The 55,994-nt window shown below is 73.4% G+C and carries 55 protein-coding genes (2 of these 55 only partly in view); 29 read left to right on the forward strand and 26 right to left on the reverse strand.

The features are described from left to right. A protein-coding gene (locus C8E97_RS08980) for an LLM class F420-dependent oxidoreductase (RefSeq protein ID WP_121011152.1) crosses the window boundary here: on the forward strand, positions 1-9 show its final stretch. The gene continues 927 nt to the left of window position 1, outside the view; only the last 9 of its 936 coding nucleotides appear in the window; its start codon lies beyond the left edge, outside the window; its stop codon occupies positions 7-9. A gap of 80 nt (positions 10-89) precedes the next feature. On the opposite strand, the gene C8E97_RS08985 is transcribed toward C8E97_RS08980, so the two are convergent. The 6 genes from C8E97_RS08985 to lpdA all read right to left on the reverse strand — a co-directional run bounded on the left by C8E97_RS08985 (position 90) and on the right by lpdA (position 6,874). Beyond that, positions 90-1,100, reverse strand: a complete 1,011-nt coding sequence (locus tag C8E97_RS08985; RefSeq protein WP_121003386.1) for a hypothetical protein — start codon at positions 1,098-1,100, stop codon at positions 90-92. 59 nt (positions 1,101-1,159) lie between these two features. Further along, on the reverse strand, positions 1,160-1,903 hold the full coding sequence (gene lipB, locus C8E97_RS08990; protein ID WP_121003388.1) for a lipoyl(octanoyl) transferase LipB: 744 nt from the start codon (positions 1,901-1,903) through the stop codon (positions 1,160-1,162). Beyond that, positions 1,890-2,498 (reverse strand): phosphatase PAP2 family protein, encoded by a 609-nt coding sequence (locus tag C8E97_RS08995; protein WP_121003390.1) that lies wholly within the window; start codon positions 2,496-2,498, stop codon positions 1,890-1,892. The genes lipB and C8E97_RS08995 overlap by 14 nt, the downstream gene beginning before the upstream one ends. After that, the gene (locus C8E97_RS09000) at positions 2,495-3,379 is read right to left on the reverse strand and encodes a TIGR01777 family oxidoreductase (protein ID WP_121003392.1); all 885 of its coding nucleotides are present in this window, start codon (positions 3,377-3,379) and stop codon (positions 2,495-2,497) included. Before C8E97_RS09000 ends, C8E97_RS08995 begins: the two co-directional genes overlap by 4 nt. Before the next feature lie 306 nt (positions 3,380-3,685). Next, complete coding sequence (sucB, locus tag C8E97_RS09005; RefSeq protein ID WP_121003394.1) at positions 3,686-5,449, reverse strand: 2-oxoglutarate dehydrogenase, E2 component, dihydrolipoamide succinyltransferase; 1,764 nt, start codon at positions 5,447-5,449, stop codon at positions 3,686-3,688. 54 nt (positions 5,450-5,503) lie between these two features. Next, on the reverse strand, positions 5,504-6,874 hold the full coding sequence (lpdA, locus tag C8E97_RS09010; protein ID WP_121003396.1) for a dihydrolipoyl dehydrogenase: 1,371 nt from the start codon (positions 6,872-6,874) through the stop codon (positions 5,504-5,506). A gap of 175 nt (positions 6,875-7,049) precedes the next feature. On the opposite strand from lpdA, the gene C8E97_RS09015 reads away from it, so the two are divergent. Next, positions 7,050-7,370: an oxidoreductase gene (locus C8E97_RS09015; RefSeq protein ID WP_121003398.1), complete on the forward strand. Its 321-nt coding sequence runs from the start codon at positions 7,050-7,052 to the stop codon at positions 7,368-7,370. A gap of 143 nt (positions 7,371-7,513) precedes the next feature. Here the strand turns inward: C8E97_RS09015 and C8E97_RS34020 are convergent, their stop codons facing one another. Further along, positions 7,514-7,702 (reverse strand): hypothetical protein, encoded by a 189-nt coding sequence (locus C8E97_RS34020; protein ID WP_147455036.1) that lies wholly within the window; start codon positions 7,700-7,702, stop codon positions 7,514-7,516. Positions 7,703-7,715: 13 nt separating this feature from the next. Further along, the gene (locus C8E97_RS09020; RefSeq protein WP_121003400.1) at positions 7,716-9,212 is read right to left on the reverse strand and encodes a leucyl aminopeptidase; all 1,497 of its coding nucleotides are present in this window, start codon (positions 9,210-9,212) and stop codon (positions 7,716-7,718) included. A 196-nt stretch (positions 9,213-9,408) separates the two neighbouring features. Here C8E97_RS09020 and C8E97_RS09025 point away from each other — a divergent pair, with 196 nt between their 5' ends. Together C8E97_RS09025 and C8E97_RS09030 are read left to right on the forward strand one after the other, a co-directional pair. Next, complete coding sequence (locus tag C8E97_RS09025) at positions 9,409-10,599, forward strand: APC family permease (protein WP_147455037.1); 1,191 nt, start codon at positions 9,409-9,411, stop codon at positions 10,597-10,599. Positions 10,600-10,850: 251 nt separating this feature from the next. Continuing rightward, positions 10,851-11,951: a branched-chain amino acid aminotransferase gene (locus C8E97_RS09030; protein ID WP_121003404.1), complete on the forward strand. Its 1,101-nt coding sequence runs from the start codon at positions 10,851-10,853 to the stop codon at positions 11,949-11,951. Positions 11,952-12,005: 54 nt separating this feature from the next. Here C8E97_RS09030 and cobS read toward each other — a convergent pair whose 3' ends face one another. The 3 genes from cobS to cobU are packed head-to-tail and all read right to left on the reverse strand — an operon-like array spanning position 12,006 to position 14,310. Next, positions 12,006-12,719: an adenosylcobinamide-GDP ribazoletransferase gene (gene cobS, locus C8E97_RS09035; protein ID WP_121003406.1), complete on the reverse strand. Its 714-nt coding sequence runs from the start codon at positions 12,717-12,719 to the stop codon at positions 12,006-12,008. Then, positions 12,719-13,756, reverse strand: coding sequence for a nicotinate-nucleotide--dimethylbenzimidazole phosphoribosyltransferase (cobT, locus tag C8E97_RS09040; protein ID WP_121003408.1), 1,038 nt, complete (start codon positions 13,754-13,756; stop codon positions 12,719-12,721). Before cobT ends, cobS begins: the two co-directional genes overlap by 1 nt. Next, positions 13,753-14,310, reverse strand: a complete 558-nt coding sequence (gene cobU / locus C8E97_RS09045; protein ID WP_121011155.1) for a bifunctional adenosylcobinamide kinase/adenosylcobinamide-phosphate guanylyltransferase — start codon at positions 14,308-14,310, stop codon at positions 13,753-13,755. Before cobU ends, cobT begins: the two co-directional genes overlap by 4 nt. A gap of 80 nt (positions 14,311-14,390) precedes the next feature. On the opposite strand from cobU, the gene C8E97_RS09050 reads away from it, so the two are divergent. Next, positions 14,391-14,591, forward strand: a complete 201-nt coding sequence (locus C8E97_RS09050; RefSeq protein WP_121011158.1) for a hypothetical protein — start codon at positions 14,391-14,393, stop codon at positions 14,589-14,591. Positions 14,592-15,044: 453 nt separating this feature from the next. After that, positions 15,045-15,743 carry a helix-turn-helix domain-containing protein gene (locus tag C8E97_RS09055; RefSeq protein ID WP_121003410.1) on the forward strand — a complete coding sequence of 233 codons (699 nt, stop codon included), beginning with the start codon at positions 15,045-15,047 and terminating at the stop codon, positions 15,741-15,743. 64 nt (positions 15,744-15,807) lie between these two features. Here C8E97_RS09055 and C8E97_RS09060 read toward each other — a convergent pair whose 3' ends face one another. Beyond that, positions 15,808-16,794, reverse strand: a complete 987-nt coding sequence (locus C8E97_RS09060; protein WP_121003412.1) for an aldo/keto reductase family protein — start codon at positions 16,792-16,794, stop codon at positions 15,808-15,810. Positions 16,795-17,047: 253 nt separating this feature from the next. Beyond that, the gene (locus C8E97_RS09065; RefSeq protein ID WP_121003414.1) at positions 17,048-17,677 is read right to left on the reverse strand and encodes a DUF3043 domain-containing protein; all 630 of its coding nucleotides are present in this window, start codon (positions 17,675-17,677) and stop codon (positions 17,048-17,050) included. A gap of 42 nt (positions 17,678-17,719) precedes the next feature. Between C8E97_RS09065 and C8E97_RS09070 the strand changes: the two genes are divergently transcribed. Both C8E97_RS09070 and C8E97_RS09075 read left to right on the forward strand, forming a co-directional pair. Continuing rightward, the gene (locus C8E97_RS09070) at positions 17,720-18,739 is read left to right on the forward strand and encodes a glycerate kinase family protein (protein WP_121003416.1); all 1,020 of its coding nucleotides are present in this window, start codon (positions 17,720-17,722) and stop codon (positions 18,737-18,739) included. Positions 18,740-18,829: 90 nt separating this feature from the next. Next, positions 18,830-19,204 (forward strand): HesB/IscA family protein, encoded by a 375-nt coding sequence (locus C8E97_RS09075; RefSeq protein ID WP_121003418.1) that lies wholly within the window; start codon positions 18,830-18,832, stop codon positions 19,202-19,204. 294 nt (positions 19,205-19,498) lie between these two features. Here C8E97_RS09075 and C8E97_RS34375 read toward each other — a convergent pair whose 3' ends face one another. Next, the gene (locus C8E97_RS34375) at positions 19,499-19,669 is read right to left on the reverse strand and encodes a hypothetical protein (protein ID WP_170211704.1); all 171 of its coding nucleotides are present in this window, start codon (positions 19,667-19,669) and stop codon (positions 19,499-19,501) included. Between the two features lie 77 nt (positions 19,670-19,746). After that, positions 19,747-20,928 (reverse strand): MFS transporter, encoded by a 1,182-nt coding sequence (locus C8E97_RS09080; protein WP_246018771.1) that lies wholly within the window; start codon positions 20,926-20,928, stop codon positions 19,747-19,749. Positions 20,929-21,009: 81 nt separating this feature from the next. On the opposite strand from C8E97_RS09080, the gene C8E97_RS35200 reads away from it, so the two are divergent. Then, the gene (locus C8E97_RS35200) at positions 21,010-21,594 is read left to right on the forward strand and encodes a MerR family transcriptional regulator (protein ID WP_211346951.1); all 585 of its coding nucleotides are present in this window, start codon (positions 21,010-21,012) and stop codon (positions 21,592-21,594) included. Between the two features lie 61 nt (positions 21,595-21,655). Here C8E97_RS35200 and asnB read toward each other — a convergent pair whose 3' ends face one another. Continuing rightward, on the reverse strand, positions 21,656-23,584 hold the full coding sequence (gene asnB, locus C8E97_RS09090; protein WP_121003420.1) for an asparagine synthase (glutamine-hydrolyzing): 1,929 nt from the start codon (positions 23,582-23,584) through the stop codon (positions 21,656-21,658). 219 nt (positions 23,585-23,803) lie between these two features. Between asnB and ctaC the strand changes: the two genes are divergently transcribed. Both ctaC and C8E97_RS09100 read left to right on the forward strand, forming a co-directional pair. Further along, entirely contained in the window at positions 23,804-24,736 is a 933-nt protein-coding gene (gene ctaC / locus C8E97_RS09095; RefSeq protein ID WP_121003422.1) for an aa3-type cytochrome oxidase subunit II, read from the forward strand. Positions 24,737-24,748: 12 nt separating this feature from the next. After that, positions 24,749-25,165 (forward strand): cytochrome c oxidase subunit 4, encoded by a 417-nt coding sequence (locus tag C8E97_RS09100; RefSeq protein ID WP_121003424.1) that lies wholly within the window; start codon positions 24,749-24,751, stop codon positions 25,163-25,165. A 100-nt stretch (positions 25,166-25,265) separates the two neighbouring features. Here the strand turns inward: C8E97_RS09100 and C8E97_RS09105 are convergent, their stop codons facing one another. From C8E97_RS09105 to C8E97_RS09120, 4 genes are all read right to left on the reverse strand, one after another. Beyond that, positions 25,266-25,934 carry a lysophospholipid acyltransferase family protein gene (locus C8E97_RS09105; RefSeq protein ID WP_121003426.1) on the reverse strand — a complete coding sequence of 223 codons (669 nt, stop codon included), beginning with the start codon at positions 25,932-25,934 and terminating at the stop codon, positions 25,266-25,268. Positions 25,935-26,470: 536 nt separating this feature from the next. Then, entirely contained in the window at positions 26,471-27,529 is a 1,059-nt protein-coding gene (gene trpD / locus C8E97_RS09110; RefSeq protein WP_121003428.1) for an anthranilate phosphoribosyltransferase, read from the reverse strand. Between the two features lie 5 nt (positions 27,530-27,534). Continuing rightward, a complete protein-coding gene (locus C8E97_RS09115; RefSeq protein WP_121003430.1) occupies positions 27,535-27,945 on the reverse strand; it encodes a hypothetical protein in 411 nt (136 codons plus the stop codon). A 56-nt stretch (positions 27,946-28,001) separates the two neighbouring features. Further along, positions 28,002-28,400, reverse strand: a complete 399-nt coding sequence (locus C8E97_RS09120) for a hypothetical protein (RefSeq protein WP_121003432.1) — start codon at positions 28,398-28,400, stop codon at positions 28,002-28,004. Positions 28,401-28,483: 83 nt separating this feature from the next. Here C8E97_RS09120 and ctaE point away from each other — a divergent pair, with 83 nt between their 5' ends. From ctaE to qcrB, 4 genes are read left to right on the forward strand one after another with little or no spacing between them, the layout of a single operon-like run. Beyond that, complete coding sequence (gene ctaE, locus C8E97_RS09125) at positions 28,484-29,092, forward strand: aa3-type cytochrome oxidase subunit III (RefSeq protein WP_121003434.1); 609 nt, start codon at positions 28,484-28,486, stop codon at positions 29,090-29,092. Between the two features lie 47 nt (positions 29,093-29,139). Continuing rightward, complete coding sequence (qcrC, locus tag C8E97_RS09130) at positions 29,140-29,949, forward strand: cytochrome bc1 complex diheme cytochrome c subunit (protein ID WP_121003436.1); 810 nt, start codon at positions 29,140-29,142, stop codon at positions 29,947-29,949. After that, the gene (gene qcrA, locus C8E97_RS09135; RefSeq protein WP_121003438.1) at positions 29,946-31,070 is read left to right on the forward strand and encodes a cytochrome bc1 complex Rieske iron-sulfur subunit; all 1,125 of its coding nucleotides are present in this window, start codon (positions 29,946-29,948) and stop codon (positions 31,068-31,070) included. The genes qcrC and qcrA overlap by 4 nt, the downstream gene beginning before the upstream one ends. Next, complete coding sequence (qcrB, locus tag C8E97_RS09140) at positions 31,067-32,737, forward strand: cytochrome bc1 complex cytochrome b subunit (protein ID WP_121003440.1); 1,671 nt, start codon at positions 31,067-31,069, stop codon at positions 32,735-32,737. The genes qcrA and qcrB overlap by 4 nt, the downstream gene beginning before the upstream one ends. A gap of 221 nt (positions 32,738-32,958) precedes the next feature. Here qcrB and C8E97_RS09145 read toward each other — a convergent pair whose 3' ends face one another. Beyond that, positions 32,959-33,243: an Lrp/AsnC family transcriptional regulator gene (locus C8E97_RS09145; protein WP_121011164.1), complete on the reverse strand. Its 285-nt coding sequence runs from the start codon at positions 33,241-33,243 to the stop codon at positions 32,959-32,961. Positions 33,244-33,279: 36 nt separating this feature from the next. After that, positions 33,280-34,995 carry a DEDD exonuclease domain-containing protein gene (locus C8E97_RS09150; protein ID WP_121003442.1) on the reverse strand — a complete coding sequence of 572 codons (1,716 nt, stop codon included), beginning with the start codon at positions 34,993-34,995 and terminating at the stop codon, positions 33,280-33,282. Positions 34,996-35,101: 106 nt separating this feature from the next. Between C8E97_RS09150 and C8E97_RS09155 the strand changes: the two genes are divergently transcribed. The 4 genes from C8E97_RS09155 to C8E97_RS09170 all read left to right on the forward strand — a co-directional run bounded on the left by C8E97_RS09155 (position 35,102) and on the right by C8E97_RS09170 (position 40,246). Further along, on the forward strand, positions 35,102-36,451 hold the full coding sequence (locus C8E97_RS09155; RefSeq protein WP_425470499.1) for an NYN domain-containing protein: 1,350 nt from the start codon (positions 35,102-35,104) through the stop codon (positions 36,449-36,451). A 297-nt stretch (positions 36,452-36,748) separates the two neighbouring features. Beyond that, positions 36,749-37,780 carry a C40 family peptidase gene (locus C8E97_RS09160; protein ID WP_121003444.1) on the forward strand — a complete coding sequence of 344 codons (1,032 nt, stop codon included), beginning with the start codon at positions 36,749-36,751 and terminating at the stop codon, positions 37,778-37,780. Positions 37,781-37,839: 59 nt separating this feature from the next. Next, on the forward strand, positions 37,840-39,105 hold the full coding sequence (locus C8E97_RS09165) for a basic secretory family protein (RefSeq protein WP_246018772.1): 1,266 nt from the start codon (positions 37,840-37,842) through the stop codon (positions 39,103-39,105). A gap of 10 nt (positions 39,106-39,115) precedes the next feature. Next, positions 39,116-40,246 (forward strand): glycosyltransferase family 4 protein, encoded by a 1,131-nt coding sequence (locus C8E97_RS09170; protein ID WP_121003446.1) that lies wholly within the window; start codon positions 39,116-39,118, stop codon positions 40,244-40,246. A 216-nt stretch (positions 40,247-40,462) separates the two neighbouring features. On the opposite strand, the gene C8E97_RS09175 is transcribed toward C8E97_RS09170, so the two are convergent. Both C8E97_RS09175 and C8E97_RS09180 read right to left on the reverse strand, forming a co-directional pair. Beyond that, positions 40,463-43,453: an AfsR/SARP family transcriptional regulator gene (locus C8E97_RS09175; RefSeq protein WP_121003448.1), complete on the reverse strand. Its 2,991-nt coding sequence runs from the start codon at positions 43,451-43,453 to the stop codon at positions 40,463-40,465. Between the two features lie 256 nt (positions 43,454-43,709). Beyond that, a complete protein-coding gene (locus C8E97_RS09180) occupies positions 43,710-45,518 on the reverse strand; it encodes an AMP-dependent synthetase/ligase (protein ID WP_121003450.1) in 1,809 nt (602 codons plus the stop codon). A 93-nt stretch (positions 45,519-45,611) separates the two neighbouring features. Here C8E97_RS09180 and C8E97_RS09185 point away from each other — a divergent pair, with 93 nt between their 5' ends. Genes C8E97_RS09185 through C8E97_RS09210 form a run of 6 tightly spaced genes read left to right on the forward strand, consistent with a single transcriptional unit; the run spans position 45,612 to position 49,767 of the window. Further along, on the forward strand, positions 45,612-46,010 hold the full coding sequence (locus tag C8E97_RS09185; protein ID WP_121011173.1) for a polyketide cyclase / dehydrase and lipid transport: 399 nt from the start codon (positions 45,612-45,614) through the stop codon (positions 46,008-46,010). Between the two features lie 10 nt (positions 46,011-46,020). Beyond that, the gene (locus tag C8E97_RS09190; RefSeq protein WP_121003452.1) at positions 46,021-46,809 is read left to right on the forward strand and encodes a metallophosphoesterase family protein; all 789 of its coding nucleotides are present in this window, start codon (positions 46,021-46,023) and stop codon (positions 46,807-46,809) included. A 27-nt stretch (positions 46,810-46,836) separates the two neighbouring features. Next, complete coding sequence (locus C8E97_RS09195; RefSeq protein WP_121003454.1) at positions 46,837-47,274, forward strand: SRPBCC family protein; 438 nt, start codon at positions 46,837-46,839, stop codon at positions 47,272-47,274. Then, positions 47,271-48,464, forward strand: a complete 1,194-nt coding sequence (locus C8E97_RS09200) for an ArsA family ATPase (RefSeq protein ID WP_121003457.1) — start codon at positions 47,271-47,273, stop codon at positions 48,462-48,464. Before C8E97_RS09195 ends, C8E97_RS09200 begins: the two co-directional genes overlap by 4 nt. After that, entirely contained in the window at positions 48,464-48,802 is a 339-nt protein-coding gene (locus tag C8E97_RS09205; protein WP_121003458.1) for a hypothetical protein, read from the forward strand. Before C8E97_RS09200 ends, C8E97_RS09205 begins: the two co-directional genes overlap by 1 nt. After that, entirely contained in the window at positions 48,796-49,767 is a 972-nt protein-coding gene (locus C8E97_RS09210) for an ROK family glucokinase (RefSeq protein WP_121003460.1), read from the forward strand. The genes C8E97_RS09205 and C8E97_RS09210 overlap by 7 nt, the downstream gene beginning before the upstream one ends. A 175-nt stretch (positions 49,768-49,942) precedes the next feature. Here the strand turns inward: C8E97_RS09210 and C8E97_RS09215 are convergent, their stop codons facing one another. Then, a complete protein-coding gene (locus C8E97_RS09215) occupies positions 49,943-50,398 on the reverse strand; it encodes a hypothetical protein (RefSeq protein WP_121003462.1) in 456 nt (151 codons plus the stop codon). Between the two features lie 202 nt (positions 50,399-50,600). Between C8E97_RS09215 and C8E97_RS09220 the strand changes: the two genes are divergently transcribed. The 3 genes from C8E97_RS09220 to C8E97_RS09230 all read left to right on the forward strand — a co-directional run bounded on the left by C8E97_RS09220 (position 50,601) and on the right by C8E97_RS09230 (position 52,969). Further along, entirely contained in the window at positions 50,601-51,329 is a 729-nt protein-coding gene (locus tag C8E97_RS09220) for a lysophospholipid acyltransferase family protein (protein ID WP_121003464.1), read from the forward strand. 23 nt (positions 51,330-51,352) lie between these two features. Next, positions 51,353-51,865: a polyadenylate-specific 3'-exoribonuclease AS gene (locus C8E97_RS09225; protein ID WP_121011176.1), complete on the forward strand. Its 513-nt coding sequence runs from the start codon at positions 51,353-51,355 to the stop codon at positions 51,863-51,865. 78 nt (positions 51,866-51,943) lie between these two features. Next, positions 51,944-52,969: a 6-phosphofructokinase gene (locus tag C8E97_RS09230; RefSeq protein ID WP_121003466.1), complete on the forward strand. Its 1,026-nt coding sequence runs from the start codon at positions 51,944-51,946 to the stop codon at positions 52,967-52,969. Between the two features lie 220 nt (positions 52,970-53,189). Here the strand turns inward: C8E97_RS09230 and C8E97_RS09235 are convergent, their stop codons facing one another. Beyond that, complete coding sequence (locus C8E97_RS09235; protein WP_170211705.1) at positions 53,190-54,620, reverse strand: DUF2891 family protein; 1,431 nt, start codon at positions 54,618-54,620, stop codon at positions 53,190-53,192. A gap of 64 nt (positions 54,621-54,684) precedes the next feature. Here C8E97_RS09235 and C8E97_RS09240 point away from each other — a divergent pair, with 64 nt between their 5' ends. Then, a protein-coding gene (locus tag C8E97_RS09240) for a class II 3-deoxy-7-phosphoheptulonate synthase (protein ID WP_121003470.1) crosses the window boundary here: on the forward strand, positions 54,685-55,994 show its 5' portion. 79 nt of this gene lie beyond the right edge of the window; only the first 1,310 of its 1,389 coding nucleotides appear in the window; its start codon is at positions 54,685-54,687; its stop codon lies off the right edge, out of view.

Below are 55,994 nucleotides of genomic sequence, written 5' to 3' on the forward strand. Positions count from 1 at the left end.
CGCGGCTGACCCGCCACGGGCAGGACGGGCGCGGGAGCCACCGACCGCGGCCGTCCCGCCCACCGCGCGGAGTCGCGGTGGCGGTCCCCCTACGCGAGGGCGGCCTGGAGCTCCCCGAGCGCGGCGGGGTCCAGCAGGGCCCGCCGCACCAGCTCGACCAGCCCTCCCGCTGTCCGGGACCACGGCTCGTCGGCCTCCTCGACGAGCACGGTCGCCGTGCCGACCCGGCCGTCCGGCCACCGCACCCGCAACCCCGCGGTGACGACGCCGGGCAGCGAGCCGCCCTGGAAGCCGACGGCGTCGGGAACCTCCCGGCCGCGCTCCAGGCGCGCCACCGCGCCGGGGAAGCGGTCCAGGGCGCGGTGCAGCCGGTGCAGGCCGGCGGCGGTGCCCCGCCACGTGTCGCGCGCCCAGGCGCGTCGGCCGTCGTAGGTCTTCGGCACGTCCGGCAGGTGGCCGACGACCTCCAGTTGGAGCCGCGGGTCGTCCAGGTAGCGCTCGACCTCGACCCGGCGGCCCAGGACCAGCCGCAGGCCCTCGCCGAGGTAGGACGGCACGGGCGCGTCGGGCCAACCCGCTCGGACGGCGGCCGGGCGCACCAGCCCGGCCAGCCGGCGTCCCAGGTGGTCGGCGGCGGCGTGGTCGCCGTGCCGGAGCAGGACGCCCACCAGGTCGTCCAGCGTGAGCACGGCGTGCGGGTCGTCGGCGGTGACGCCGTTGGTGGACGCCAGCCCCAGCGTCCGCAGCGCCCGCTGGTGCGCGCCGCCGTCCAGGCCCGCGCCGAGGTGGTGCGCCTCCCACTCGCCCGCGGTCACCCGGTCGTCCGGCGCCACGACGCCCCGCTCGACCGCGAGCGCGTACGCCGCGAGGTGCAGGACCTGCACGGCGGAGCCCAGCGGTTGGCGGGCGTGCGGCCGGTGGGCGAGCCGCCCGCCCCGGCCGTCGTCCACCACCGCGGCGACGTGCCGCCGGTGCGCGCGCAGCCGGCCGAGCCAGTCGTCCGGGTCGCCGCCGCGGGCCGCCGCGGGCGGGCCGGGCAGTAGCAGGGCGCCGCCCACCGCGCCACCGGCGGAGAGCAGGTGCCGTCGGGTCAGGGGCACGACGAATCTCCCCTCTGGTAGTCCGTCCTGCCGGACACTAGAGAGGAGCGTCGGGCTTGTCAGCCGGTCCGCACCGCGAAGCTCACGCCCGCCGCCGCGGGCTGCGCGCGGACGAGCGTGCGGTCGGTCAGCGGGAGGTCGCCGTTCAGGGCGTCGATCACGGCCCGGCGCGCCAGCGGGCGCACCTCCGCCACCGTCACCTCGCGGCCCAGTTCCCGCGACAGCGACGCCACGCCCGCGTCCCGGATGCCGCACGGGATGATCGCGTCGAACGCGGACAGGTCCGCGTCGCAGTTGATCTCGAAGCCGTGCATCGTCACGCCGCGCTGCACCCGGATCCCGATCGCGGCGACCTTGCGCTCGACGCCCCGGTCGTCGGCGGGCACCCACACGCCGCTGCGGCCCTCCACGCGGCCCGTGCGCACGCCGAGCTGGTCGCACACGTGGATCAGGGCCTGCTCCAGGCGGCGCACGTAGTCCACGACGTCCAGCGGCTCGCTCAGCCCGATGATCGGGTAGCCGACCAGCTGCCCCGGACCGTGCCAGGTGATCTTGCCGCCGCGGTCCACGTCGATGACCGGGACGTCGCCGCCCGCGGGGCGCTCGTCGGCCTCGGTGCGCCGGCCGCACGTGTACACCGGCGGGTGCTCCAGCAGCAGCAGGGTGTCGCCGAGGCGGCCCTCCGCGCGGGCCTCGGCCAGCTCGCGTTGCAGTTCCCACGCGGCCAGGTAGTCGATGGTGCCCAGCTCGCGCACGTCGATCGGGTCCGTCGAGGTGCGGCAGGAGAGGTCAAGGCTGCTCACCCTTCGACCCTACGCCCACGGGCAGCAACCGGAGGGCCAGGGCCGCGAGCAGCCCGACGCCGGTGGTGGCCAGCACCGCGCCCACCGTGTCGGTGAACCAGTGCATCTCCAGCACGACCCGGCTGGCGGCGGTCAGCACGACGGCGACCACCGCCACCCCGACGGCCACGCGCAGCAGCCGGGGCGCGAGGTGCGCGCACAGCACGACACCGGTGAAGGCCACGGCGGTGACTGCGGTGACGTGCCCGCTCGGGTACGAGGGCAGGTCGTACTCCACCGGTCGCACCCGGCGGTAGGCGAAGCGGGCGAGGATCGTCGACCAGGCGACGCCCAGCAGGACCGCCGCCTTGAACACCAGCACCTCCCCGGCCAGCAGGGCCCGCAGGACGAGCGAGACCACGGCGATCGTGGCCAGGCCGGGGCTGAGCAGGAAGCTGACCACGGCCGCGGCCGAGACCAGGTCCGGGCCGCACGACCCGGCGGCGTCCCGCAGCGCGGCGTCGAACGCGGGCACGTCCCGGTGGACCGAGAACCCCAGCACCACCGACGCCAGCGTGAGCACCGCGCCGACCGCGGCCGGGAACCACCGGCTCATCCGCGCACGGCCGCCGCCACCGCGGCGCCCAGGGCGGGGTGCAGGAACTGGAAGCCGTTGCGCTCCAGCACCTTCGGCACGGCCCGCTGACCCGCCAGGACGCCCTCCTCCGCGATCTCGCCGAGCACCGCCCGCAGGGCGAACGCGGGCACCACCCACGGCGTCGGGCGGTGCAGCGCGTGGCCCACGGTGCGGGTGAACTCGGCGTTGGTCACCGGGCTCGGCGCGGTCAGGTTGACCGGGCCGTCGATCGACTCGTGCTCCAGGACGTGCACCATCCCGGCGATCACGTCGTCCAGCGAGATCCACGGCAGGTACTGGCGGCCACTGCCGAGCCGACCGCCCAGGAAGCACTGGAACAGGGGCTTGAGCTTGCCGAACAGGCCACCGGACGGGCTGATCACCAGGCCGATGCGCAACCGGACGACGCGTGCGCCCGCCGCCGGCCGGGTGGCCGCCTCCCACTGGCGGCACAGGTCGGCGAGGAAGCCCGTGCCGGACGGCGTGGACTCGTCCACCACCTCGTCGCCGGTGTCGCCGTAGTAGCCGACCGCGCCGGCGTTCACCAGCGTCGGGACGCCGTGCTCGGCGACGGCCGCGGCGAGCACCTCGGTGGGCACCGTGCGGCTGTCCAGCAACACCTGCTTGCGGGCGTCGTCCCACCGCTTGTCGGCCACGCCCGCGCCGCACAGGTTGACCACGGCGTCCGCGCCGGCCAGGGCGTCGGGCGCGATCCGCCCGGCGGGCGGTTCCCACTCCCGCTCGTCGGGCGCGGCGGGGCGGCGGCGGACCAGGCGGACCACCTCGTGGTCCGCGGCGCGCAACGCGGCCACCAGGCTGGTGCCGATGAAACCGGACGAACCCGCCACCACTACCCGCATGGGTTGATCGTCTCGCAGCGCGCGGGCTGTTGCACAGCGGTGGTTCGTGTCATGCGCGCCACTGGACGCCACGACGCGCCGGAGACGCGCCCGAGCACGCGGTGGAGGCCCCGCCGTGCGACGCGGACCGTCCACCTCGTAGCGCGGACCGCCCCGGAGCGCGGCGCGGGCCCGCCCACCGTGCGACGCGAGGCCGTCCACGACGCGACGCGGGCCGCCCACCTCGCGGCACCGGCTGCCCGCGACGCGGCGGAGGCCGCCCCCGATCGTGCCGGGGACGGCCTCCGCCGCGTCGTGCTCCGGGCCCTACAGGCCCAGGTCGGCCTCGAACGCACCCTCTTCGAGGCGGTTCTTCACGGTGGTGAGGAATCGGCCCGCGTCCGCGCCGTCCACCAGGCGGTGGTCGTAGGTCAGGGCCAGGTAGGCCATCGACCGGATCGCGATGGTGTCGTCGCCGTTCTCGTCGGTGATCACCACGGCGCGCTTCTTGACCACGCCGACGCCCAGGATGCCGACCTGCGGCTGCTGGATGATCGGGGTGTCGAACAGCGCGCCGTTGCTGCCCAGGTTGGTCAGCGAGAACGTGCCGCCGGTCAGCTCGTCCGGGGTCAGCTTGTTCGCGCGGGCCCGCGACGCGAGGTCGCCGATCTTGTGCGACAGGCCGGCCAGGTTGAGGTCGCCCGCGTTGGCGATCACGGCGTTGAGCAGGCCGCGCTCGGTGTCGATCGCGATGCCCAGGTGCTCGGCGCCGTGGTAGACGATCTCCTTCTTCTCCTCGTCGATGGACGCGTTGAGCACCGGGTGCTGCTTGAGCGCCTCGACGGCCGCCTTGGCGAAGAACGGCAGGAACGTGAGCTTGACGCCCTCGCGCTGCTCGAACGCCGCCTTGGCCTTGTTGCGCAGCCGGGCGATCTTGGTGACGTCCACCTCGAACACCTGCGTGAGCTGCGCCGAGACCTGGAGCGACTCGCGGGTGCGCTGCGCGACGATCTGGCGCAGGCGCGGCAGCTTCTGCACCGTCCCGCGCTTGCCGCTGGTGTCGGCGGCGGGCGCGCTCGCGACCCGCTGGGCCGGCGCGGGCGCGGCGGGGGCGGACGGCGCGGGCGCGGCCGGTGCCGGCGCCTTGGCGGCCTCGACGGCGGCCAGCACGTCCTGCTTGCGGATGCGACCGCCGACGCCGGTGCCCTTGACCGAGGCCAGGTCGATGCCGTTCTCCGAGGCCAGCTTGCGGACCAGCGGCGTCACGTACGGCGCGCCGTTGGTGTCCTCGCCGGACGAGGGCGCGGCGTGCTGCGGCGTCGACGCCGGTGCGGCCGGCTGGGGCTCGGGCTTCGGGGCCTCCGCAGCGGGCTTCGGCTCGGGCTTCGGCGCTTCCCGCGCGGGCTCGGGAGCCTCCTGGGCCGGCTTGGGCGCTTCCGGCGCGGGGGCCGGCGCGGACGGGGCGGGCGAGCCGGAGCCGATGACGGCGAGCTGCCCGCCGACCTCGACGGTCTCGTCCTCGCCCGCGCTGATCTCCAGCAGGGTGCCCGCCACCGGGGACGGGATCTCGGTGTCGACCTTGTCGGTCGAGACCTCCAGCAGGGGCTCGTCGACCTCGACCGAGTCGCCGACCTGCTTGAGCCAGCGGGTCACGGTGCCCTCGGTGACGCTCTCGCCGAGCGCGGGCATGGTCACCGGCGTGCCGTCGGCGGAACCGCCGGACGGCGCGGACGCCTCGGCCTTCGGGGCCGCCTGCGGCTCGGGCTGCGGGTCGGGCGCGGACTGGGGCTCCGGCTGCGCTTCCTCGGCCGGGGCGGTCCCGCCGCCGGAGGTCGAGTCGTCGCCGCCCGCGGCGCCGTCGCCGATGACGGCGAGCTCGGCGCCGACCTCGACGGTCTCGTCCTCCTGGGCGACGATCTTCTGGAGGACGCCCGCCGCCGGTGAGGGGATCTCGGTGTCGACCTTGTCGGTCGAGACCTCCAGCAACGGCTCGTCGACCTCGACGCGGTCACCCTCCTGCTTCAACCAGCGGGTGACCGTGCCCTCGGTGACGCTCTCGCCGAGTGCGGGCATTTGGACGGAGAAGGCCATCGTTCGCTGACTCCTCGTGCGTAAGTCGGGTATCGGCTGACTGGGGTGCGACGGTCAGCCGTGCACGTGCAGCGGCTTGCCGGCCAAGGCGAGGAATGCCTCACCGAGGGCTTCTGTCTGGGTCGGGTGGGCGTGGATCAGCGGAGCCACGTCCTCGGGGTAAGCCTCCCAGCTGTAGATCAGCTGCGCCTCCCCGATCAGCTCGCCGACCCGCTCGCCGACCAGGGTGACACCGACCACCGGGCCGTCCGGCGCCTTGACCAGCTTCACACCGCCGGCGGTCTTCAGGATCTGGGACTTGCCGTTGCCCGCGAGGTCGTAGACGAACGTCTCCACCGAGCCGTACTTCTCCTTGGCCGCGGCCTCGGAGAGGCCGACCGACGCGACCTCGGGCTTGCAGTAGGTGACGCGCGGGATGCCCGCCTCGTCGATGACCTTCGGGTGCTGCCCGGCGATCTCCTCCGCGACGAAGATGCCCTGCTGGAAGCCGCGGTGCGCGAGCTGGAGGCCGGGCACGATGTCGCCGACGGCGTAGACGTTCGGGACGCTGGTGCGCAGGCGCTCGTCGGTGACGACGAAGCCGCGCTCGATCGCGACGCCCACCTCCTCGTAGCCGTGGCCCGCGGTGTTGGGCCCGCGGCCGACGGCCACCAGCAGGAGGTCCGCGTCCAGCACGTCGCCGGACTCCAGCGTCACGGAGACGCCCGCGTCGGTCTGCGTCGCGCCGGTGAACTTCACGCCGGTCTTGAACTTGATGCCCCGGCGGCGGAAGGCGCGCTCCAGCTGCTTGGACGCGTACTCGTCCTCGGCGGGCACGAGGCGGGGCAGCGCCTCCACGATGGTGACCTCGGCGCCGAAGGAGGACCAGACGCTGGCGAACTCGACGCCGATCACGCCGCCGCCGAGCACGACGACCTTCTCCGGGATGAAGTCCAGGTTCAGCGCCTGGTCGCTGGTGATGATCCGGCCGCCGATCTCCAGGCCGGGCAGGCTGCGCGCGTAGGAGCCGGTGGCCAGCACGACGTTCTTGCCGGTGTAGCGCTTGCCGTCCACCTCGACGGTGTTCGGGGCGACCAGCGTGCCCGCGCCCTCCACGAGGGTGACCTTGTTGGCCTTCACCAGGCCCTGGAGACCCTTGTAGAGCCGGCCGACCACGCCGTCCTTGTACGAGTTGACGCCCGCGATGTCGATGCCCTCCAGCGAGGACTTCACACCGAACTGGTCACCCTCGCGGGCGTTGTCCGCGACCTCCGCCGCGTGCAGCAGCGCCTTGGTGGGGATGCAGCCGCGGTGCAGGCACGTGCCCCCCAGCTTGTCCTTCTCGACCAGGACGACGGACAGGCCGAGCTCCGCCGCGCGGAACGCGCAGGCGTAGCCGCCCGAGCCGCCACCGAGGATCACAAGGTCGGCGGAGGTGTCGGTCACGGGATCTCCCTGGAGAGCTTGTTGCCTTACTTCGCGCGGGTGCGCGCGGGTGATTGCCATCTTGTCACTAGTTCACGGGCGACGGCGACGCGGTGTCCTCTTGGGATGATTTGGCCACACCTTCACACCCCCGCCGGCAGCATGGTCGCCACGATCCCCGACAGGAGGTGGCCCGGTGGGCCTGTTCGACCGTTTCCGCAGGAAGCAGCGGCCCGGCGTGCTCCGAACGGCCACGTCCACCGACACCGGGCACCTGGAGCAGTGGGCGGCGGCGCGGCGCGGCGTCGAGGCGTACGTCGAGCCCAAGACGACCGTGACGGACACCACGGTCGTGCTCGTGGCACACGACGGCGAGTGGACTCGCAGACGCATAGACGGCACCGAGGGCGCGAAGAAGCTGGCGAAGAAGCTGGGCATCCCCATCTACGACGCGGGCATAGTCGGCTACCCGAAAAGAATGCGCGAGTACACCCGCCGCAAGAACCAGAACGGCTGACCCCGCACGCACACACCAGGCACCCGCCGCACAGACGTCTGGCCTCGTGTTCTCCCCGTATGGCCTGCCCGCAGGGAACCGCGCTTGTCAGGGCAGGTCAAGCACGCTTTCCGCTTGACCTGCCCTGACAAGCGCGGTTGTCTTCAGACCAGGCCATACGGGGAGAACACGACGCCCTTGAGCTTTTCCTCCCCGGCGGCCTGCCCAGCGGCGAGCGCCGCTTTTCCGCTTTTCCGTTTTCCCGCTTTGACGCTCTGGCGCTCTTCAAGCTTTGACGCCTTCGACCGAACCTCCGGCCTTCCAGCGCCAAAGCCCAAAGCCCCGTTCGTCACCCCGCGACCGGAATCAGCCCTTCGCCGCGATGTCCGCCAGCACCGCCGCCAACGTCCGCACCGGAACCCCGGTCCCGCCCTTGGTCGTGTACCCGTAAGGGGCACCGGTGTGGTACGACGGCCCCGCGATGTCGACGTGCGCCCACGGCACGCCCTCCGCCACGAACTCCCGGAGGAACAGCCCGGCGGCGAGCATCCCGCCGAACCGGTGCCCGGCGACGTTCGCGATGTCGGCCAGCCGCGAGTCCAGGTCGCCCCGCAACTCCTCCGGCAGCGGCATGGCCCACGCCTGCTCGCCCACGGCCCGGCCCAGCGCGGCCACGCGGTCGCGGAACTCGTCCGACCCCATGACGCCCGACGTCCGCTTGCCCAGCGCCACGATCTGCGCGCCGGTCAGGGTGGACGTCTCGATCAGGTAGTCCGGGCCGTCCTCGCACGCCCGGACGATCGCGTCGGACAGCACCAGCCGGCCCTCGGCGTCGGTGTTGAGCACCTCGACGGTCTTGCCGCCGTACATGGTCAGCACGTCACCCGGCCGGTACGCGGTGCCGGACGGCATGTTCTCGGCCAGCGGCGCCCAGGCCGTGACCTCCAGCGGGTACTTGAGCTTGGCCGCGAGCACGACGGTGGCGATCACGGCGGCGGCGCCGCTCATGTCGGAGGTCATCTCGTCCATGCCGGCGGCCGGCTTGATCGAGATGCCGCCGGTGTCGAACGTGATGCCCTTGCCGACCAGCGCGACCTTCTTGGCGGCCTTGGGGCCGCGGTAGGTGATGCGGACCAGGCGCGGCGGGCGGGCCGAGCCGCCGCCGACGCCGAGGATGCCGCCGAAGCCCTGCTTGCGCAGCGCCTTCTCGTCCAGCACCTCGACCTCGACGCCGTCGAGGCCCTTGGCCAGCGCGGTGGCGCGCTCGGCGAACGACGCCGGGAACAGGTCGTTCGGCGGGGTGTTGATCAGGTCGCGGGTCGCGGTGACGGCCTCGGCGATCGCGGTGGACGCCTTCACGACGGCGCGGTGCGCCTTGGTGGTGCCCTCGGCGGGCGCGAGGAGGTCGACGCGGGCCACCGGCGCGTCGCCGTTCGAGGACTTGTAGGCGGTGAACTGGTACGCGCCGAGCAGCGTGCCCTCGACGGCCGCGCCGAGGTGCAGCGCGGACAGCGTCGTCACGGCGCGCTTCTTGCCGGTCAGCGCGCGGGCGGCGGCGCCGGACGCCCGCCGCACCTGCTCCTCGTCCACGACGCCGTCGGTGGGCTTGCCGAGGCCCACGGCGATGAGGACCGGCGCGGTGAGCTTGCCGAATGTGGGCAAGGTCACGACCTCGTCGGCCTTGCCGGTGGCGCCCACGGTGCCGAGGACGTCGAGCAGGCCGCCGTCGAACGCGGCGTCGACCGCGTCGGCGGCGCCCGTGAGGGCGAGCCCGTCCGGGCCCTGGATGGTGCCCACCACGACGACGTCGGCGGTGGTAGTGCTCGGGTCACTGTCGGTGATGGCCAGCTTGGGCGCGGTCACTGCGGCTCCTTGACGTGGTCCTCCCGGCACTTCCTGGTCGTGCGGCGGGAACGTGGGTGGATCGTGACGAATGCTAAAGGTCTCGTTGACCGGGGTGACCGCGGTCCCTTCGATAGCGGGGAGTAACAATTAACACGATCGTTGGACAACCGGGTGGGCGTTCGCAGTCACCCTGTCCGTATGTCACCGTGGTGCGGTGACAGTCACGCCCCGTGCCGGGGCCGTCGTGCTCGGACTCGGCGCGACGCTGGGAGCCGGCATCCTGCTCGGGTTCGCGCCCGCCGCCGCCCTGGCGGGCCCGTGGTTCCCGCTCGCGTCGGCCCTCGCCGCCCTCGCCGCGCTGTGCTGCGCGTACTCCACCGCGGACCAGCACCGTGCCTACCCGGACGCGTCCGGCGGCTACGCCTACATCCGCAACCAACTCGGGCCGTGGCCTGCCCGGCTCGGCGCGGGCGCGCACCTGATCGGACGGGCGGGCCTGGCCGCCGCGATCGCCGGCGCGTTCGGCTCCTACGCGCTGCCCGAGGACCGGGTGCTGGGTGGCGTCGTCCTCCTGGCGGCCACGGCGCTGGCCGGCAGGCACCTGCGCGGGCTCGTCGGGTGGGCCTCCGCGCTGCTCGTGCTCGGTGTGCTGGCGATGGTCGCGCTGGTGTGCTTCTCGGTCGCGCCGCCGGTCAACCCGACGCCGGTCGACGGCTCCGGCTTCGACGGGGTCATGGGCGCGGCCGGCGTGCTGTTCGTCGTGTTCACCGGGTTCGAGCGGGTGACCGCGCCGGCGCGCGGCGACCGGGTCTTCCCGGCCCGCGCGCTGCGGGTCGCGCTGCCCGTGCTGATCGGCGTGGTGCTGCTGGTCGCCTCGGCCGTCGGGGCGGCCCTGCTGCGCCAGCTCGGCGCGGCCCGGCTGGCGCTGTCGCCCGCGCCGCTGCGGGACGCGCTGATCGCCGCCGACGGTCGTGCCCTGGTACCGGTCCTGGCCCTCGGCGTGACCGTCGCGAGCGCGTCGGCGCTGGTGTTCGTGCTGGCCGGCGCGCGGCGGACGCTCGCCGGGCTGGTCGAGACCGGTGACCTGCCCGCGCTGCGCGGGCGGTGGCCGCTGGACGTGATCGCCCTCGCGCTGTCGCTCGGCGCGTTCCTGCTGCTGACGCCGACCACGGCGCTCGCCGTCGGCGCGTGCGGCACCGCGTTCTACTACGGCTTCACGAACGCGTCCGCCCGCGTGCTGCTCCAGGAGGACCGGACGTGGCCCATGCGCACGGCGTGCCTGGGCCTCGGGCTGTGCGTGCTGCTCGCCATGAACGCGCCCGCCGACGCCTTGGTCGTAACCGGGGTGGGGACCCTGGTGGCGGCGGGGCTGCTGGGCGTCCGGGCGCGCCAGCCGGTGGGGTAGCCGGGCGTCCGGCGCGCTCCCGATCGGGTGCCGCGAGGGTCGTCCGGGGCGTGGAACCGTGCCGGTGCGCCCCGCGCCGGGTCGTCCGGGGCGTGGATACCGTGCCGGTGCGCCCGCGCCCGGTCGCCTGGGGTGGGGACAGCGTGCCGAGGGCACCGCCCCCGGAGCCGTGCCGCGCCCACCGCGCATTCGGCCGCCCGAGCGCCGGGACGACGATTTTCCGATGTCGCGGCGCGGGTTACTGTGCTGGCATGACGACCGCGTTGCCTTTCACCCGGACCACCAACCCGCAGCCGGCGACCCCGGAACGGGTCGCGGAGGTACTCGCCGCACCGGGCTTCGGGCAGCACTTCACCGACCACATGGTGACGATCCGCTGGAACCGCGACCAGGGCTGGCACGACGCCGCTGTCGAGCCCTACCACTCGCTGGAGCTGGACCCGGCGGCCATGGTGCTGCACTACGGCCAGGCGATCTTCGAAGGGCTCAAGGCGTACCGCCGGCCCGACGGCTCGATCGCGTCCTTCCGCCCGCAGGCGAACGCCGAGCGCTTCCGCGCGTCGGCCCGCCGCCTCGCCATGCCCGAACTGCCCGACGAGCTGTTCCTGGGGTCCATCCGCGAACTGCTGGCCGTGGACGGCCGGTGGGTGCCCTCGGTCGCCGAGGAGTCGCTGTACCTGCGGCCGTTCATGTACTCGACGGAGGCGAGCCTGGGCGTGCGGCCCGCGAACGAGTACGCGTACGTGCTCATCGCGTCGCCCGCCGGGTCGTACTTCGCGGGTGGCCTCAAGCCGGTGACGGTGTGGCTGTCCACCGAGTACGTGCGCGCGTCGCCGGGCGGCACGGGCGCGGCCAAGTTCGCGGGCAACTACGCGGCGTCGCTGGTGGCGCAGGCGCAGGCCGCCGAGCAGGGCTGCGACCAGGTGGTGTGGCTGGACGCCGTCGAGCGCCGCTGGGTCGAGGAGATGGGCGGCATGAACCTGTTCTTCGTCCTCGGCTCGGGGCCGGGCGCGCGGGTCGTCACGCCGGAGCTGTCCGGTGCGCTGCTGCCCGGCATCACGCGGGACTCGCTGCTGCGCCTGGCCGCCGACCTCGGGTACGGCGTCGAGGAGCGCCGCTTCTCCACCGAGGAGTGGGAGAAGAAGGCGGAGTCGGGCGAGCTGACCGAGGTGTTCGCGTGCGGCACGGCGGCGGTGATCACCCCGGTCGGGCACGTCAAGCACGCCGGGGGCGAGTTCAGCGTGTCGGGTGGGGCCACGGGCGAGGTGACGCTGCGCCTGCGGGAGCGGTTGACCGGCATCCAGCAGGGGCTGGTCGAGGACCCGCACGGGTGGATGACCGCGCTGGGCTGACCCGCCGCGGGGTCGTCGCCGGTGGGTCGACGCGGCTCGACCGACGCCGATCGGTCAGCGCAGGGCGCAGACGGCGAGCACCACGAGGCTCGCCGTCTCGCACGCCGCGCCGAGCACGTCCCCGGTGATCCCGCCGAACCGCCGACCGGTGTGCCGGACCAGCAGCAGCACCAGCGCACCGGCCAGCGCCACCGCGATCGGGCCGTGCCAGGGCGCGACGAAGAACCCCGCCACGGCCAGGGCGAGCCACCAGAGCAGCGCGGTGTGCGGCGGCTGCGTGCCCGCCACCAGCGCGCCCAGCCCCTCCGGACGGGCGGCCGGAACGCCCCGCAGGCAGCACAGGGCGAACGCCGCGCGCCCGGTCGCCGCCGCCAGCACCACGGCGGGCCACGGCGCCGCCGGCAGCGCGGCGGCCTGCCCGCCGAGCACCACCAGCAGCGCCACCACCGCGAACGGTCCCGCGCCGCCGTCCTTCATCACGGCCAGGGCCCGTTCCGGCGGTCCGTAGCAGCCGAGGCCGTCGGCGGTGTCGGCCAGGCCGTCCAGGTGCATCCCGCGCGTGGCCAGCGCCAGCCCGCCGACGGTGAGGAAACCCGCGAGCAGCGCGGGCGCGCCCAGCCACACCAGGCCGTGGAGCACGCCCGCCGCCGCGAGGCCGAGCAGCGCGCCGACGAACGGCGCGCACGTGATCGCCCGCCGGGCCGCGCGCCCGTCGACCGCGTCGACCCGGACGGGCAGCACGGTCAACCACGACAGCGCCAGGCGCATCAGGCCGGCCCGGAGACGCCCGCGCCGTCGAAGGTCGCCATCTCCGCCAGGACCTTCGTCGCCATCGCCACCAGCGGCAGCGCGGCCACCGCGCCGGAACCCTCGCCCAGGCGCAGGTCGAAGTCGAGCAGCGGCTCCAGGCTCAGGTGGTTCAGCGCGAGGGCGTGCGCGGGCTCCGCCGACCGGTGCCCGGCGACCCACCACTCGCGCGCGCCCGGCGCGAGCTCCTCCGCCACGAGCGCCGCCGCGCCCACCACCACGCCGTCGAGGACGACCGGGGTGCGCCGCACGGCCGCCTGGGCGAGGAAGCCCGCGATGGCGGCCAGGTCCGCGCCGGAGGCGGTGGCCAGGAGCTGCACGGGGTCGTCGAGCACCGGGCGCGCCCGGCGCAGGGCGTCGCGGATCGCCGCCGTCTTGCGCATCCAGCCGCGGTCGTCGATGCCCGTGCCGCGGCCGACGACCGCGACCGGCTCCGCACCGGTCAGCGCCGCGATCAGCACGGCGGCCGGGGTGGTGTTGCCGATGCCCATGTCGCCGGCGACGAGGACGTCCGCCCCGCCGTCGACCTCCTCGTCCGCGAGCCGGCGGCCCAGCTCGACCGCCCGCTCCGCCTCCTCGCGGGTCAGGGCGTCCTCGCGGTCGATCGACCCCGAGCCCCGGCGGACCTTGTGGTCGCCCACGGCCGTGTCGGAGTCGACGGCGACGTCCACCACGCGCACCGTGGCGCCCGCCACGGTGGCCAGCACGTTCACCGCCGCGCCGCCGGCCAGGAAGTTGGCCACCATCTGACCGGTGACCTCGGCGGGGTAGGCCGACACGCCGTGCCGCGCCACCCCGTGGTCACCGGCGAACACCACCACGCGGGGCCGCGTGAACGGCCGGGGCGGGCACTCGCCCTGGCACGCGGCCACCCAGACGCCCAGCTCCTCCAGCTTGCCCAGCGAGCCCGCGGGTTTCGTCAACGCGGCGTGCCGGGCGACGGCCTGGCGGCGGACGTCCTCGTTCGGCGGCTCGACGGACGGGAACACGATGGTCACCGACTACCTCCGGCTTCGCGCAGTCGCAGTGGGATTCCGGCGACGACCAGCAGCACCTCGTCGCAGACCTCGGCCAGCCGCGCGTTGAGCGAGCCGAGGTGATCGCGGAAGAGCCTGCCAGAGCGGGTGCCGGGCACCACGCCGAGGCCGACCTCGGCGGACACCAGCACCAGTCGGGCGCGGGTCTGCGACACGGCGTCCACGAGGGCCGCGCAGTGCTCGTCCACCTGGTCGGAGCCGCGGCCCTCCCACGCGCCCGCGTCGTCCAGCGCGCCGGTCAGCCAGGTCGCCACGTCGTCCACGAGGATCGCCGGATCGGTCTCGGCGGTGGCCGTGAGCAGGGCGACGAGGTCGCGGGGGGCCGGTGCCTCGACGGTGTGCCAGGTGGCGGGGCGGCGGGCCACGTGCCGGGCGATGCGCTCGTCCCAGTCGGCGTCGTCCGGGTAGCGGCGGGCGGTGGCGACGTAGGTGACCGCGTCGTCGGTCACCAGCCCTTCGGCGTGGGCGGACTTCCCCGACCGCGCACCGCCCAGCACGAGTGTCCGACGCGTCACACCGCGCTCCATCCGGGTTTTCGAGGGACCTAGCCTGACCGGTGAACGTTACCCGGCGGGACAGCACCGAGGAGGCCGTCATGGAGTACCGCTGGCGGTACCAGGACGAGCAGGGGCGGGAGGTCGACGGGCCGGCGGAGGTCTTCGCGGACCAGACGGCGGCCGAGGAGTGGTTCAGCTCGGTGTGGCAGTCGCTGGCCGAGGCGGGGGTGGCCCAGGTGACCCTGTTGCGCAGCGAGTCCGAGGTGTACGGGCCGATGTCGTTGTCCCCGGCCGAGTGAGCCTTCGGCTCGCCCGGCACCGGAGCGTCGGGCATTGGTTCGGCGGCATTGGTTCGGCGGGCTTTCGCCGAGGGTGAAAGCGCCGCTGACGCGTCCGGCTTGTGGGCGACCGGGCGCGTCGGGCTTCAGATGGCGCGCACGGTTTCGAACAGGCCATTGGATTCCACTGGTGCCAGGGCTGTCAGCGCGCCCCCGATGAAGGCCGTGCCGGGTCGGAGCCCGTCGTTGTCGGAGGTGTGGCCAGCGAGCAGTACGGCTTTCAATCGTGTGCCGCATTGAAGACCTGTCGAAGCTCGCACGCGCTAGTCGACGAACTGTGGATCGGCGAATTCGTAGATCCCGTCTGGGTTGACCTGCGACCTGAACGTGGCGTCGCTGTAGACCTTGAGGTGCGTAGAGTGATTGACGCCGCTCTCGCTATGCATCGTCATCTGTCGGCAACCTTCTTTCGAAGTGGGTGCGGGCCGGGGAGCGGCTGTTGCGGCCGCGAGGCAGTACGCCGGCTACTCCCTCACCCGTTTGGCTCAGGCGACCAGCTATTCGAAGTCGTACCTCGGGCTCGTCGAAACCGGTTTGAACCCGGTTACCCATGAGGTGGTAGCGGCGTACGAACGAGCATTGGGGGTCGGTGTGTACCGCCCGGACATCAACCATCCGAGACTGATCAAGATCGAGGGCCCCGAGCACCTGCGGCACATCAGAGAGGCGGTGGAGGCAGGGGAGCCGGACATCTTCGCGCAGGGTCCGACGTCGAGTTCGATCGACGCGGCAGTGGCGCCCGTCCTGGGGGAGGCGGCCATCGAGAACTTCCGGCGGTGGGCCGTGAGCGGGGAGACCTCGACGCTGAGGGCCAACGCGGTGAGCATCCTGGGTTTCCTGCCGGGGCGGCGGAACGCCGACGTGGTCGTCGCCGTGCTGGAGTCGGACGCGGTCGTGCGGAGGTTGTGCCTGGCGTCGGAGGTCTCCCGGCTGACCCAGTGCGGCTGGGAGACCGCCCTCCAGGTGGCGGACGACCCCACCACCGCGCCCGAACCCAGGAGGCTCGCCGGCAAGCTCGCCAAGGAAGCCGTCGACCCGAAGGACACCGAATCGCGCTGGTGCGCCGGCTACCTGCTGCAGCGGATGGCGGCGGTCCTCGGCGCTGAGGACTGAGGGCCGGAGCCCGCGAGGCCCGCCTCCGCCCGTCGACGTGAGGGCGGAGGCGAGCCGGGCGGGATCAGGGTGAGACGGTCAGCCGGGGGTCGGTTTCCACGACGCCGTCGAGGATCTCGTCGATCTTGGCGAGCAGTTCGGCTTCCAGCTTCACGCCGGCTGCCTTCACGTTCTCGTGCACCTGCTCCGGCCGGGAGGCCCCGATGATCGCCGAGGCGACGTTCGGGTTCTGGAGCACCCACGCGACCGCGAGCTGCGCGAGGCTGAGACCGGCCTCCTCGGCGAGCGGCTTGAGCTGCTGGACCCTCGTCAGCACCTCGTCGTCGAGGAAGCGCGAGATGAACTTCGAGCCTGCCTCGTCGGTGGCGCGCGAGCCGGCCGGCACGGGCCGGCCGGGGAGGTACTTGCCGGTCAGCACGCCCTGCGCGATGGGCGACCACACGATCTGGCTGATGCCCTCGCGCTCGGAGGTCGGCACGACCTGCGACTCGATGACCCGCCACAGCATCGAGTACTGGGGCTGGTTGGAGATGAACGGGACGTTCAGCTCGCGGGCCAGCGCCGCGCCGCGCGCGATCTGGTCCGCGTTCCACTCCGACACGCCGATGTAGAGCGCCTTGCCCTGGCGGACGATGTCGGCGAACGCCTGCATCGTCTCCTCCAGCGGGACCGTCCGGTCGAAGCGGTGGGCCTGGTACAGGTCGACGTAGTCGGTCTGGAGGCGCTTGAGCGAGCCGTTGATGGACTCGTGGATGTGCTTGCGGCCGAGGCCCTTGTCGTTGGGGCCGCCGGGGCCGGTGGGCCAGAACACCTTGGTGAAGACTTCGAGCGACTCGCGGCGCTCGCCCTTCAGCGCGCGACCGAGCACCTCTTCGGCCTTCGTGTTCGCGTACACGTCGGCCGTGTCGAACGTGGTGATGCCGGCGTCCAGGGCGGCGCGGACACAGGCGGTGGCCTGCTCCTCCTCGACCTGGGAACCGTGGGTGAGCCAGTTGCCGTACGAGATCTCACTGATGTTGAGGCCGCTGCGGCCGAGGCGTCGGAACTCCATGTCCCGGAGTCTAGAGGTCGTTTGTGCTGCTAAATATGTTGAGGGGATGTGAGATGTGCTGTGCGCGGGTGGGTGTGTCCTGCGAGGTGGTGCGGTGCGGGGGTCGGGCCAAAGCGTGAAGGGCGTCCTCGCCGGACGGGCCGGCCGCCGAGGACGGGGGCACTGCTTCAAGCTTCGCTTGGAGCAGTGGTCGTGTGAGGTGTGCGCGTGGCGCGGTTTGTCGGGTGTCGCGTAGGCGTTCCAGGGCTGAGGATCAGACCTTGGCGCCGTAGGTCACGCGTGGCTTGGGGACGCGCAAGCGGCGGAGCTGGCTGGCTCGGATGAAGGAGTACCAGCCGATGGACAACCCTCGGGTGGTGTCCTGCGGGAACTTGCGTCGCACGCGCTTGGTCACCAGGCGGCCGAGCACGATGCCCTCCACGACCATCGCCAGCAGCATGAACGTCGTCAGGAGGGTCGCGTACTGCTGCACCTGCGGCGCGGGCACCAGCAGGGCCACGAAGACCAGGATCGCCAACGGCATGAAGAGGCCCATGAGGTTGCGCCGGGAGTCGACCACGTCCCGGATGTACGCCTTCACCGGGCCCCGGTCGCGGGGCAGGAGGTACTTGTCCTCGCCGGCCATCATCCGCTGGCGGCGCTCCACGGCGGCGGCGCGGCGTTCTTCCTTCGACGCCTTGTTGCCGCGCATCCGCTTCAGCGCCTCGCGCTGCGTCCTCGGCGGCGGGGGGACCGGGCCCCGGCGCTTGCCCTCCGCCTCGCGGCGCTTGGGGGTGGGCTTCCCCTTGCCGGGGGTGCGCGCCGGGTCGACGGCCGTCACCTCCGCCGGGGTCTCATCGGCGGTCGGGGTGGCGTCGGCGGCGTTGCGGCGCAGGAACCTCACGCCTCAAGAGTAGGAGATGACCGGTTCCGTACCCTGCGCGAGGTGCGAGTTGTCATTGCTCCGGATTGTTTCGGCGGGACGTTGAGCGCGCGGGAGGCCGCCGAGGCGATCGCCACCGGCTGGCGGCGGGCCGCGCCCGCGGACGACCTCGTGCTCCGCCCGCTCGCGGACGGCGGACCGGGGTTCGTCGACGTGCTGCACGGCGCGCTGGGCGGGACGGTGCACGCGACCACCGTCACCGGTCCGCGCGGTGAGCCGGTCCCCGCCGCGTGGCTGGAGCACGACGGCACCGCCTACGTCGAGTCGGCCCAGGCGTGCGGGCTGCACCTGGTGCCCGAGGCCGAGCGGGCGGTGACGGTGGAGAGCGGCACGACCGAGGGGGTCGGCGAGTTGATCGCCGAGGCCGTCGCGCGCGGTGTCTCGCGGGTCGTCGTCGGGTTGGGCGGGTCGGCGACCACGGACGGTGGCGCGGGGTTGCGCGCGGTCCTCACCTCGGTGGACGTCGAGCTGGTCGCGGCATCGGACGTGGTGAACCCGCTGCTCGGGCCGCACGGCGCGGCGCACGCGTTCGGTCCGCAGAAGGGCGCGTCGCCGGAGGCCGTCGCACGCCTGGAGGCACGGCTCGCGGCGATGGCCGAGCTGGCGCCGGTGCGCGACCTGCCCGGCGCGGGCGCGGCGGGCGGCCTGGGCGCCGCCCTCCTGGCGATGGGCGCGGAGGTCACCTCCGGGGCGGGGCTGGTGCGGCGGCTCACCTCGTTGGACGGGGCGTTGGACCGGGCCGACCTGGTGCTCACCGGCGAGGGCAGCTTCGACTGGCAGTCGCTGCGCGGGAAGCTCGTCACGGCGGTCGCCGGCGGCGCGGCCGAGCGCGGCGTGCCGTGCCTGGTGCTGGCCGGGCAGGTCGCCGTGGGACGCCGGGAGGCGGGCGCGGTCGGCGTCCAGGAGGCGTACTCGGTGGCCGAGCACGTCGGGTCCGTGGCGGGGTCGCTGCGCGACCCGGCGGGGACGCTGTCCGACCTGGCGCGAGACGTCGCGAGGCAGTGGTCACACCGCCGCACGTGACCGCTGTGCGACCATGGGGTAAGGAACAAAGCGGGTACCGCCCGTGTTTGCAGGGAATAGATGCCCGCAAAGGACCTCTGAGGGAGAGCTATGACGACCGCTCAGGATGCAGCGACCCCGACTCCTGACGCACCGCCCACCCACGGCGTGACGCTGACCGACGCGGCGGCCGTGAAGGCCAAGGCGCTGCTCGACCAGGAGGGCCGCGACGACATGCACCTGCGCATCGCCGTCCAGCCCGGTGGCTGCGCTGGCCTGCGCTACCAGCTGTTCTTCGACGAGCGCACGCTGGACGGCGACGCCCTGCGGGACTTCGGCGGCCTCAAGGTGGCCGTCGACCGCATGAGCGCCCCGTACGTCGAGGGCGCGGTGATCGACTTCGTCGACACCATCGAGAAGCAGGGCTTCACGATCGACAACCCCAACGCGGGCGGTTCGTGCGCCTGCGGCGACTCGTTCCACTGAGTCACCAGGCTCCCCGAGCGTCGCGGAGCTTTGCGAACGGCCCCCGCCGAACGGCACGTCGCCGGTGCGGGGGCCGTTCGCGTGTCCGGGGGCCTGAGCGGCGTGGGGCTCGGGTCGATGCGGGGTGGCCCGCGTGGATGTCGGCCCGCGTGGATGTCGGCCCGCGTGGATGTCGGCCCGCGTGGGTGTGGGGCGTGCTGGGCCTGGGGTCGTGTGGGCCTGGGTCGCGCCGCGTGCGGGTGGGTTCGTGCGAAGGCCCCCGTCCGGTGGGCGGGGGCCTTCGCGTGGTCGGGCTCAGACGTAGGCGTCCAGGTCGTCCACCTGCGCCGCGCAGGCGTCGGTGACCTGCCAGGGGGACGCCGCCCCCGGTGCGGGCAGGGCCTTGGCCGTCGGGCGCAGTTCCGCGGGCAGCGCGGTGCAGTCGTCGATCAACTCGTCCAGCGTGTCCGCTTCTCGGTTCCTCACGTAGGCGACCGTAAGCGCACCCCGGCCTTGACAACAGCCCTACCGGGCGGTAGTCGCAGCCGGCCGGTCCGACGGCGTCAGACGTGCGCCAGGGTGGTCGGCACGGGTGCGGCCGGTGCCGCCCCGCGCCGCGTCAGGCGGCCGATGACCAGCGCCACGAGCACCCCGACGACGGTCGGCACGGCACCCACCGCCGCGACCCACTGGAGGCCGGGGCCGCCGGCGATGACCGCGCCGCCGATCATCGGGCCGAGCGCGGCGGCCACGTTGAACGCCGAGATGTTCACCGACGCCACCAGGCCGGCCGCCGGGCCCGCCTGGCCCATGAGGAACGTGTGCAGCAGCGGACCCGAGGCGAACGCGCTCGCGCCGAGCACGAACAGCGCCACCACGGCCGTCACCTTGGTCTCCAGCAGGAAGCCCTGCGCCAGCAGCAGCACGGTCAGCGCCGCCAGCGGGATGGGCAGCACCTTCGGGATCACGTGCGGCGGCACGCGCCCGGCGATCGTGCTGCCCACCATCGTGCCCAGGCCGTAGACCAGCAGGACGCCGGTCACCCAGGCCGGGTCGAAGCCCGTGATGTCGGTCAGCGCGGGCGCGACGTAGGTGAACGCGGTGATCATGCCCGTGAAGGACAGGACGGTGGTCAGCAGGCCGAGCAGGACCGTCCGCTTGCCGAACGCGAACAGGCTGGCCCGGACGCCGGGGTCGGGCTCGTGCTCGACCTTCGGCGCGCCCAGCACGACACCGACGAGGCCGAGCAGGGTGAGCGCGGCGACCAGCGCGAACGACGCGCGCCAGCCGTAGTTCTGGCCGATCAGCGTGCCGATCGGGATGCCGAGGACGGTGGACAGCGCCACGCCGTTGACGACCTTGGCGATGGCCGCGGTCTGCTTCTCCGGTGGCACGGCGGCCACCGCGACCTGCGAGGCGACCGCGAAGAACAGGCCCTGGGCCAGCGCCGCGACCATGCGGGCCGCCATCAGGGTGGTGTAGTCGCCGGCCAGCGCGCACGCCGCGGACGCGAGCAGCGCGAGCACCATGACGGCGATCAGCAGGGACCGGCGCGGCAGGCGGCCGGTCAGGACGGTGAGCACGGGTCCGCCGATGGCCACGGACACCGCGTACGCGGTGACCAGGAGGCCGGCGGTCGGCAGGGCCACGTCGAGGTCCGCGGCGACGTCGGGCAGCACGCCCACGACGATGAACTCGGAGGTGCCGACGGCGAATGCGCACAGCATCAGGACGAGAGCGATCACGGGAGCGACCGTAAAGTGTGACACTGACGTCAGGGTCAAGCCTGGGTGATCGACGGCTCTTTCGCCCCGAGGAGGGAATACGTGCTGATCGGCGAGTTGAGCGAGCGGACCGGCGCCACCGTGCGGATGCTGCGCTACTACGAGCAGCAGGGCCTGCTGCGGCCCCGGCGCACCGGGTCGCGCTACCGCGTCTACGACGAGGCCGACGTGGAGCGGGTCCGCAGCGTCCGCTGCCTGATCGGCTCGGGCCTGAACGTCCGGCTCGTGCGCCTCGTCCTCGCCCACGCGTTCGGGGAGCAGGTGGACCTGCCCGCGGACGAGGCGCGTTGCGTGCCGCTGCTGGAGATGCTCCAGGACGAGCTGGGCAACGTGGCGCAGCGCATCGAGGCGTTGGAGCGGACGCGCACCCACCTGTCGCGGCTCGTCTCGGACGTGGAGGTGATCCTGGCCGCGCGGCGTGGTGAGGGAGTCGATGGGGAGGCGTGCTCCGGGCTGACGGCGGGGGCGGTGCGGGCCCACGTGGAGGAGGCCGGTGGGGAACAGGCCGGCTTGGCGCGGGCCGGAATGGCTCGGGCCGATGTGGTGGGCGCTGAGGTGGTGGGTGCCGACGTGGTGGGCGCCGAGGTGGTGGGCGCTGAGGTGGTGGGCGCTGAGATGGCGCGTTGAGGCGGTGGTCGACCGGCCGACGCGGGACGGCCCCCGGCGGGTGCCGGGGGCCGTCGCGGGGTCAGAGCTTGACCGGGTAGTGCGGCTCCGGCACCTGCGGCCGGATGCGGCCCTCGATGAAGATGCCGTGCCAGATCATGAACACCAGCAGCGCCCAGATGCGGCGGCTGTTGTCCGCCACCCCGGACCGGTGCTCCTCGATGACCCGCAGCACCGCGGTCTTGTCGATGTACTGGTCGGTCTGCGACTGGCGGACGATGTCGATCGCCCACTCGTGCATCTCGTCCTTCAGCCAGTGCCGGATCGGCACCGGGAAGCCCAGCTTGCGCCGGTTGAGCACGTGCGCGGGCACGATGTCGCGGATCGCCCGGCGCAGCGCGTGCTTGGTCGTCTCCTTGGTGAGCTTCAGCTCCGACGGCACCTGGGAGGCGATCCGGAACACCTCGGGGTCCAGGAACGGCACCCGCAGCTCCAGCGAGTTCGCCATCGTCATCTTGTCGGCCTTGACCAGGATGTCGCCCCGCAGCCACGTGAACAGGTCCACGTGCTGCATCCGCGTCACCGGGTCCCAGCCCTGCGACTCGCGGTACGGCTGGGCCGTCACGTCCTGGTGCGACACGTTCGGGTCGTACGTGCGCAGCACCTGCCGCAGCTGGTCGTCCAGGAAGATCCGGGCGTTGCCGTAGTAGCGCTCCTCCAGGGTCAGCGCCCCCCGCCGCAACAGGTCCTTGCCGCGCACGCCCTGAGGGATCTTGGTGGACACCCGGCCCATCGCCTTGCGCAGCGCGCCCGGCACCTTCTCGAACGGCGCGAGCGACAGCGGCTCCCGGTAGATCGTGTAGCCGCCGAACAGCTCGTCCGCGCCCTCGCCGGACAGCACCACCTTCACGTGCTCGCGCGCCTCGCGGGCGATGAACCACAGCGGCACCAGCGCCGGGTCCGCCACCGGGTCGTCCAGGTACCACGTGATGAGCGGCAGGGCGTCCATCATCTCCTGCGCCGTCACCGCCCGGACCACGTGCTTCACGCCGATCGCCGCCGCCGACTCCGCCGCCACGTCGATCTCGGAGTACCCGGCCCGCTCGAAGCCGGTGGTGAACGTGATCAGGTCCGGGTTGTGCTCCTTGGCCAGCGCCGCGACCACCGTCGAGTCGATGCCGCCGGACAGGAACGAGCCGACCGTCACGTCCGCCCGCATGTGCTTGGCCACCGAGTCCCGCAGCGCCTCGGTGATCTCGTCGTACAGGCGGTTCGCGTCCGCGTCGCCGTGCACCGCGCGCGGCCGGAACGTCGCCGGGAAGTACCGCTCGACCACCGGCTTGCCACCGGGCGCCACGGTGAACGACGTGCCGGACTCGATCCGGTGAACCTGCCCGTGCAGCGACTCCGGCTCGGGCACGTACTGGAGGATCAGGTAGTGCTGGAGGGCCTTGCGGTCCAGTTCCGGCCGGATGCCCAGGGTCGGCGCCAGCTCCAGCACGGACTTCTTCTCGCTGGAGAACGCCACGCCACCGGGGCCCGCCGCGTAGTACAGCGGCTTGATCCCGAACGGGTCGCGCGCGCCGAACACCACCTTGCGCTCGGAGTCCCAGATCAGGAACGCGAACATGCCTCGCAGCTTGGCCACCGCCGCCGGGCCCCAGTAGTGGTAGGCCGCGACGATCGTCTCGGTGTCGCCGTCGGTCGCGAACACCGCGCCGAACTGCTTGGTCAGCTCGGCCCGCAGCTCGACGTAGTTGTAGATCTCACCGTTGAAGTTGATGGTGTACCGGCCGGGCAGCTCCGGGGGACCCCAGTGCAGCGGCTGGTGGGAGTGCTCGATGTCGATGATGGCGAGCCGGTTGAAGCCGAACACGACCTCGCCGCCCTGCCAGGTGCCCGTCTCGTCGGGCCCGCGGTGCCGCTGGCAGCGCATCGCGGCGGCCACCGCCGAGCGCGCCTGCTCGGCTTCGTTCTCGCCAGGGCAAACCAGTCCAACCAGGCCGCACACGCCGTTGCACCTTTCGTGGGGTGTGGAGAAGTACCCAGTATGCCGGGAGTGCTTTGTGTGACCGAAACTGCACCATGCGCGAGCCGCCCCCGAGGGGTGAACACCCACCGGCTGAGCTACGCTCCCGCATGATCCGGCAAGGAGGCGAAGGCCGCCCTTGCCTGCTTTCTGATTGCCGCCTCCGGCGGCGGTGAGCTTTCAACGAGGAGGCGGCGAGCAGTGGGCCTGAAGGAGGGCACCAGGGCAGCGCGGCTGGCGAAGGTCGCCGGGCTGGTCGGCCTGGTCGGCGTCGGGGCCACGGGTTGCTCCACGGATGAGGTGCTGCGCTTCGGCTGGCCGGTGGCCGTGACGCCGCAGGCCGAGCGGATGCGCGAGCTGTGGACCTGGTCGGTCGTCGCCGCGCTCACGGTCGGTGTGATCGTCTGGGGGCTGATCCTCTGGTCGATCGCGTTCCACCGGAAGAAGAGCGAGGAACTGCCCCGCCAGGTGGCCTACAACCTGCCGCTGGAGCTCGTCCTCATCGTCGTGCCGACGATCATCGTCGCGGTGCTGTTCTACTTCACCGCGGTCACCCAGAACTACGTGACGAACAAGTCCGACGACCCGGACGTGACGGTCGACGTGATCGCGTTCCAGTGGAACTGGGAGTTCAAGTACCCGGAGTACAAGACCGACCGGGACGACCAGCCGGTGAGCACCGTCGGCACGTCCGGCGAGGTGCCGCTGCTGGTGCTGCCCCAGGGCCGGTCCGTCCGGTTCAACCTGGAGTCCACGGACGTCATCCACTCGTTCTACGTGCCGGAGTTCCACTTCAAGCGGGACGTCTTCCCGGCGCCGAAGAAGAACAACCAGGACGACTCGTTCGAGATCACCCAGATCGACCGCACCGGCTCGTTCGTCGGCCGCTGCGCCGAGCTGTGCGGCGTGTACCACGCGGTGATGAACTTCGAGGTCCGCGCGCTGGAGCCGGCCGTGTTCGACCGGTACATGTCGCTGCGCGAGAAGAACAACCCGAAGACCGGTCGGCCCTACAGCGCCGCCGAGGCGCTGACCGAGCTGGACTGCGGTGAGCTGTGCACGCCGCACGCGGTCACGACCAAGCCCTTCGACACCGACCGGACCGTCCGCGAGGCGTCCGGCGGCGGCAGGTAGGAGGACGCTGCGATGAAGGTCGAAGCGCGCATTTTTGACTTGGTGATGGCGTTCTCGTTCCTGGTGTCCGTGGTGTACGGCTACTGGACGTGGGACGCGACGGGAGCCGTCGAGCCGACCGGCACGGTGGCCCTCGCCCTGACCGGTGGCCTGGCCCTGATCGTCGGCACGTACTTCCGGTTCGTGGCCCGGCGGATCGAGGTGCGGCCGGAGGACAACGCGGACGCGGAGGTGTCCGACGGCGCCGGTGAGCTGGGCTTCTTCAGCCCCGGCTCGTACTGGCCGATCGCCCTGGCGGGCGCCGCCGCGCTCGCGGGCGTGGCCCTCGCGTTCTGGCACGTGTGGATGCTGGTGGTCGGCGTGGTGCTGGTGCTGATCGCGGTGGGCGGACTGGTGTTCGAGTACCACACCGGGCCGAACCACGACTGACGTCCGGAGTTCGTTCGGGGCCGTCTTCCCTGGTGGGAGGCGGCCCCGGCGCATTGTCGGGGGTTGCGCCACGACGTCGGACGCGCCGCGCCGTCGCGGGTCACGCCGCCTTGTCGGAGCCCTGGTAGCTGTCGACGTACTCCTGGCCGGACAGTTCGAGGATGCGGTACACGACCTCGTCGGTGACGGACCGCAGGACGGGCAGCGACTCGTGCATCCCGGTGTACCGGGAGAAGTCGAGCGGCTTCCCGAACCGGATGGTCACGGGGCGGATGCGAGGCAGCTTCGCGTCCACCGGCTGGACCTGGTCGGTCCCGATCAGCCCGACCGGCACGACCGGCGCGCCCGACTCCAGCGCCATCCGCGCGACACCCGTGCGACCCCGGTGCAGCCGGCCGTCCAGCGACCGCGTCCCCTCCGGGTAGATCGCGAACGCGCCACCGCCGGCCAGGATCTCCGCCGCGGTGTCCAGGGAGGCCCGTGCGGCCCTACCGATACCCCGGCGTACCGGAACGTGGCCCAGGGAGCCGAAGAAGTAGCGGGAGAGGGCGCCCTTGACCCCCGTGCCCTCGAAGTACTCGGCCTTGGCGAGGAACGAGACCCGCCGCGGCACCACCATCGGGATCACGATGCTGTCGATGAACGACAGGTGGTTCGGTGCGAGGATCACCGGCCCGTCCGCGGGCACGTTCGCGAGCCCCTCCACCTCGGGGCGCCAGACCAGCCGTGCCGTCGGCGCCACCACGCGCTTCATCACCGTGTAGAGCATGGGAACAGCATTCCTTGTCCTCGTTACTGGGCAGTAAAAAGGTGGCTGAAACCTCACTGGGGCGAGGTGTGGGGACGTGCATGGGGGATGGGGAGCGGTGGGCGGAGTGAGCGGTAAGGGCGGAGAGGAGTGAAGGGAGCAGGGGCGCGTGAGGGAGAGGTGCCGGGAATGTCGTACCCCGGTGGTTGGCTGTGTGTCGGGGGCCCCGGAGGCAGGGGACGCCCGCGTTCGCGTGCCCAGCGTGGCGAAGCGGTGCGGTGCGGGGTCGAGTCGAAGATCAAAGCGTGAAGGGCGTCCTCGACGGACGGGCAGGCCGCCGAGGATGACCTCTGGGCGTGCCTTCGGTGCGGCGCGGTGCAAGGGCAAAGCTTCTCCGAAGCTCTGCTTCGCGTGTCATCCCCGTATGGCCTGGTCAAAGACCACACGCCTGGTCAGGCAGGTCAAGCGAAGGGCGTGCTTGACCTGCCTGACCGAGCGTGGACCCCTGCGGGCAGGCCATCCGGGGATGACACGCTCGGGTGAGGTGTGCGGGGGCGTCAGGCGTCGGGTAGTTGGGCCTTGAGTTCCGTCGAACGGGTGGCCCAGCGGCGGAGCAGGTCGGCTGCCGCGCCCGAGTCGATCGCCTCGCCCGCCCGGCCCAGTGCCGCCGCCAGGTCCGCGTGCAGGTCGCCGCTCAGGCCGCTGTGCGCCGCGATGGCGCCGGCCGCGTTGAGCAGCACCGCGTCGCGCACCGCGCCCGGCTTGCCGGTCACGAGTTCGCGCACCACCTCCGCGTTGACGGACGCGTCGCCCCCGCGCAGGTCGTCCGGCAGGGCCGGCTCGACGCCCAGCGCGGACGGGTCGATGCGGTCGGTGCGGACGGTGTGATCGTCGGCCACCCAGACGGCCGTCGTGGTGGTCGTCGTGATCTCGTCCAGGCCGTCCTCGCCGCGCACGACGAGCGCCGTGTGGCCCCGCCGGGCCAGCACGCCGGCGATCAGGGGCGCCGCCGCCGCCCGCGCGCAGCCGATCAGGCCGACCGTCGGCTGCGCCGGGTTGGTCAGCGGGCCCAGCAGGTTGAACGACGTCGGGATGCCCAGCTCCCGCCTCGGCCCCAGCGTGTGCCGGAACGCCGGGTGGAAGACCGGGGCGAAGCAGAAGCCGATGCCCAGCTCCTCGACGGTCGTCTGCACGCCCAGCGGCGGCAGGTCGATCGCCACGCCCAGGGCCTCCAGCACGTCGGCCGTGCCGCACTTGGACGACGCCGCGCGGTTGCCGTGCTTCACGATCGGCACGCCCGCCGACGCCGCCACGATGGCCGCCATCGTCGAGATGTTGACCGACCCGGAGTTGTCGCCGCCCGTGCCGACGATGTCCGCCGCCCGCGCGTCCACCGTGAACCGCCGCCCGTACTTGAGCATCACGCTCGCGAGGCCGTCGACCTCCTCGGGCGTCTCGCCCTTCGCCCGCAGCGCCACCGCGAACGCGCCCACCTGGGCCGGTGTCGCCGCGCCGGACATGATCTGGTCCATCGCCCAGCCCGTGTCGTCCTCGGAGAGGTCGACGCGGTCGATGAGCTGGTTGAGCAGTAACGGCCAGGTGCGCTCCGCCGCCATCGCCCTCAGCCCCGCACCGCGGGCACGGCGGAGGACCGCAGCACCTCGGCCACGGTCTCGGCGGCGGCCAGCGGGTCGAGCGGGTGCACCAGCACCGCGTCCGCCTGCGACCACGTCGCCAGCCAGCGGTCGTCCTTGCGGCGCACCGCCACCACGATCGGGGGACAGTCGGCGATCTCGTTCTTGAGCTGCCGGGACAGCCCCATGCCGCCGGTCGGCTGCGCCTCGCCGTCCAGGATGGCCAGGTCGACGCCGCCCTTGTCCACCTCGTAGAGCACGTCGGCGATCGTGCCCGCCTCCACGTACTCCACCCGGCCCAGATCCGGCGCCGGGCGCCGCCCCACGGCAGTGATGATCGTCTCACGCACCTCGGGGCGGTGGCTGAACACCAGGAGCCTGGTCGTCTGCGTGCTCATCTGCGTGGTCCTCCGGCGGGTCGGGTGCCAGGTGACCTTGATGTTATCCGGCCCACCTACCCGGCCCCTTGCGGGACCTGGAGAGCGTCCCAGCCGATCCAGTCGCCGCCCAGCCGCTGCGCCAGGCTCGCCATCCGGGACCGCTCCTGCGCGCACGACAGCGCCGTCAGCACCTGCACGCGCAGCGCGTGGCAGTGCTCGCCCGCGCGGAGTTCCCAGCCGTCCGGCGCGAGCAGTTCCCGAGCGCGTTCCACCTGGTCAGGGGGCAGGACGAGGTGATGGCGCAGCACCGCGGGCGCGGTCGGGCGCCACCGCGGCGACCGGGCCAGCGCCGCCGAGTCCGCCTCCGCGACGTCGAACGCCTCCACCACGACCACCAGCCCCGGCGAATCGACCTCCGGCGTCGGTTCGGCGCGCCGCGCCCGACGATCGCGCCACCGGCTCAACAACCCCATGAGGACCTCACCGCCCGTGTGACCAGGATGACCGGTCGATCAGCCCCGGACCCGATGGGCGGAGCGAAAACCTGCAAGCAATAATGCGTCGTGTGACAACGGCAGCGCCCTCCATCGGCCAGCGCGTGCACTCGCTGAACCGCCCGAACATGGTCAGCGTCGGCACGATCGTCTGGCTGTCCAGTGAGCTCATGTTCTTCGCGGGGCTCTTCGCCATGTTCTTCACGGTGAAGGCCCAGAACGACGGACCGTGGCCCCCGGCTCCGACCCACCTGAACGTGCCGTACGCACTGTTCTTCACGATCATCCTGGTGGCCTCGTCGTTCACCTGCCAGTGGGGCGTGTTCGCCGCCGAGCGCGGCGACGTGTTCGGCCTGCGTCGCTGGTACCTCGTGACGCTGATCATGGGCGCGATCTTCGTGGCCGGTCAGGCGGGTGAGTACTTCAACCTCGTCCACGAGGGCACGACCATCCCCGGTTCCGCCTACGGCACCGTCTTCTACCTCACGACGGGCTTCCACGGCCTGCACGTGATCGGCGGCCTGATCGCGTTCGGCTACCTGCTGGTCCGCACGAAGCTGAGCAAGTTCACCCCCGCGCAGGCGACCTCGGCGATCGTCGTGTCGTACTACTGGCACTTCGTCGACGTCGTCTGGATCGGCTTGTTCGCCGTCATCTACATCGTGCCCTGACGACCAGCACGAACCCCGAACTCACACCAGCAAGGGTTGCCGCACACATGACCACCAACACCACACGGGCCCGGAAGCGCAGCACGAAGCTGCGCAGGCGGATCTCGGGCCTGCTCGCGCTGGGCTTCGCACTGCTGGCCGCGGGCTTCCTGTTCAGCGCCCTCGCGCCGCAGCCGCAGACCGCGCAGGCGCAGGACGACCCGGCCCAGGTGCGACTGGGTGAGCAGCTCTACAACAACACCTGCATCTCCTGCCACGGCAAGAACCTCGACGGCGTCGAGGACCGCGGCCCGAGCCTGATCGGCGTCGGCGAGGCCGCCGTCTACTTCCAGGTCTCGTCGGGCCGGATGCCGATGGCCCGCCAGGAGGCGCAGGCGCAGCGCAAGCCGGCCGTGTTCACGCCGGAGGAGATCGACGCGCTCGGCGCGTTCATCCAGTCCCGCGGCGGCGGCCCCCAGACCCCCGAGCTGCGCGGCGAGGCGCTGCGCGGCGAGGACCCCGCCCGCGGCGGCGAGCTGTTCCGGCTCAACTGCGCGGCGTGCCACAACTTCACCGGTCGCGGCGGGGCGCTGTCGTCCGGCAAGTTCGCACCCCAGTTGGACGGCGTGACCGAGGAGCAGCTGTACACGGCGATGCTCACCGGTCCGCAGAACATGCCGAAGTTCTCCGACCGGCAGCTCACGCCGGAGGAGAAGCAGGACATCATCGCGTACATCAAGTCGGTGACCGACGGGAAGAACAACCCCGGCGGCGCCCCCCTCGGCGGCTTCGGGCCGGTTTCGGAGGGTCTGATCGCGTTCATCGTGGGTATCGCCGCCCTGATCGGCGTGACCCTCTGGATCGGAGCCAAGGCATGAGCGGCGAGAAGCCGAACGACCTGCCCGACGAGGCGGCCCTCGCCGGGATGAGCAGGGACGAGCTGGTCAAGCTCGGGACGAACCTCGACGGCGTCGAGCTGGTCCACTACGAAGAGCGGTGGCCCGTCAAGGGCACCCGCGCCGAGCGCCGGGCCGAGCGCACCGTGGCCCTGTGGTTCGCCATCGCCGCCCTGTCCGGCCTGGCGTTCCTCGCCGCGTTCCTGTTCTGGCCGTGGAAGTACCAGGCGCCGAACACCCCCGACCACTTCGTGTACTCGCTGTACACGCCGGTCATCGGTTTCACGCTGGGCCTGTCCATCCTCGCCCTGGGCGTGGGCGCGCTGCTGTACACGAAGAAGTTCATCCCGGAGGAGCTGGCCGTCCAGCAGCGCCACGACGGCGGCTCGTCGGAGGTCGACAAGGCCACCGTCGTCGCCGAGCTGGCCGACGCGGGCAACCGCTCCGGCATCGCCCGCCGCTCGCTGATCAAGCGCACCGCCGGCCTGGGCGCGGGCGTGTTCGGCCTGGGCGTGCTCGCCGTGCCGCTCGGCGCGCTGGTCAAGAACCCGTGGTCGGACAGCGAGACCAAGAACTCGCTGTGGCACACCGGCTGGAAGTCCGAGAACGGCGAGAAGGTCTACCTGCGCCGCAGCACCGGCCGGATGCACGACGTCGCCCTGGTCCGCCCCGAGGACCTGGACGCGGGCGGTTTCGAGACCGTCTTCCCGTTCCGGGAGTCCGAGCGCGGCAACGAGGAAGCCCTGGTCGCGGCGATGAAGCGGGCCGACACGCCGGTCATGCTCATCCGCCTGCGCCCCGGCCAGCAGGTCACCAAGCGTGCGGGCCAGGAGGACTTCAACTACGGCGACCTGTACGCCTACTCGAAGATCTGCACCCACCTGGGCTGCCCGACCTCGCTGTACGAGCAGCAGACCGGTCTGCTGCTCTGCCCGTGCCACCAGTCGCAGTTCGACGTCTTCCACTACGGCAAGCCGCGGTTCGGCCCCGCGACCCGAGCGCTCCCGCAGCTTCCGATCACGGTTGACGAAGACGGATACTTGATTGCCCGCGGTGACTTCATCGAGGCCGTGGGTCCGGCGTTCTGGGAGCGTAAGTCATGAGCGGCATCACCACGCCGACAAAGCGGCAGAACGCCGCCGCCAGGGTGGCGGGCGGTGCCGCGAAGTGGGCTGACGACCGGTTCCACATGGCCGGTGGCATGCGGAAGCAGCTGAACAAGGTGTTCCCGACCCACTGGTCGTTCCTGCTCGGCGAGATCGCGCTGTACAGCTTCATCATCCTGCTGCTGTCGGGCACCTACCTGGCGCTGTTCTTCGACCCCTCGATGGAGGAGGTCATCTACCACGGCAGCGTGGTGAACATGCAGAACATGGAGATGTCGCGCGCGTTCGAGTCGACGCTCCAGATCTCGTTCGACGTCCGCGGCGGCCTGTTCGTCCGCCAGGTGCACCACTGGGCGGCGCTGCTGTTCATGGGCGCGATCGTGGTCCACATGTTCCGGATCTTCTTCACCGGCGCGTTCCGCCGGCCGCGGGAGATCAACTGGGTCATCGGCATCGTGCTGTTCATGCTCGGCGCGATCGAGGGCTTCCTCGGCTACTCGCTGCCCGACGACCTGCTGTCCGGCACCGGCCTCCGCGTGATGGCGGCCCTGCTGATCTCGTTCCCGGTCATCGGCACGTGGCTGAACTGGCTGGCGTTCGGCGGCGAGTTCCCCGGCACGGAGATCATCCCGCGCCTGTACACGCTGCACATCCTGGTCATCCCGGCGGTCATCCTGGCGCTGATCGCCGTCCACCTCGGCCTGGTCTGGTACCAGAAGCACACCCAGTTCCCCGGCGTCGGGCGCAAGGAGACCAACGTCGTCGGCGTCCGCATCATGCCGGTGTTCGCGGCCAAGGGCGGCGGCTTCTTCGCGGTCGTCGTCGCGGTCACCGCGATCATGGGCGGCATCTTCCAGATCAACCCGATCTGGAACATCGGCCCGTACAACCCGTCGCAGGTGTCGGCGGGCTCGCAGCCCGACTGGTACATGGGCTGGACCGACGGCCTGGTGCGCATCTGGCCGGCGTGGGAGGCGTACCTCGGGGACTACACGATCCCGGCGCCGTTCTGGCCGTTCATGCTGGGTCTTCCGCTGCTGACGGGCATCGCCGCGGTGTACCCGTGGATCGAGCGCAAGATGACCAAGGACTACGCGCACCACAACCTGCTCCAGCGCCCGCGCGACGTGCCGGTCCGGACGTCGCTCGGCGTCATGGCCATCTCGTACTTCATGGTGCTGCTGGTCATGGGCGCGAACGACATCTTCGCCTACCAGTTCGACATCTCGTTGAACGCGACGACGTGGATGGGCCGGATCGGCCTGTTGGTGATCCCTCCGGTCGCCTACTTCCTGACGTACCGGATCTGCATCGGCCTCCAGCGCAGCGACCGCGAGGTCCTGGAGCACGGCGTGGAGACGGGCATCATCAAGCGCCTGCCGCACGGCGAGTTCATCGAGGTCCACCAGCCGCTCGGCCCGGTGGACGACCACGGCCACCCGCTGCCCCTGGCGTACCAGGGCGCGCCGGTGCCGAAGAAGATGAACAAGCTCGGCTCGGCCGGCCACCCGGTGCCCGGCAGCTTCCTGACGCCGGACGCGCCGGAGGAGACCGCGGCGCTCGCTCGGGCCCGCCAGGGCTCGGGCGCCCCGAAGGACGCGCTGACGGGCGAGAACAAGCCGTCGGGCGAACTCGCGGGCAAGCCGGCCCAGCCGGAGTCCTGACCGATCGCGAAAGGCCCCGCACCCTGGTGGTGCGGGGCCTTTCGCTGTCCGGGACGGCCGGTCGGCGGGGCCGCGTGCGTCGGCCGGGCACCGCGCCGAACGGGTGGCTCGGGCGTGCGCGCCCCGGCGGCTCGGGGGCCCCGGTGCGGAGCGGCTCGGGCTGGAGCGGTTCAGGCCGGGGCGGCTCGGGCTCGGGTGGTCCGGGCTCGGGCGGCCGGCGATCAGGCGTCGTCCAGGCCGACGGCGAACGCCGCCTCCGTGTCCCGCTTCGAGTAGGACCGGAACGAGATGTGGGTGTCGGTGTTCAGCACGCCGGGCACCTTCGAGATGCGACCGGGCACGAGGTCGGCCAGGTCCTCGTGCCGCGCGACCTTCACCAGGGCGATGAGGTCGACGTCACCCGCGCACGAGTACACCTCCGTGACGCCTTCGATGTCGGCGATCGCCTGTGCCGCGTCCGGAATGGTCTCGGCGGCGGCCTGGATCAACACGATCGCGGTGATCACAGCGTCCTCCTTGGTCATGGTCGGGTGGTCCACATGCTAATGGCCGGTGATCCGGTACTGGTCGCGGCCGGCTTCCGCGCGCTCCACCCAGGCGCGCCACGACCCGGCCGCGTGCGCCGGCGACGTCCACGGCCGGTCGCAGCGCACGAGCCGGGTGCCCGGCCGGTCGAGCCAGCGGAGGATCACCGACGCCTCCTCGGGCGGCGCGCCGTGCAGGGGGCCGGGGCCGGGCAGCACCGTCTCGGCGGACGCGACGAGGGCGTCCACCACGGGCATCGGCGGCACGCCCCGGCGCGCCACGCCCGCCGACGCCAGCCGACCGTGCCGGACCACGGCGAACTCCCAGCCGCCCGACCCGTCCGGCCGGGCCGCCACCAGTTCCGGCAGCGCCGCCAGGCCGGCGAGGCGCTGGCCCCGGTCGAGCGACCGGACGAGGCCCGCCAGCCGGTCCCGGTGGGCGGCGGCGTCCTCGAACCGCTGCGTGCCGGACAGCTCGGCCAGGCGGTCGGCCGCGACCCGCAGCGGGGCGGTGTCGGCGCCGTCCACCAGCGACCGGAGCGCGTCGACGGCCGGCGCGTAGTCGGCCGCGGACTGCCGCCCCGCGCAGGGCGCCCGGCAGCGGTCGAGCTCGTGCAGCGCGCAGGGCGTGCCGCGCGGGTTCCGCGCCGGGATGCGCTGGGAGCACGCCCGCAGCGGCACGGCGTCCAGCAGGGCCTGCTGGGCGGCTTCCGCGAGGCGGCGGGACCGGAACGGGCCGATCGCGCCGGCGCGGGGCACGCGGACCAGGGAGAGGCGGGGGAACGGCTCGTCGGTCAGCGCGAGCCACCACCAGCCGCCCTGGTTCCTGGAGCGCCGGTTGTAGGCGGGCTTGTGCGCCGTGAGCAGCCGCAGCTCCCGCACCTCCGCTTCGAGGGCGTGCGCGCACACCACGCCGTCGACCCGGACGGCGAGGGCGACCATCTCGCGCAGCCGCCGCCTGCCCTCGGAGGCGGTGAAGTACTGGCGGACCCGCTTGCGGAGGTCCGAAGCGGTGCCGACGTAGAGCACCTCCTCGTTCGGGCCCCGGAACAGGTACACGCCCGGCGCGGACGGCAGGTGCGCGGCCAGTTCGCGCTTGCGCCGCTGCTCGGGCGTCACCTCGGGCAGGTAGGCGAGCAGCTCCTCCAGGGAGTGGACGCCGACCGGGCCCACCCGCTCCAGCAGGTGGTGCAGCACCTCCACGGTCGCCCGCGCGTCGGTCAGCGCCCGGTGGTTGGGCGCGGTGTCGACGCGGAACAGCTCGGCCAGCGCGGAGAGGCGGCAGCTGGGCGCCTCGTCGCGGGACAGCACGCGGCGCGCGAGCTTCACCGTGCACAGCACGGTCGGGCGGGGCCAGCGGTAGCCGTGCCGCTCGCACGCGGCCTTCAGGAAACCCACGTCGAACCCGGAGTTGTGCGCCACGAGCACCGAGCCGGCGGCGAACTCCAGGAACGCGGGCAGCACCGCCGTCAGCCGGGGCGCGCCCGTGACCATGAGCTGGGTGATCCCCGTCAGTGCCACCACCTGGGGTGGAATTCCGCGCTCCGGGTCGACCAGGGTGGCGAAGGTGCCGAGCACCCGGCCGCCGCGCACCTTCACCGCGCCGATCTCGGTGATCGCGTCCTCGGCCGCGCTGCCACCGGTCGTCTCCAGGTCGAACACGACGAAGGTGGTGTCGCGCAACGGGGTGCCCAGCTCGTCGAACGACAGCTGGGAGGCGGCCGAGGTAGTCATCGCCGGGCACGGTAGCGCCGGGGTACGACAATCTTCGATTCCCACCGGCCCGCCGGTGCGGCGACGGTGGTCGGTGTCAACGGTCACGGGGCCGTAGCCTGTACGGGTGCAAGACCCGATAGCGCCCGAGGACGAGCTCGTGACCGGAGAGCCGGACGCGCCCGTCGAGTCCACTGTGGACTGGGGCGCGCTGCCGGAACCGCTGCGCGCCCGCCTGGCGGAGCTGAGCGCGGACGCCCTGGGCGACCTGGCGAAGGTCGACGTGCCGCAGCCCCTCCGGGCGGTCGCGCGGTTCGCGCCGACCAAGCGCGCCCGGCTGGGCGGCCCGTCGCTGCTCGGCGGCCTGCGCACCTCCTCGAACTTCCGGATGGCCGTGGTGGAGTGGCTGCGGCGGAACCGGCCGTCCGCGCTGGAGGTGACGGCGCCGGACCCGGTGGCGGCGGGCGCCGCCGCGATACTCCTGGGCGAGGAGGTCGCGGCGCACTTCGTCGAACTCGTGGCGCGGCGGGCGACGGAGGCGGCGCTGCGGGGCGAGCGCGACACCGCCGTGCAGCGCGCGGAGCGCCTGGAGCTGGAGCTGGCGCGGCTCCGGGCCGAGCGCGCGGAGTCGACCGGCCTCACGGACAAGGTCCGCGAGGAGGCCGAGGTCGAGCTGGAGCGGCTGCGGAAGCGCCTGCGGGAGCAGGGCGTGCGGCTGCGGGAGGCGAAGGACCGGGCCGAGACGGCGCAGGCGGAGGCCGAGCGGGCGCGGGCGGAGGCCGAGGCCGAGGTGCGCCGGATCACCGCCGAGCGCGACCGCGAGCGCGAGCGGGCCGAGCACGAGCGCGCCAAGGCGCAGCGGGCCGTGGCCGACGCCGAGGTCGCCCGCCAGTCGGCCAAGGAGGCCCGCCAGGCCGACGAGGTGCGGCTCGCGCTGCTGGTCGACACCCTCGACGGCGCGGTGAACGGCCTGCGGCGGGAACTGGCGCTGGGCGGCGCGGGCCCGCGGCCGGCGGACCTGGTGCGCGGCGCGAGCGCGGCGCAGGGCGCGGTGGGCCGGGTGGAGGACCCGGCGGCGCTGGACCGGTTGCTGGCGCTGCCCGCCGTGCACCTGATCGTCGACGGCTACAACGTCACCAAGACCGGCTACCCGGAGCTGTCCCTGTCCGACCAGCGCGACCGGCTGGTGCACCAGTTGGCGGTGCTGGCGGCGCGCACCGGCGCGGAGGTGACGCTGGTGTTCGACGGCGCGGGCGTGGTGGCGGTGCCGACCAGCGCGCCCAGGGGCGTGCGCGTCCTGTTCAGCGATCCGGGCGTGCTGGCCGACGACGTGATCCGGGCCCTGGTGACGGCCGAGCCGGAGGGCCGACCGGTGGTCGTGGTGACGTCCGACCGGGCGGTCGCGGACTCCGTCCGACGGCGGGGCGCGCACCCCGTGCCGTCGGCGGTGCTGCTGGCGCGACTGGGCCGGGTGTGACGCGCGTCCTGTTTTTCACACCACTTGTGGTCACAGCGCGAGGTCACGGCTCGACCGATCGTGGATCGTTGTCAACCTGAAAGGATTTGGGGCCGCTGTGGGTGGACGCGGAGGCTCACCTTTCGTAACCTGGCCGAGACCTCGCGGCGGTGCAGTCACCCATCCTGGGTGGCGACGCGAGTTCCCGCCGAATCGGCCTGTCGGGGTGCCGAGCCGGAACTACCGAATCTGCCGGGCAGCCGCGGACACGCGCGCCCGACCGGTAGGCGGTCCAGACGTGAGGAGTGACACGCGACTGTGGCGTCGCAACGACTCAAGCACGGTGTGCGCGGGGCGATCGCCGCGACGGCGGTGGCCGCCGCGGCGGTGGGCGTCATGCCCGTTCCCGCCGGAGCTCAGCCGAACACGGCTTCCGATGCGCTGAAGAGGTACAACGAGCTGGCCGAGCAGGCCACCAAGCTCAACGAGGAACTCCTGCGCGCGGAGGAGCAGCGCAACGCCAACCAGGGCCTGCTCGACCAGGCCAACGCCGACCTGGCGCAGGCCGCCCAGGCGGGCGACCTCGCCCGGCAGGACGAGGAGACCTTCCGCGGCCAGGTCGACAAGCTGACCGAGGCGTCGTTCGAGGGCGCTCGGTTCAACCAGCTCTCGGCCCTGCTGGTGAGCGACTCGCAGCAGGACTTCCTCAACCGCATGTCGGCGCTCGGCGTGCTGGCGGCGGACAACGGCGAGGCGCTGAACCGGCTCTCCGGCGCGGTGAGCGCGGCCGACGCGGCGAAGACCGCCGCCGCGGACGCGCAGAGCCGCGCGCAGCGGGCGTCCGACGAGTCGACCAAGATCGCCGACGACATCAAGAAGCGCCAGAACGAGCTGAACGGCCAGATCGAAGAGGTGCGCGCCCAGCTCAACCGGCTGAACGCGACCGAGCGCAGGACGCTGACCGACCCCGGTGACCGGTCGCAGATCGCGGTGCCCTCGGGCACGGCGGGCCGGGCGCTGGAGTTCGCGCTCCAACAGCGCGGCGACATGTACCTGTACGGCGGCAACGGCCCGGACCGGTGGGACTGCTCGGGCCTGACCACCGCCGCCTACGCGGAGGCCGGTGTGCGGATCCCGCGCACCAGCGGCGGCCAAGCGGGCGTCGGGCGCGCGGTGTCGCGCGCCGAGGTCACCGCGGGCGACCTGGTGGTCTACAACGGCGGCAACCACGTCGGCATGGCGGTGGACAACGCGCGCGTCGTGCACGCGGCCACCGAGGGCGTGCCGGTGAAGATCGTGCCGCTGGAGGCGCCCGGCTCCATCTACGCGATCCGCCGCGTCGAGGGCTGACCGGTGACCGGCGGGGCCGCGCCGCGTGGCGGTGGCCCCGCCGACTACCTTGGCACCGCGTGAGCCGCTTCCGGGTCCTGCTGGCCGCGCTGACGGCCGCGGCGTTCCTGTGCGGGCTGGCGGTGGCCGTGTCGCCGGCCGACCCACCGGCCGCCTCGACGGCGGCCGGGGAACCCCGCGCGCGGGCGGTGCGCGACCTGCTGGACCGCCGGGCCCGCGCGGTGCTGGCGCGCGACGAGGCCGCGTTCACCGCCGACCTCGACCCCGCCGCCGACGCGGGCTTCCGGCAGCGGCAGCACGACCTGTTCCGCAACCTCGCGGCCGTGCCGCTGGACGGGTGGGAGTACCGGCTGGCCGGCGACGGCGACCTCGGCGGCGTACGACCGCCCGCCGCCGACGAGTCGTGGGCCCCCGAGCTGCGGCTCGCCTACCGGCTGCGCGGCGTCGACGCCACGCCCAGCACGCAGGTCATGGCCTACCTGTTCACCCGCCGCGGCGACCGGTGGTACCTCAACTCCGACACCGCCCTGGAACCGGCGGGCAGGCGCACCTGGCGCGGGCCGTGGGACTTCGGGCCGTGCCACGTGCTGACCGGTGCGGGCGGGTTCGTGCTCGGCCACCCCGGCAGCGAGCCGCTGGCCGCGCGGGTGCTGGCCGAGCTGGACACCGCCGTCGCCGCGGTGACCGAGGTGTGGGGCCCGTCCTGGACGCGGCGGGTGGCGGTGCTGATACCGGCGGACGCGCGGGAGTTGCAGGCCCTGGTGGGTCCGGCGTTCGCGGACGGGACGATCGCGGGCGTCGCGGTCGCCGACCGGGTGGACGCCGGCACGCGCACCGCGCAGGGCCAGCGGGTGGTGCTCAACCGGGACAGCGCGAGCGCCCTGTCCCCGTTGTCGCTGCGGGTGCTGTTGCGGCACGAGATCACGCACGTCGCGGCGCGCGGCGAGACCGCGGACGGCGCGCCCCTGTGGCTGCTGGAGGGTTTCGCGGACTACGTGGGTCACCGCGACGGCGACGTGCCGCCGCGCAGGGCCGCGCCCGCGCTGGCCGAACGGGTGCGGACCGCGCCGCCGACCGGGCTGCCGCCGGACGCGCGGTTCCAGGGCGGCGACCGGGAACTGGCCTACCAGGAGTCGTGGTCGTTCCACCTGTACCTGGCGCGCCGGCTGGGCGAGCCGCGCCTGGTCGAGACCTACCGGCGCGTGGCGGGCGCGGGGCGGGTCACCGACGAGCGGCTGGACGCGCTGGTGCGGGAGGCGACGGGCGTCGGCGTCGAGGAGCTGGTGCGGGGCTGGCGGGAATTCCTGCCGGCGACGTTCCCGTAACCTCAGGCGGGTGCGTCGGACCCTCCTGGTGACCAATGACTTCCCGCCCCGGCCCGGTGGCATCCAGTCCTACCTGCACGCGCTGGCCATGCGGCTGCCGGACCTGGTGGTCTACGCGCCGTCGTGGGAGTCGCCGTCGGGCTCGCACCCGGAGTTCGACGCCGTGCAGCCGTTCGAGGTGGTGCGGCACCACGGGACGCTGATGCTGCCGACGCCGGACGTGCTGGCGCGGGCGTCGGACATCGTGCGGTCCCGCCGGTGCGAGGCGGTGTGGTTCGGCGCGGCCGCGCCGCTGGCGCTGCTGACGCCGTGGCTGCGGGACGCGGGCGCGCAGCACGTGGTGGCGTCCACGCACGGGCACGAGGTCGGCTGGTCGATGCTGCCGGGGGCCCGGCAGTCGTTGCGCGCCATCGGGTCCGCCGTGGACGTGGTGACGTTCGTGAGCCGGTACACGAGGTCGCGGTTCGCCGCCGCGTTCGGGCCGATGGCCGCGCTGGAGCACCTGCCGTCCGGTGTGGACACCTCGGTGTTCGCGCCCGACCCCGCCGCGCGGCGGGAGATCCGCGCCCGGTACGGCCTGGGCGACCGGCCGGTCGTGGTGTGCGTGTCGCGGCTGGTGCCGCGCAAGGGCCAGGACGTGCTGGTGCGGGCGCTGCCGGAGATCCGGCGGCAGGTGCCCGGCGCGGCGCTGCTGCTGGTCGGCGGCGGCCCGCACCGGAAGGCGTTGGCGCGCTTGGCCTCCTCGGTCGGGGTGGCGGACCACGTGGTGCTGACCGGTTCCGTGCCGTGGTCGGAGCTGCCCGCGCACTACAACGCGGGCGACGTGTTCGCCATGCCGTGCCGCACGCGCGGTCGCGGGCTCGACGTCGAAGGGCTCGGCATCGTCTACCTGGAGGCGTCGGCCACGGGGCTGCCCGTCGTGGCCGGCCGGTCCGGCGGCGCGCCGGAGACCGTGCGGGACGGCGACACCGGCACCGTGGTGGACGGCCGCTCGGTGCCCGCCGTGGCCGCCGAGGTCGGCCGGCTGCTCGCGGACCCGGACCTGGCGGCGAAGATGGGCCGGGCGGGTCGGGAGTGGGTGTCCCGCGAGTGGCGCTGGGAGGACCTGGCCGCGCGCCTGGCCGGGCTGATCGACGGCTGACGACGCCCGCCCGCGTGGTGGGCCGCTCGGACGCGCCAGCCCGCCCGGCCGCTCGGGTGCGGCGGTGCTTCGGGCGGCTCGGGCGCGGCGGTGCTCGTCGGGCGGCTCGGGCGCGGCGGTGCTTCGGGCGGTGCGGTCCCGCTCGGGCGCGGTGGCGGTCGGTCCCGGCGGTGCCCGGCGCGCACCCGGGCCTCGGCGGTCGTGCGGGCGCGGTGCTCAGTCCCGCGGTGCTCGGTCCTGGCGGCGACCGGGCCCGCCCGGCGCGCGTCCGCACACCTCGCCCGGAGCGCCCGACCCGGCGGCGAGTTCGGCCCGCGCCGCGCGCTCGACGATCCGCAGCCCCTGCCGCGTGGCGAGGGCGAGGGCCTCCCCGCACAGCGCCGCGGCCTCCTCCGGTTCGCCCCGCAGCCGCCGCACGCCCGCGAGCCCGACCAGCGCGTTGGCCTCGCCGAACCGGAACCCGATGCGCCGGGCCTTGGTGAGCGCCTGCTGGAACTGCTCGTCGGCGGTGCGCAGGTCGCCCAGGTCCCGGTGCGCCGACGCCATGACCACCAGCACGTTCGTGGTCACGCGCTGGTCGCCGTCGTCCCTCAGCTCGGCCAGCGCCCGCTCCGCCGACGCCAGCGCCGCCGCGGGCTCGCCCAGGTCCAGCCGCACGGCGGCGACGGCTTCCAGCGCGCGGGCGGTCGCCGTCCGGAACCCCGACTCGCGGCTGAGCCGCAGCGCCTCGGCGAGCTGCTCCAGCGCGCGGCCCGGCTCGCCCCGGAGCCGGGCCGTCACGCCGAGCAGGGTGCGGGCGGCGATCTCGCCGGCGCGCAGGCCGTCCGCCGTGCTCGCCGCGAGCGCCTCGCCGAACAGGTCCTCCGCCTCGGCGAGGCGGTCGGCGTCGATCGCCAGAACGCCCAGGCCGGTCAGCACCGCCGTCTCACCCGACCGCGGCCCGCCGGACCGGCGGTTGAGCGCCAGGCACGCCTCCAGGTCGGCCCGCGCGCCCGCGAGGTCGCCCGCGTCCAGCCGCACCAGCCCCAGCGCACCGCGCACGCCCGCCTCGGAGGTCCGGTCGCCGGACGCCCGGTGCAGCTCGACCGACCGCTCGTACTGGGCGATGGACGTCTCGAAGTCGCCCAGCCGCCAGTGCAGGGCGCCCAGGTTCTGCCGCATCGCGGCCTCGCCCGCCCGGTCGCGCTGCTCGTGCGCCGCGTCCAGCCCGTAGTGGGCGGTGGTCAGCCACTCGGTGACGTGCTTGCCGAGCCACAGGTAGCCGCGCAGGCCGTCGGCCAGCCGCCACGAGACCTCCGCCGGACCGCGCTCGGCGGCCGACCGGATCGCGGCGGTGAGGTTCGCGCGCTCGGCGTCCAGCCACGCCCTGGCCTGCGCGGCGGTCTCGACGCGGGGCAGCCGCACGGCCCCGCCGTCGGTCGCGGGCAGCCGCATGAGGTCCGGGTAGAGCAGGTCGGCGCAGTGGTCGACGGCGCGCACGTAGAACCGGAGCAGCCTGATCCGCGCCTGCGTGGTGTCCTCGGCCGGTTCGGCGGCGAACCGCGCCGGCTCCTCGTGGAACGCGTACCGCCCGCCGTGCGCCCGCAGCAGCCGCGCGGCGGCGAGCTGGGCCAGCAGCGCGGCGGCGGTGTCCACCGGCAGGTCGGCCGCGTTCGCCGCCGCCTCGGCCGTGAAGTCCGGCCCCGGCACCGCGCTGAGCAGCCGGAACAGGCGGCGGGCCGCGGGCGGGAGGTCGGCGTGCGCGAGTTCGCGCGGGTGGCGGTCGCCGAGGCGGTCCAGGTAGCGGGCCACCGAGCCGCCGCCGATCGACGCGGCGGCGATGCGCAGGGCCGGCGGCAGGCGGCCGCAGCGCTCGGCCAGCTCCTCGGCGGGCGCGCCGGTGCGGCCCAGCAGCTCCAGCGCCTCGGCCGTGGTCAGCGGCTCCAGGGCGATCCGCCGCGCGCCGTCCACGGCGATCAGGCCGCGCAGGTCGTCCCGGCTGGTGATCAGCACCGGGCAGCCCGCCGCGCCCGGCAGCAGCGGGCGGACCTGGTCGGGCGCGGTGGCGTCGTCCAGCACCAGCAGCATCCGGCGGCCGGCCAGCAGCGAGCGGAACAGCGAGCCCTGCTCGTCGTGGTCCACCGGGATCTGCTCCGGCGGCACGCCCAGCGCCCGGAGGAACCCGGTCAGCACGTCCGCCGCGGCGGGCGCCGGACCGGGCGCGTGCCCGCGCAGGTCCACGTACAGCCGGCCGTCCGGGAACCGGTGGCGCAGCCGGTGCGCGAGCCGCACCGCGAGCGCCGTCTTGCCCACCCCGGCCACGCCGGTCAGCACCACGATGGGGACCGCCGTGCCGGTCTCGTCCGGCGCGATCAGCCGGGTGATCCGGTCGGCCACCTCGACCCGCCCGACGAACCCCGGCACGTCCGGCGGCAGGTCGTCGGGCACGTCCGGGTCGACCCGCTCGGCGGGCGCGGCCAGCGCCGGGTCGCCCACCAGGATCGCCTGGTGCAGCCCGCGCAGCTCCGGGCCGGGCTCGATGCCCAGCTGGTCGCCCAGCAGCCGGTCGACCCGCCGGAACGCCTCCAGCGCCTCGGCCTGCCTGCTGCACCGGTACAGGGCGACCATCAGCTGCGCCCAGAACCGCTCCCGCAGCGGGTGGTCCGAGGTCAGGCCGCGCAGCACCGGCACCAGGCGCTCGTGGTTGCCCAGGGCGAGCTCGACGTCGTTGCGCTCCTCGTGCGCGACCATCAGCCGCTCGGTCAGGCGCGGCACCTCGTCGTGGCGCAGCGACTCCGACGGCACGTCGGCGAGCGCCGGACCGCGCCACAGGTCCAGCGCGCCCGCGTACAGGTCGGCGGCGCGTGCCGGCTCACCCCGCCGCGCGGCCTGGCGGGCCAGGTCGGCGGCGGTGGCGAAGCGGTGCACGTCCACCTGCTCGGGCGTCACCACCAGCCGGTAGCCGTCGGGCGTGGTGCGGATCAGCGAAGGGTCGCCCAGCAGTTGCCGCAGCCGCATGACGTAGGTCTGGAGGGTGCCGCGCGTCCGCGCGGGCGGATCGGCGCCCCACAGGAACGCCACCAGCTCGTTCACCGGCACCACCCGGCCCGCGCGCAGCGACAGCGCCGCCAGCAGCGCCCGGTGCTTGCCCGCGCGCACGGCGACGTCACGGCCGTCGATGCGCACCGCGAGGGGACCGAGCAGCCCGACCGACGGACCCGATCCCATCCTCTTCTCCTCGGCCGGCGCGTACCGCGTGCCCCCAGCCGGCCACCGCTGACGGCGCGAGTCACCGCCGCGTCAGCGATACGACAGCGCGCTCGGGCAGTCTTGGGACGTCCCGGTTGGGGGACCGGGACAACAGAACTTCTCGAATCCGCGCCAGCGGATGACGATCACTGGGGGTCGAGTGGCCCGCACCGGGTTCCGGTGCGGGCCACTCGTCTGTCCGCCAGCACTCTAGGCCACCGGGCCGGGCCGTGTCTCAATTCGCGTAAATCGCCTCGATGTCCTGCTTGTAGGTGGACGCCACGACCGAGCGGCGCAGCTTCAGGCTCGGCGTCATCTCACCGCCCGCCTCGGTGAAGTCCACCGGCAGGATGCGGAACTTCTTGATCGCCTCGGCCTTGGACACCGCCTCGTTGGCCTCGTCCACGGCCGCCTGGATCACACCGCGCAACGTCTCGTCGTCGAGCAGGTCCGCCACGGTCGCCGACGTCGGCTTGCCGTGCTGCTCCTTCCACGCCGGGAAGAACTCCGGGTCGATGGTGATCAGCGCGCCGATGAACGGCTGCGCGTCGCCCACCACCATGCACTGGCTGATCAGCGGGTGCGCCCGCAGGCGGTCCTCCAGCAGCGCGGGCGACACGTTCTTGCCGCCCGCCGTGACGATGATCTCCTTCTTGCGGCCGGTGATCCGCAGGAAGCCGTCCTCGTCGAGCTCGCCGAGGTCGCCGCTGTGGAACCAGCCGTCCTCCAGCGCCTCCTCGGTGGCGGCGGGGTTGTTCCAGTAGCCGCGGAACACCACGTCGCCCTTGACCAGGACCTCGCCGTCCTCGGCGATGCGCACCGCGGTGCCCGCGACCGGGCGGCCGACCGTGCCCACCCGGAACGCCGCCTCGGTGTTCACGCACGCCGCCGCGCTGGTCTCGGTCAGGCCGTAGCCCTCCAGCACCGGCACGCCGACGCCGCGGAAGAAGTGCGCGAGCCGGTCGCCCAGCGGCGCGCCGCCGGACACCGCCGCGATGCACCGGCCGCCCAGCGCCGCCTGGAGCTTGGCGTAGACGAGCTTGCCGAACAGCGCGTGCTTGAGCTTCAGGCCGAGGCCGGGTCCGCCCGCGTCCAGCGCCTGGCTGTACTCGACGGCGGTCGCCTCGGCGGCGTCGAAGACCTTGCCCTTGCCCGCCGCGTGCGCCTTCTGCTTGGCGCCGTTGTAGACCTTCTCGAACACGCGCGGCACGGCCACCACGAACGTCGGCCGGAACGACTGGAGGTCGTCCACCAGGTTCCGCACGTCCGGGGTGTGCCCCAGGGTGACGCGCGTGTACACGCCGCACAGGGCGATCGCGCGGGCCAGGATGTGCGCCAGCGGCAGGAACACCAGCAGCGCGTTACCCGCCTGCATGAGCTGCGGGAACGCCGCCACGTCCGACCGCACCTCGGACAGCAGGTTGTGGTGGGTCAGCTCGCAGCCCTTGGGCCGGCCGGTGGTGCCGGAGGTGTAGACGATGGTCGCGGTGTCGTCCGCGCCGACCTCCTTGCGCCGCGCCCGCGCGTCGTCGTCGGACACGCCCGCGCCCAGCGCGGTCAGCTCGTCGATCGCGCCCGCCGCGTCCCCGCTCGGGCCCTCGACGCGCCACACGTTGCGCACCTCGGGCAGCCCGGCCACCACCGAGTCGACGGTCGCGTGGTGCGCGGCGGTCTCCACGAACACGGCCTTGGCCGACGAGTCGGACAGGATCCACTCGACCTGTTCGGCCGAGGACGTCTCGTAGATCGGCACCACCACGCAGCCCGCGTGCCAGACCGCGAAGTCCAGCAGCGTCCACTCGTAGCGGGTCTTGGACATCAGGCCGACCCGGTCGCCCGGTCGCAGGCCCGCCGCGATCAGGCCCTTGGCGACCGCCAGCACCTGGGCGGCGAAGTCGCGGGCCGTGACGTCCACCCAGGTCCCGTCGACGCGGCGGCGGAAGCTGACGGCGTTGCCGAAGCGCTCCGCGTTCGCCCACACCATGTCGGTGAGGTTCTCCTCGGCAGCCACAGTGGCGGTGGCGGGGACGCTGAACTCGCGCACGTCGACCTCCGGACGTTGTTTGTTACCGGTGGGGAAACCTAGCCTGTGATTCCGGCGATACACCAGGCCGGTGGGGTGTTCCGTGACCGTGTCGTGGCACTCTTCCCAGCCGTGCCGAGCGTGGACGTGGTGGACGAGACATTCCTCGCAGTGCCTCCCGAGGTGGTGGCGGCGGCCTTCGCGGAGCCGTCGTCGTGGGCGCGGTACTGGCCCGACCTCATTCTGGACGTCTACCTCGACCGGGGCGCACGGGGACTGCGCTGGACGGTCGACGGCGCGTTGGTCGGGACGATGGAGGTGTGGCTGGAGCCGGTGCTGGACGGCACCCTGCTCCATTACTTCCTGCGTGCGGACCTGCGCGGCGAGGCGTCACCCGGACGCGTCCGAAAGGAGGTGCGCCGCCGCCAGTTGGCCGCCAAAGAGGTGTCGCTGGGCCTGAAGACGACCTTGGAAGGCGGGCGCGCACCCGGCGAGCCGCCCGCGCTGCCGTAGATTTCGAGGTGTGCGGGTTCACGTCGTCTCGGATGTCCACGGCAACGCGGAAGCCCTCGCCAGGGCGGGCGACGGCGCCGACGCCCTCGTGGTCCTGGGTGACCTGGTCGACTTCGTCGACTACCACGACCACGGCAAGGGCATCCTCGGCCGGGTCTTCGGCGCGGAGAAGGTCGAGGTCTTCGCCCGGCTGCGGCGCGGCCGGGCGGGCACGGAGACCGTGCGCTACATCCGGTCGCTGTGGGACAGCCTGGACGACGCGGCGTCCGTGGTGCGGGAGGCCGTGCTGGAGCAGTACGCCGAGCTGTTCGCCGCGATGAGCGCCCCGACCTACGCGACGCCGGGCAACGTGGACAGCCCCGAGCTGTGGCCGCGGTTCGCCCACGACGGCGTGCACGTGCTCGACGGCGACGCGGTGGAGATCGGCGGCCTGCGGTTCGGGTTCGTCGGCGGCGCGCTGCGCTCGCCGGGTTTCGTGCGGCGGCCCGGCGCGCCCTGGTACCCCTACCTGCGCACCGAGGAGGAGTTCGGCGCGGCGCTCGCCCGCGTGGGCGAGGTGGACGTGCTGTGCACGCACATCCCGCCCGCCGTGGCGGAGCTGACCTACGACGTGGTCGCGCGCCGGCCCGAGCTGGGCTCCACGTCGCTGCTGGAGGTCATCGGGCGGACAGGGCCGCGCTGGTCGGTGTTCGGGCACGTGCACCAGCCGATGGCGCGCCGGGTGCGCGTCGGGTGGACGGAGTGCGTCAACGTCGGCCACTTCCAGCGCAGCGGCACGCCCCACGTGTTGCGCTGGTGACCGCGGCCACCGGGTAGCCTCCCCGGCATGGCCGACGAGTCCACCCAGTCCATCGTCATCGACGCGGCGCCCTCGGAGATCGTTGCGGTGATCGCCGACTTCGACGCGTACCCGGCGTGGGCCAACGGGATGAAGCGCACCGAGGTGTTGGAGACCAGGGCGGACGGCTACGCGGCGCAGGTGAAGTTCAACATCGACCAGGGCCCGATCAAGGACGAGTACGTCCTCGCCTACGACGAGTGGTCGCCGCGGCGGATCTCGTGGCACCTGGTCAAGGGGCAGATGCAGAAGTTCCAGGAAGGCAGCTACGTCTTCACCGAGCGGGGCGGCTCGACCGAGGTGACCTACACGCTGTCCGTGCAGCTCGTGGTGCCGATGATCGGCCTGTTCCGGCGCAAGGCCGAGAAGATGATCATGGACACGGCGCTGAAGGAGCTCAAGCGCCGCGTGGAAAACGCTGGATGAGCGCACGCCTGCTGCTGTTCACCGGCAAGGGCGGGGTCGGCAAGACCACCCTCGCCGCCGCCACCTCGGCCGCGTTGGCGGCCGGCGGGCGCAAGGCGCTGGTCGTGTCGACCGACCCGGCGCACTCCCTGGGCGACGCGTTCGGCGTCACCCTCGGCGTCGAGGCCACCGAGGTCGACGCGGGCCTGCACGCCGCGCAGGTCGACCCCCGCGCCCTGGTCGACGGCTCGTGGCGGGAGCTGCGCGGTCACCTGCGGACCGTGCTCGCCGGCGCGGGCGTCGACGAGCTGGCCGCCGAGGAGCTGACCGTGCTGCCCGGCGTGGAGGAGCTGCTGGCGCTCACCGAGGTGCGCCGCCTCGCGGTGACCGGCCCGTGGGACGTCGTGGTGGTCGACTGCGGCCCGACCGCGGAGACGCTGCGGCTGCTGGCGCTGCCCGAGGCGGTCGGGTCCTACCTGGAGCGGCTGTTCCCGACCCACCGCCGGGTGGTGCGCGGCCTGCTGGCCGGGCTCGCGGGCGGCGCCGCGTCGGTCGAGAGGTGGGACGCCACCGCCGACGCGCTCGGCCGGCTCGCGGAGCGCCTCGACCAGCTGCGCGGCCTGCTGACCTCGGCGGACACCAGCGTCCGGCTGGTGCTGACGCCCGAGCGGGTGGTCGCGGCCGAGACCAGGCGCACGGTGACCGCGCTGGCGCTCCAGGGCATCCGCGTCGACGGCGTGGTGGCCAACCGGCTCGTGCCCGACCCCGGCGGCGACACCGGGCAGGCGGCGGCGTGGCTGCGGACCCGGCGGACCGAGCAGGAGGCCGTGCTCGCGGCGCTGGCCGACCTGGGACCGGTGCGCACCGTCGAGCACCGGGCCGCCGAACCGGTCGGCGTGCCCGCCCTGCTGGCCGTCGCCGACGCCCTCTACCGGGGGGCGGACCCGCTGGCGGGCGACGGCGCGGACGAGCCGCTGATCGCCGTCGACCGGGTCGGCGACGAGTACGAGCTGCGGCTGTCGCTCGCCGTCGGCGACTCCGACCTCGACCTCGCGCGGGTCGGCGACGACCTGGCGGTGACCGTCGACGGCCGGCGCAGGCTGATCGCCCTGCCGTCGCTGCTGCGGCGCTGCGAGGTCGTCGGCGCGGAACTGGACGACACCGGGTTGGCGGTGCGCTTCCGCCCCGACCCCGACCTCTGGATGCGGTGATGGACGCCAAGCTCGCCGAAGAACTGCGCCTGCTGCTCGACGCCGCCGCCGACCGCGCCCAGCCGTGGCTGCACAGGCTCGCCGCCGACGGCGGGCACGACGCCCGGACCTGCGGCTGGTGCCCGCTGTGCAACGCGGTGGCCCTGGTCCGCGGCGACCGCTCGGAACTCGCGGCCCGCGCCGCCGAGCACGTCTCCGGCCTGATCGCCCTGCTGCGGGAAGCCCTGGCCGAACCGGTCGACCGGCCCGGCGGCGCGGACGAGCAGCCGCCCGCCGAGCCGCGCGTGCAGCGCATCCCCGTGGTGCGGTCGGCGGGGACCCGGCGGACACCGTGCTGACCGTCGGCGTCGACGTCGGCGGCACGAGCGTCCGGGCCGGCGTGGTGGACGCCGACGGGGCGGTCCTCGACACGGCGCGCGCACCGACCCCGTCCGGGGAGGAGTCGCTGGAGGAGGCCATCGGCGCGGCCGTGGCCGAGGTCGCCTCCCGCCACCGGGTCGGCGCGGTCGGGCTCGCCGTGGCCGGGTTCGTCGCGGCCGACCGGCGGCGGGTGCTGTTCGCGCCGCACCTGGCGTGGCGGCAGGCGCCGGTCGCCGAGCGCATCGCGCGCCGCGTCGGGCTGCCCGTGGTGCTGGAGCACGACGCCAACGCGGCGGCGCTGGCCGAGCACCGGTTCGGGGCGGCGCGGGGCGCGCGCATCGCGTCCCTGGTGGCCCTCGGCACCGGCATCGGCGGTGCGCTGCTCGTCGACGGCGAGGTCTTCCGGGGCGCGCACGGCGTGGCGCCCGAACTGGGGCACCTGCGGCTGGTGCCCGACGGTCGGCCCTGCCCGTGCGGCAGGCACGGCTGCTGGGAGCGCTACTGCAGCGGCACGGCCCTGGCCGCGACCGCCGTGGAACTGCTGGCCCGCCACCCCGGTGGGTCGACCCTGCTGGCGCGGGAAGCCCTGGGCGACTCCCGCGCGGTGACCGGGCGGCGGGTGGCGGCGGCGGCGCGCGACGGCGACCCGCTGGCGGAGCGCGCCATGTCCGACCTGGCGCGCTGGCTGGGCGAGGGGCTGGCGCTGGTCGCCGACGTCTACGACCCCGAGGTGGTGGTCATCGGCGGCGGCGTGTCGGAGTCCGCGCCCCTGTTCCTGGACGAGGCGCGGGAGCGGTACGCGTCCGTGGTGACCGGGGCGGGGCACCGGCCGCTGGCCCGCATCCGGACGGCCCAGCTGGGTGACGACGCCGGCATCGTGGGCGTGGCGGTCCTGGCGCGTGAGCTGGTCGCGTCGCGCTCGGTCCGCAACGGCTGTCGCTGACGTTCCGGGGCCGGCCGATGGCGGGGCCGTCGTTCCGGGCGTCGGCTGACGCCTCCGGGCGTGCGGTGGGCGGGTCGTCGTTGCGGGCGTCGGCGTCGGTGGCCGTGGTGGGCCGCCCGGACTGCTTCCGCCCGCCCTTGGACGGCCTGCCGTTGCGGGGGACCGCCCCGCCGCCCTAGAGGACCGCCCCGTCGTCCCAGCCCGAGTCCGGCGGCGGGTTGTTGCGGATGCGCAGCACGAGCCAGCCGACACCCGAGCACAGCACGGCCAGCGCCAGCGGCGTGCCGATCCGCGAGGACAGGCCGAACAGCCCCGGGAACAGCAGCAGGACCAGGCCGAGCAGGACCAGCGCGAGCGCGGCGATGGTGCCCGCCCGCAACGCGGGCAGCGGCGGCGGTTCCGGCGGCACGAAGTGGTCGTCCGGGTCGTCGTCCTGGTCCTCGTCGGCCGTCGCCACGGTGCGCCTGCCCTCCGGGCGGGACGGCTTGACGGGCTCCGCCTCGTCCTCCGGCTCGGCTTCGTCGTCCGGCCAGGTCTTGCCGACGCCTTCGCGTGCCAGACCGGCCACGATCTCGGCGAAGGTGGCGTCCACGTCCTCCGGGCCGTCCGTCGAGTCGCGTCGGGAGTTCATCGGCGTGCTCCAGCCCTCCGGTCGTGCAGGCGAGGTCCCTCTGCCGGCACCCATCGTCCCACGAGCCGGTTGTGTTGCGGATTACGGCAGCCGGTGGCACTTGGGGCCGCACCGCCCGAACGCGGGTCTTCGTTGTGCCCCGTGCCGTCGGCTCCGTACCCTGACGCCGGGGATCAAGCACGTCGAGGAGGCGCTCCCAGCAGTGCTCTACTGGTTGATGAAACACATCTTTCTCGGGCCGCTCCTGAAGCTGTTCTTCCGACCCCGGATCATCGAGGGCGCGGAGAACATCCCCAAGGAGGGCGGCGCCATCCTGGCCTCCAACCACCTCGCGGTCTCCGACTCGTTCTTCCTGCCGCTGAAGCTGTCGAGGCGCGTCACCTTCCCGGCGAAGATCGAGTACTTCACCGGCAAGGGGCTCAAGGGCGCCTTCCAGCGCTGGTTCTTCGCCGGCGTCGGCCAGGTGCCGATCGACCGGTCCTCGGCGTCGGCCGCCCAGGGCGCGCTGGACACGGGCGTGCGGATCGTCCGGGAGGGCAAGCTGCTCGGCATCTACCCCGAGGGCACCCGCTCGCCCGACGGCCGGCTGTACAAGGGCAAGGTCGGCGTCGCGTGGATCGCGCTGGAGTCCGGCGCGCCGGTCATCCCCGTGGCCATGTTCGGCACCGACAAGGCCAACCCCATCGGCTCCCGGATGTGGCGACCGCACCCGATCCGCATCAAGATCGGCAAGCCGCTGGACTTCTCCCGGTACGCGGGGCTGTCCGGCGACCGGTTCGTGCTGCGGTCCATCACCGACGAGATCATGTACGCCCTGATGGAGCTGTCCGGCCAGGAGTACGTCGACGTGTACGCCGCGAAGGCCAAGGAGGTGCAGGGCGCGCCGCCCGCGAAGGACGTCGATCGGTTGCCCGGAACGAAGGCCGGCTGAACCGCACCCCTAAGGTGGGCGCGGTGCGGTTCTTCTACGACTGTGAGTTCATCGAGGACGGGGTGACGATCGACCTCGTCTCCATCGGGGTGGTGGACGAGGAAGGCCGCGAGTTCTACGCCGTGTCGACCGAGTTCGACCCGGAGAAGGCGGGGCCGTGGGTCCGGGCCAACGTGCTCAACCAGCTGCCGCCGCCCGCCGACCAGGCGTGGCGCAGCCGGGAGCGCATCCGCCACGACCTGCTGGACTTCCTCGGCGGGCCCAAGGCCAACCGCGACGACATCGAGCTGTGGGCCTGGTTCGCCGCCTACGACCACGTCGCGCTCGCGCAGCTGTGGGGCCCGATGCCCGCGCTGCCGCGCTGCCTGCCGCGCTTCACCCGCGACCTGCGCCAGCGCTGGGAGGACGTGGGCAAGCCCCGCCTCCCGACGCCGCCCGCCGACGCGCACGACGCGCTCGCCGACGCCCGCCACAACCTGGCCCGGTGGAAGGTGATCGAGACCGAGCGCCTGCGCCGCGGGTTCGCCGTCCGCTGAGTGGACGCACGCTTGCTGCACCGATCCAGGTCGTGACAGTCTTGGGTGACCCACGCCACGAGGAGATTGGCTAAGCAGATGCGTATTGGTGTGCTCACCGGCGGTGGTGACTGCCCAGGGCTGAACGCGGTGATCCGCGCCGTGGTCCGCAAGGGCATCGAGGTCCACGGGTGGGAGGTCGTGGGCTTCCGCAACGGCTGGCAGGGCCCCGTCGAGGGGTTGACCAGGCCGATCGGGCTCCCCGACGTCGAGGACATCCTGACCAGGGGCGGCACGATCCTCGGCTCGTCGCGCACCAACCCGTACAAGCTGGACGGCGGCGTCGACAAGATCCGCAAGGTGCTGGCCGACGAGGGCGTCGACGCGTTGGTGGCGATCGGCGGCGAGGACACGCTGGGCGTCGCGAAGCGCCTCACCGACGACGGCATCGGTGTGGTCGGCGTGCCGAAGACGATCGACAACGACCTGGGCGCGACGGACTACACCTTCGGCTTCGACACGGCCGTGCACATCGCGACGGAGGCGATCGACCGGCTGCGCACGACCGCCGAGTCCCACCACCGCGCCCTGGTGGTCGAGGTCATGGGCCGGCACGCGGGTTGGATCGCGCTGCACTCGGGCCTGGCCGGCGGTGCGAACGTGATCCTCGTGCCGGAGCGCGAGTTCAGCGTCGCGAAGGTCGTCGAGTGGGTGGAGCGGCGGTTCGAGAAGCAGTTCGCGCCGATCATCGTCGTCGCCGAGGGCGCGGTGCCCGAAGGCGGGGCCGAAGTGCTGCACTCCGGCGAGAAGGACGCCTTCGGCCACGTCCGCCTGGGCGGCGTCGGCACCTGGCTGGCCGAGGAGATCGCCCAGCGCACCGGCAAGGAGTCCCGCGCGGTCGTGCTCGGCCACACGCAGCGCGGCGGCATCCCGACGGCCTACGACCGGGTGCTGGCCACGCGCTTCGGCCTGCACGCGGTCGACGCGGTCGCCGAGGGCGACTTCGGCGTGATGGTGGCGCTGCGCGGCACCGACATCGTGCGCGTCAAGCTGTCCGAGGCGACGGCGGAGCTGAAGACCGTGCCGCTGGAGCGCTACGCCGAGGCCGAGGTCTTCTTCGGCTGAGGAAGCTGAACACGGCACGCTGAACACGGCACGCTGAACACGGCACGCTGAAGGCGACACGCCGGGCGGGGACCGCCGAGCGGGGAACGCCGGGCGTGCCGCGCCCGACGCCGAGGCGCTCCCGGACGGACTCGATCCGTCCGGGAGCGCCTTCGTCGCGTTCCAGGGAGAGCCGTGCCGGTCGATGCCGTGCGCGACCGGGTTGTGCGTGCCGGGGCCGTCAGAACGCGCCGACGCTCAGGTAGGCCGCGAACGTGCCCAGCCAGTGCTCGGCGTAGTACCCGTGGCCGAACACGTGGCGAAGGCCGGCCTCCCGGTGCGCCGCGGCGGCGGCGCGGGACAGGTCCGCGTAGCGGTGGTCGGGCGGCAGGGCGTCGGCGATCGACCGCCAGTGGCACGCCCGCGACAGCGCCAGGCCGGCCAGGTGCGACCCGTACGGGTCGTCCGGGTGGTCAACGGGCACGGGTTCGCGCAGGGACTTCCACCGCGCGTCGTCGAGGTCGGGCAGGAAGCGCTCGAACCACACCGGGAAGTCGCCCGGCGACAGCACCCGGCGCATCAGGTCGGCCTCGGTCAGCGCGGGCGACAGGAAATCGGCGGCATCCGGCTCGAACCCGCCGTAGGCCCGGTCGTCCAGGTGCCACCGCGCCGCCGCCTCCGCGCACACCCGCGCCAACTCCCCGTCACCCACGGCCTCCGCCGCGTCCAGCACCAGACCGGTGGCGAACGCGGTGTTCGCATGGGTGCCCGCGCGGACCGGCAGCCGTGCGGCGGAGGCCCACTCCAGGTAGCGGTCGCGCAGGACGGCGCTCAGGGGGCGCAGGTTCGCCGCCCACCGGCAGACCGACTGGTCGGACGCCTGCCGCTGGAGGGCCGATGGGGCGGACGGCCGCCGGGTCGTCGGGTCCGGCAACGGGGCGGGCGGCGGCGCGGCGGGGTTCGCCGGCGGCGGCGCGGGCGACCCCGCTGCCGGGCCCGACCCCGCTGCCGGGTCCGACGGCGCCGCGGGCGGGTTCGGCGACCGGACGTGCGGCGGCACTGCCGACGGACCGGACGACGAAGCGGTCGACGGCTGCGCCGGCCGCTGCACCGACGAGGCCGGTGAGGCGTCGCCGTCGGGTGGCGTCGGGGGCCCACCCGCGTGTGGTGCCCGTGGTCGGTCCGCGTGCGGTGGCCGGTCGGGTGGTGGCTGGTCCGGTGATGGCCGGTCGGGTGGTGGCTGACCGTGCGGTGGGCGCGGCGTCGCGGCCCACGTTCGCAGCTCCGCGTCCAGCGCCAGCAGCCATGCCCAGCCGTACGGGCGTTCCCAGAACGCGCCGCTCGGGCCGCCGAAGAAGTCGGCCTCCGCCCGGCAGCCCTCCGCCGTGATCAGCCCGTCCAGCGCCCGCCGCGCCTCGTCGGCACCGGGCAGGTGCGGGCGCAGGCGCAGCAGGCGCACGGCCAGCCACGTCTGGTGCACGCACGAGTGCCAGTCGAACGCCCCGGCGAACACCGGGTGCAGCACCCGCTGCGGCACCAGTCGCGCGTCGTCGGACACCACGTGCGACCAGAGCACGGGGTGGTCGCGCCGGACGTTCGCCACCGCCGTCGACAGCAGCCGGGAGGCGGTGCCGTCATCGAGCGGTATGTCATCCGTTCGGGCGGTCGACATGCTCTCCATGATGCACAGGCCAACCCGCCCCCGTCTCGCCGTGCGGACCGCCTACGCTGGACACGTGAACTGGACCGTGGACGTGCCCGTCGACACGCTTCCCGAGCTCCCGCCCCTGCCGCCCGAGCTCCGCACGCGCCTGGACGACGCGCTGGGCCGCCCGGCTGCCCAGCAGCCGGAGTGGCCGGACGCCGAGCAGGCGCGCCGGGTGCGGGCAGTGCTGGAGAGCGTGCCGCCCATCACCGTGCCCGCCGAGATCGACCGCCTGCACAACAACCTCGCCGAAGTGGCCCGCGGCAAGGCGTTTCTCCTCCAGGGCGGTGACTGCGCCGAGACGTTCGCGGACAACACCGAGCCCCACATCCGCGCCAACGTCCGGACCCTGCTCCAGATGGCCGTCGTCCTGACCTACGGCGCGAGCCTGCCGGTCGTGAAGATCGGCCGCATCGCCGGTCAGTACGCCAAGCCGCGCTCGTCGAACATCGACGCGCTCGGCCTGCCGTCCTACCGGGGCGACATCGTCAACTCGCTCGTCACCACGCCAGAGGCACGCGTGCCCGACCCGTCGCGGATGATCCGGGCGTACGCGAACGCGGGCGCGGCGATGAACCTGCTGCGGGCGATGACCACCGCGGGCATGGCCGACCTGCACCGGCTGCACGAGTGGAACAAGGACTTCGTCCGCACCTCGCCCGCCGGTGAGCGGTACGAGGCGCTGGCCGCCGAGATCGACCGGGGCCTGCGGTTCATGTCGGCGTGTGGCGTCGAAGACTCCTCTCTGCACACCACGGAGATCTTCGCGTCACACGAAGCGCTCCTGCTGGACTACGAGCGTGCGCTCCTGCGCCTGGACACCAACGGTGACCGGCCCAGGCTGTACGACCTGTCGTCGCACTTCCTGTGGATCGGCGAGCGGACCCGGCAGCTGGACGGCGCGCACATCGCGTTCGCCGAGCTGCTCTCCAACCCGATCGGCCTCAAGATCGGCCCGACCACCACCCCGGAGATGGCGGTCGAGTACGTCGAGCGGCTCGACCCGTACCACCAGCCCGGCCGGCTGACGCTGATCAGCCGCATGGGTAACGGCAAGGTGCGCGACGTGCTGCCCGCGATCGTCGAGAAGGTCACCGCGTCCGGCCACCAGGTCATCTGGCAGTGCGACCCGATGCACGGCAACACCCACGAGTCGTCCACCGGCTACAAGACGCGGCACTTCGACCGGATCGTGGACGAGGTGCAGGGCTTCTTCGAGGTGCACCGCAGGCTTGGCACGCACCCCGGTGGCATCCACATCGAGCTGACCGGCGAGGACGTCACCGAGTGCCTGGGCGGCGCCCAGGAGATCTCGGACACCGACCTGGCCGGCCGCTACGA

It is taken from the genome of Saccharothrix australiensis, assembly GCF_003634935.1.
Classification (GTDB): domain Bacteria; phylum Actinomycetota; class Actinomycetes; order Mycobacteriales; family Pseudonocardiaceae; genus Actinosynnema; species Actinosynnema australiense.

What these genes read in the sequence shown, in the direction of transcription:
- C8E97_RS08995 (WP_121003390.1), bottom strand. Translation starts at nt 2,498, where the DNA reads ATGAGCCGGTGGTTCCCGGCCGCGGTCGGCGCGGTGCTCACGCTGGCG.
- C8E97_RS09000 (WP_121003392.1), bottom strand. Translation starts at nt 3,379, where the DNA reads ATGCGGGTAGTGGTGGCGGGTTCGTCCGGTTTCATCGGCACCAGCCTG.
- sucB (WP_121003394.1), bottom strand. Translation starts at nt 5,449, where the DNA reads ATGGCCTTCTCCGTCCAAATGCCCGCACTCGGCGAGAGCGTCACCGAG.
- C8E97_RS09030 (WP_121003404.1), top strand. Translation starts at nt 10,851, where the DNA reads ATGACGACCGCGTTGCCTTTCACCCGGACCACCAACCCGCAGCCGGCG.
- cobS (WP_121003406.1), bottom strand. Translation starts at nt 12,719, where the DNA reads ATGCGCCTGGCGCTGTCGTGGTTGACCGTGCTGCCCGTCCGGGTCGAC.
- C8E97_RS09050 (WP_121011158.1), top strand. Translation starts at nt 14,391, where the DNA reads ATGGAGTACCGCTGGCGGTACCAGGACGAGCAGGGGCGGGAGGTCGAC.
- C8E97_RS09060 (WP_121003412.1), bottom strand. Translation starts at nt 16,794, where the DNA reads ATGGAGTTCCGACGCCTCGGCCGCAGCGGCCTCAACATCAGTGAGATC.
- C8E97_RS09075 (WP_121003418.1), top strand. Translation starts at nt 18,830, where the DNA reads ATGACGACCGCTCAGGATGCAGCGACCCCGACTCCTGACGCACCGCCC.
- C8E97_RS09100 (WP_121003424.1), top strand. Translation starts at nt 24,749, where the DNA reads ATGAAGGTCGAAGCGCGCATTTTTGACTTGGTGATGGCGTTCTCGTTC.
- C8E97_RS09105 (WP_121003426.1), bottom strand. Translation starts at nt 25,934, where the DNA reads ATGCTCTACACGGTGATGAAGCGCGTGGTGGCGCCGACGGCACGGCTG.
- trpD (WP_121003428.1), bottom strand. Translation starts at nt 27,529, where the DNA reads ATGGCGGCGGAGCGCACCTGGCCGTTACTGCTCAACCAGCTCATCGAC.
- C8E97_RS09115 (WP_121003430.1), bottom strand. Translation starts at nt 27,945, where the DNA reads ATGAGCACGCAGACGACCAGGCTCCTGGTGTTCAGCCACCGCCCCGAG.
- C8E97_RS09120 (WP_121003432.1), bottom strand. Translation starts at nt 28,400, where the DNA reads ATGGGGTTGTTGAGCCGGTGGCGCGATCGTCGGGCGCGGCGCGCCGAA.
- ctaE (WP_121003434.1), top strand. Translation starts at nt 28,484, where the DNA reads ATGCGTCGTGTGACAACGGCAGCGCCCTCCATCGGCCAGCGCGTGCAC.
- qcrC (WP_121003436.1), top strand. Translation starts at nt 29,140, where the DNA reads ATGACCACCAACACCACACGGGCCCGGAAGCGCAGCACGAAGCTGCGC.
- qcrA (WP_121003438.1), top strand. Translation starts at nt 29,946, where the DNA reads ATGAGCGGCGAGAAGCCGAACGACCTGCCCGACGAGGCGGCCCTCGCC.
- qcrB (WP_121003440.1), top strand. Translation starts at nt 31,067, where the DNA reads ATGAGCGGCATCACCACGCCGACAAAGCGGCAGAACGCCGCCGCCAGG.
- C8E97_RS09150 (WP_121003442.1), bottom strand. Translation starts at nt 34,995, where the DNA reads ATGACTACCTCGGCCGCCTCCCAGCTGTCGTTCGACGAGCTGGGCACC.
- C8E97_RS09175 (WP_121003448.1), bottom strand. Translation starts at nt 43,453, where the DNA reads ATGGGATCGGGTCCGTCGGTCGGGCTGCTCGGTCCCCTCGCGGTGCGC.
- C8E97_RS09195 (WP_121003454.1), top strand. Translation starts at nt 46,837, where the DNA reads ATGGCCGACGAGTCCACCCAGTCCATCGTCATCGACGCGGCGCCCTCG.
- C8E97_RS09200 (WP_121003457.1), top strand. Translation starts at nt 47,271, where the DNA reads ATGAGCGCACGCCTGCTGCTGTTCACCGGCAAGGGCGGGGTCGGCAAG.
- C8E97_RS09205 (WP_121003458.1), top strand. Translation starts at nt 48,464, where the DNA reads ATGGACGCCAAGCTCGCCGAAGAACTGCGCCTGCTGCTCGACGCCGCC.
- C8E97_RS09215 (WP_121003462.1), bottom strand. Translation starts at nt 50,398, where the DNA reads ATGAACTCCCGACGCGACTCGACGGACGGCCCGGAGGACGTGGACGCC.
- C8E97_RS09230 (WP_121003466.1), top strand. Translation starts at nt 51,944, where the DNA reads ATGCGTATTGGTGTGCTCACCGGCGGTGGTGACTGCCCAGGGCTGAAC.
- C8E97_RS09235 (WP_170211705.1), bottom strand. Translation starts at nt 54,620, where the DNA reads ATGTCGACCGCCCGAACGGATGACATACCGCTCGATGACGGCACCGCC.